We start from the raw sequence: 56,889 nt of genomic DNA on the forward strand, positions 1-56,889 counted from the left end.
TCGGCTCATCAAAGATGATGACCCTGGGTTCCATGGCCAGGACGCTGGCAATGGCCACCCGCTTTTTCTGGCCATAGCTTAAGAAATGAGTTGGCTTATCCTGGAGGCCGGCGATACCCGTTGCCGCCATGGCGGCTTCAACCCTTTGCCCTACCTCTTCCCTGCCCAGGCCCAGGTTTAATGGTCCAAAAGAAATTTCCTGGCGGACGCTGGCCGAAAAGAGCATGCTGTCGGGGTCTTGAAAGACGATGCCCACCTGCCGGCGTAAATCTGTTAAGGCTTTATGGCTGTAATTAATCCTGGCCCCGGCAAAGTAGATACACCCCTCCTGGGGCCTTAAGATGCCGTTAAAATGAAGGAAAAGGGTTGATTTGCCGGCGCCATTGGGACCCAGGACGGCAATTTTCTTGCCTTCAGGGATGCTCAAGGTAACATGCTGCAGGGCACGGGTACCGTCAGGGTAAGTAAAGGAAACCCTCTCTGCTTCTAAAAGGGCGGCCAAAAGGTCCACCTCCAGTCGGCATTGATTGGGGTCAAAAAGACACGAGGAGGAGCCGGCCTGAAGACGGCCGGTATTATGTAAGCAGCATTAAAATAACTAAAGCCAGGTCAAAGATGGTGGCCAGGTATAAAAAGGGCCAGGAGAAAGGATAAATAACCTCCAGCACGCGCAACTCTTCATCGTAGCCCCGTGCCGTCAGGGCGGTAAATAATTCCTGGGAGCGGCGGTAAGTCTTGATAAAAAGGTTGGCTGCCAGCTGGCCCAGGGAATGATAGGATGTGCGCAGGGAGGCATAGCCCAGGCGGGAAGCCTGGGCGGTATAAATGTCGTTTACGGTCGCCAGCAGGACAAAGATAAAGCGGTAGGTCAGGCTGATTAAATCCACCAGCAGGGCCGGGAGGCGCAGTTGCCTGAGGACGGTAAGGATATCTACCATGGGTGTTGTTAGGGAAAGAAAATAAAGACAGGCAGCGGCTCCCAGGGACTTGAGAAAAATTTTCCCGGCCAGGTACATGCCGGCTGGGGTGTAGCCCAAAGTCCAGTTCAGCAGGGTCACACCCTTAAGACCGGCCAGGGGCTGGTTGGAAATGGTGAGGGCGATCATGGCTACCCCAGCGACTAAAAAAGAAAAGGGCAGCAGGATAAGCTGCAGGTAAAAACGGGCCGGGATGCCGGCGACCCCAATGGCAGCCCCGGCCATCAGGGCGATGATAAGGGCTGGGATTAAAGGCTGGGGCGCCACCAGGGCGATCATGAGGGTTACCAGGGCAAAGGCTACTTTTTCCCCCGGGTGGATGTTCTTCAACCGGTTGCTATAGGCATACTGGTCAATGCTGAACATTTACTTTTGCTCCCGATGTTTCTTGCCTTTGCTGTAACCCAGGAAGTAGCAAACAATACCGCTGCCGATGGCGGCCTGGGTGGCAAAAAGGAAGGTCTCCACTTCTCCGCTGGGGGGCTCCCAGACGGGTTTAAACCAGGGTTCATAATCGGGACGGATCTGGGTAATGGCCTCTTCGGCCCGGTCGTCGGCACCGGCAAATTCCGCGCTGCGGTGCAGGAAAAAGGGTGCCGCCGCCAGGAGGATAACGATCAGGAGTAAGAAGAGATTTTTCTGGGCGCTACTCATTACTTGTGCACCTCCAGGTTGCGGCCTCCCACCGCCAGGGCCTTCTCATCTAAAATAGATAGCTCCTGCAATTCGTTTTTATTATAAGTGGCCAGCAAGTTAAAGACGATGACGGTTAAGATACCTTCGCTAATGGCCAGGGGTAACTGGGTAACGGCAAAGATACCCATGAATTTCAGCATAGACGCTAGCACCCCGCCGGGCTGGGCCGGGAAGGCCAGGGCCAGCTGCAGGGAAGTGGTGACATAGGTCATAAGGTCGCCCAGGGTGGCGGCCAGGAAGACGGCTACGGGCAGCGATCCACCCAGCCGCCTTACCAGGCGGTAAAGGCCGTAGGCCACAAAAGGCCCCACGACGGCCATGGAGAAGGTATTGGCACCCAGGGTGCTCAAGCCCCCGTGGGCGAGCAAAAGGGCCTGGAAGAGGAGGACGATACCCCCCAGGATGCTCATGGCTGCCGGACCAAAGAGGATGGCCCCCAGACCCACCCCGGTGGGATGGGAACAGCTGCCGGTTACTGAAGGGAGTTTCAGGGCCGACAGGACAAAAGTATAGGCGCCGGCCAGGCCCAGGAGCATTTTCAGGCCGGGATTGCTTTTTACAGTTTGCTGGATGGACCGCAGGCCCCAGAACCAGAAGGGCAGGACGACGACAAACCAGAAGGCGGCCCAGTTGAAGGGCAGGAAGCCCTCGGCGATATGCATGGCATAGGCCGGCCGGGCCAGGACGGCCATAGCCAGGAGAAGATACATGGTTAACCACGTTGTACGGCGGAACATCGTATGTACCCCCTTAGTTTTGAAAATCGGAATGGTCATCTTTTTTAAGAGGGGCGATCTTTTTCAGCAGGGCGACGGCTTCGGAAACTGTGTAGACAGGGTAACGATACTGAATGGAAGGCCGCTTGATTACTATTACCGGTATTTTTAGCGCCAGGGCGGCGGCAATTTTGGCCTCGGTACCGCCGGCCGGGCCGGCGTCCCGGGTGACGATAACACCGGCCTTACAGGCTTTAAACATGGCTTTATTCATTTCTTTAGAAAAAGGCCCCTGCATGGCGATAATATCGCGGGGCGTCAAGCCCAGGTCCTGGCATTTTTTAATTACCCGGTGTTCAGGTAATACCCTGACCACAATGCGTTTATCTTTAAGCAGGGGGTTTTTGACGAACACTTCCAGGTTATTAGTACCGGTAGTTAAAAAGATAGTCTCCCCCAACCTGGCGGCAGTCCGGGCGGCTTCTTCCCAGGTTGCCACCTGGTAGATGAGGCTGTCGTCCGGCAACCTTGTTTCTGCCCGTAAAAAGCGCAGGTAATATAGCTGTTGTTCTTGGCACCAGGCTTCCAGGGTCCGGGATAGGTGGTTGGGATAAGGAAGGGTGGCGTCAATGACTGCTTCCAGTTGCCTGCTACCCCCCAGGGTGGCTAAATTACCTTCCGTTAAGGGACCTGTTAATATTAACGTTGCACCATCCTGCCGGGCCAGTTGTTCGCCATAAGCACTGTCGGTCCAGGTAACAATTTGATAGCCTGCCTGCCGGAGGCTGCGGATTAACTGCCTTCCCTCACCGGTACTACCTACCACTAAAATCAAAACGCGCCGTCCTCCCTGTTGAAACTAAAAATCCCCGGCTGCTTTGCCGGGGAAACCGGTGGTGCCGCTAAACAGGCATGCCTAAATACACCACCTCCCCGGGTTGAGCCCCTGGTGGCATCAGGACAGGCTGGCCTATTGGCAGAGCATCATCGGTTGCTACAAGTTCCCGCTTCCAGGCGGCGTTTTGCGCAACCTCTCCCCTACCGGCGGCTGGATTTAAGCCCGGTCTGCTCGAGACCGTGCACCCATTCTGTATGCAATTTAAATAAACGATGCTGCTGCTGCTAACCTTCTTCGTTCTTCAGGTCAGTTGCCGCGACGCCGCGAAGAGGTTGCGGCATTGGGAACAACATAAAACCCCCTGCTCCTACAGAAGCAGAGGGTTTGCTTGCCATACTCTGGCCAACCACCCCCTATCCGGCGTAGGGGTAAAGGTTTCCAGGCAACCGGTATCCTGACTCGGGATCACGGCTCCGGCACCGCCTTCCCAGGTATTACCCAGTGGCTTTATGGCGCCTTGCTCCCCCTCACAGTGGCGGGACCGTGTCAGACTTGCACTGACTTCCCTGATTTGCCTGGAACATATTCATTTCAAAACTATTTTATCATAACTTGGATATGATGTCCAGGGGTTTTAACGTAAATCTGGCAGGAAGCTAAGCCAGCCCGGCCCTTCGCAAAACGCGCAAGACCGCTTTATTGGCTTTCTCCCGTACCTCACCGGCATCTATGGTCTTCAGTTCACCTTTCTCCATGACGATTTTGCCGTCAACCATGGTCAGGGTAACGTCTGAGCCTCTGGCCTGGTAGACCAGTTGGGTGTAGACGTCGACGCCGTCCGCCGGCTGGGTATGGAGGCCCTCCAGGGAAACCAGGGCCAGGTCGGCCTTCTTCCCTACTTCCAGGCTGCCGATGTCCTTTTCCATGCCCATGGCCCGGGCCCCGCCCAGGGTGGCCATTTCAAAGACCAGGGGTGCCGGCATGGTGGTGGGACCATGGAGGGGCTTCTGGATCAGCGCCGCCAGCCGCATTTCCATAAAGGCGTCCAGGTTGTTATTGCAGGGCGCGCCGTCGGCGGCCAGGGAAACCACCGTTCCCCGGTTCAGGAGATCCGGTACCGGGCAGATACCGGAAGCCATCTTTAAGTTAGAGGAAGGGCAGTGAACTACTTTAGTACCGGTACGGGCCAGGATATCCTTCTCCTCTTCGCTGAGCCAGATACAGTGGACCAGGATGAGGTCGGGGCCGGTGAGACCGATATCGTCCAGGTAGAGGACGTTGCGCCGGCCGTGGAGTTTTTCCACCAGGGCGCATTCACCCCGGTTTTCCGAAGCATGGGTATGGATTTTAACGCCGTAATGGCGGGCGAGATCCCGGACTTCCAATAATAATTCCTCGGTGCAGGAAACCACAAAGCGGGGCTCAAAGGCGTACTGGATGCGGCCGTTGTCGTAGCCGTGCCACTTTTCCAGCAGGTCTACGCTTTCCTTTAGCGAGGCCGCAGTTATTTCTTTAAGGCTGGCCGGGACGTCCTCGCCAAAATCCATCATCACTTTGCCGGTAATGGCCCGGATGCCGCTTTGAGAGATGGCTTCCATGGCCGCATCGGTATGATGGACGGTTTCCATGTCGACGATGGTGGTGGTGCCGCTAAGGAAGAGTTCACCGATGCCCAGCAGGGCTGAGTAGTAAAGGGATTCGGGATCGTGGGCTCCTTCCAGGGGCCAGATACGCAGGCGCAGCCAGTCCAGGAGTTCCAGGTCGTCGGCGCGGCCGCGGAAGAGGGCCTGGCAGAGGTGGATATGGGGCTGGATGAGGCCGGGGATGACCAGCTGGCCCGTAGCCTCGATGATCCGGTCGGCGGTGGCCGGCGTCCGGCCGATGGCGGCGATGCGGTCGTCTTCAATATAGATATTCCCCTGGAATACTTCCCTCCTGGGGTTCATGGTGACCAGGATGCCGTTCTTGATTAAAATACTCATTGCTCCTCTCCTTCTTTTGCCCGCAGGGCGGCCAGGATTTTTTCCGGTGTAACCGGTAACTCCGTAAGGCGAACTCCCACGGCGTTATAAATGGCATTGATAATGGCCGGTACGGTGGGGAGGGTGGCGGGTTCGCCCACTCCTTTAGCGCCATAGGGGCCGGTGGGTTCATAAGTTTCCACAATCAGGGGTTGAACCTCGGGCATATCCAGGGTAGTAGGTATCAGGTAGGTAGAAAAGGAATTATTAACGATCCGGCCCTGCTGCAGGTGGACCTTTTCCAGCAAGGCCATACCGAGGCCCTGGGCGATACCGCCTTCAATCTGCCCCTCTACCCCGAGACGATTTACTGCCCGGCCCACGTCGTGGGCAGCGAAGAGCTTTAAAACCCGCACCTCCCCTGTTTCCGTATCCACTTCCACTTCCGCAATCTGGGTGCCGAAGGCGTAGGGCCAGTAGGGAGCTCCCTGGCCGGTCTCCCGGTCAACGGCCGTGGTATGGGTGACGAAGGTCCCCTGCCCTACCAGGCGGTAGCCGGCCAGGCGGGCCCGGGTGGCAGCTTCGGGATAGGTTATTTGTTTCTGGGGATAACCCCTGACGTAAATTATTCCCTCCCTGGCGGCCAGGCCGGCAATGGTATTAACCCCTAAGAGGGTCCGGGTGTACTCAAAAAGGACTTCCCGGGCCTGGCGGCAGGCGGTTTTAACGGCATTGCCGGAAGCATAGGTCTGGCGGGTGGCCGCCGTCGTGCCAGCATCGGGGGTAGTATCGGTGTCAGCGGTGATTACTGTTACCCATTCATAGGGCACCCCCAGCTCCTCGGCAGCAATCTGGGCCAGGACGGTGCTGGAACCCTGGCCGCAATCTACTGCGCCGGTGCGGACGGTGGCCGTGCCGTCATCGTGGATTTCTACCGTAGCCGTTGAGACATCGGGAAAACCATTACCGTAGCCGGTACCGTAGAAAAAGCAGGCCATACCAATACCGCGTTTTTTACTCATCTTGCTTCCCTCCCGGTATTAACTCTTGCGGCGACCAGCCTGCGGCCCGGGCCGCCTGGAGCATGGTTGCCGTCAGGCCGACGCTGCTTTCCAGGACCTGGCCCGTGGCAGTTACATCCCCCTGGCGGAAGGCATTGAGCCAGCGGATTGTAAAAGGATGGATCCCCAGGCGGCTGGCCAGTTCATCCATCTGGCTTTCGTAAGCCAGGGGCGGCTGGGTGGCACCAAACCCGCGCATGGCGCCGGTAAAGGGATTATTGGTATAGACCGCGTAAGCATCAATCTTGACGTTGGGGATGACATAAGGACCGGTGGCATGGATGGCCGCTTTGCGCAAAACGTTAGGGGCCCAGGAAGAATAGGCGCCGCTGTCGCCGATGATTTCCGCCTCCAGCGCCGTTAACTTTCCATCCCTGGTGGCACCGGTCTTATAGCGCATGATCATGGGGTGGCGCTTGCTGTGGGCCAGGAAGGATTCTTCCCGGGTAAGGACCATTTTCGCCGGGCGACGGGTATGCACGGCCAGGAGGGCTACCAGGGTCTGCAGGGTCATATCTTCCCGGCCGCCGAAAGCGCCGCCTACCGCCGGGGCCACGATGCGGATGCGGTCCTGGTTCCAACCCAGCACCCGGGCTACTTCCGTCCGGTCCCAGTGGACATACTGGGTGGCCACGTAAATTACCAGGTGACCGCGTTCATCCACCCGGGCCACGGCGGCCTCCGGCTGGAGGAAGGCATGGTCCAGGAGCTGGGTGCGGTAGGTATTTTCCACAATCACGTCGGCCGCGGCGAATCCCGCTGCGATATTCCCTTTACGGATGGGTAGGTGGTAAATAATATTGTCCCGGTCGGGGTGGACCCGGGGCGCCCCATGTTTCATGGCTTCTACGGGATCGTATAGGGCCGGTAATTCTTCGTAGATCACCTTTACTTTAGCTGCCCCGGCCCTGGCGGCAGCCGGGGTGGTAGCTCCTACCAGGGCGACGACGTCATTCACCGAGCGTACCTCATCCCGGGCCAGGACGGGCATGTCCTGGTAGACGACGCCCTGGCCGTTATGGCCGGGGATATCCCGGGCGGTCAGGACGCAGAGGACCCCGGGTACCTCCAGAGCGGCCGAGGTATCTATATTGATAATCCGGGCATGGGCGTAGGGACTGCGGACGGCCTGGCCGTAGATCATCCCAGGGAAATTAACATCAGCCGGGTAGATGGCCCGGCCGGTGACTTTAGACCGGGCATCTACCCTGGGCGGGGAAGTGCCGACAACTGCCATATGAATCACTCCTTGCACCGGTTATAAAAATTAAGGCAACCGTAGCGCAGCAACGAAGGAATAACTTCGTAGCCGGGCAATTTGCGGTTGCCTGGTAGAGACCCTCAGGCCGTATTGCTGAGGATATACGAAGCAGGGTATTTAATACTTATTACGTTTGGCTATTTATAATTCGCTCTCTTCCGGTGAAAATCCTGCTGAAGTGCTAAAAAAGATGGTCAGGGCGCCTGCTCCAGACCAGCGGCACGCAGGGCATTGGCCTGTAACGCCGATTATCGTGTTGCCCCCCACTTCTCGGCAGCCTGGATTCTATCCAGCGGTGAGGGGTGAGATGAGGTCAGCCATGCGATATAGGGGGGCGGGGCTATGTCGCCGAGGTTCTTTCGGGCCAGGTCCACTTGCAACCTGATCATGGCTCCCGGGTTACCGGTAAGCTCCAGAGCCACCTGGTCGGCTTCGGTTTCATAGCGGCGGGAGATGGCATTCTGCACCGGCTGGCCCAGGAAGGACGCCAGCTGGAGGAAAAGGAGCATGGCAACCAGGAGGTGGGGCGGGTAGGATCCCGGCCGGGCTATTTCGTAGGTGAAGGTTAGTTTCAGGACGGCATATAACAATCCCAGCAGCAAGAAATTAGCCAGGATACCCCACAGTAATCCCCGCACAATATGACCGCGCTGCCAGTGGGCCATTTCGTGGGCAATTACAGCTTCCACTTCATCAGGGGGGTAAGCGGCCAGGAGGGTATCATAGAGGACGATACGTTTGGTAGCCCCGAGGCCGGTAAAGTAGGCATTGGCCCTGGTGGTCCGGCGGCTGGCATCCATGACCAGTACTTCCTTAACCTTCAACCCGGCACGGCCGGCCAGCTGCGTGACCATAGTCTTAACCGGGCCTTCCGGGATAGGCTGGAAGCGGTTAAAGAGGGGGGCGATCAGGAGGGGCCAGAGAAAAGTGGAAACAAAGAGCCAGCCGGACAGGAAGAGGCCGGCGGCGGCCCACCAGGTATGGGGCCAGCGCCCGGTAGCCCAGAAAAGAAGGAGCACCCCCGCTCCGGAGAGGATCAGGTCCAGGACGCTACCCTTGAGGTAATCCAGCCACCAGGAAGCCAGGCTCTGGGTGGAGAAACCCCACTGGTGCTGGACGATAAAACTGCCGTAAAAATTAAAGGGTAAACCCACTGCCTTTAGCGACAGCCAGATAAGGACGAAATAGATTACCAGGGCGGGATAATAGCGCCCGCCGGTGAGGCGTAAAGCTCCCTCCGACCAGGAGGCGGCCCGGGTGCCGGCGACCAGCCAGACCAGGAAGGCAATTTGAGCCAGGAAGGACAGGATACTTACCAGGCGCATGATCTGCTGGTAACGCCGCGCCCTTTCCACTTCGGCCGGGGTAAAATACTGCCAGGCGACAGCCGGTACTTTACCCGGAAAGAGGGTGAAAAAGAGAAAGGCGAGGCTTAAAATGCCTGCCAGTATTAACAGGGTGGTCCAGATTATACTCGCTTTAGCCGTCATTAAATTGCCCCCCTTTGCCCCCTACCCTTGATGCTATTTTATTCGTCCCCGCAGGCTCTATTCCTGTTTCTAAATTCCCGTTTTTCATTGCTTGCTAAAAATATCCGTTTAAACCTACTTTATGATGCTATAGTTCAAAAAGCGGAGAGAAAGCGGAGTGAAAGCGGGGAGATTCTGGATTGGCCAGTTAAGTTATACTTAACTATGTTTGACATAATACAGTGGCGAAGCTCTGGCCTGTGGAATAGGGTCTAAGCAAATAAAAAATCCGGCCCCGCAGGGCCGGACCAAGAGCAGGGGGATCTGCTCTGGCTAACTAAGCAAAGAAACGGATGATAAAGAGAAGAGCCAGGACCCACATGGTAATACTGATTTTTTTCGTATTACCGGTAACCAGGTGTAAAAAGACATAGGCCAGGACGCCCCAGACAATACCTTCGGCAATGTTATAGGTAAAGGGCATCATGACGATGGTTAAGAAGGCCGGGGCAGCCTCCAGGAAGTTGCTGAAGTCAATCTTCATGACCGGCTCCATCATAAAGATACCGACGATAATCAGCGCCGGCGCCGTAGCCACAGCCGGAACGATGCCTACCAGGGGTGCAAAGAATAAAGAAGCCAGGAATAAAATGGCGACTACCAGGGTAGTTAAACCGGTACGCCCGCCTTCGGCAACGCCGGCGGCACTTTCAATGTAGGCCGTCAACGTGCTGGTCCCCAGGATTGCCCCCAGGGTAGTTCCGACGGCATCAGAGATTAATGCCTGGCCGGCCCGGGGCAAGTTGCCGTTTTCATCAAGCAAATTGGCTTTGCTGCTAACCCCGATCAGGGTGCCAATGGTATCAAAGAGATCGACAAAGGTAAAGGTAAAAATAATGGGGATGAGGCCGGTGGCCCATAAACCGCCCAGGCCCCGGGTAAAGGCACCGAAGGTCGGCGCCAGGCTGGGTGGCAGGCTGACCAGTTTAAAGCCTTCTACTTTAGTGATCCCCATGGGAATCCCGATTAAGGTAACGATAATAATCCCCAGGAGCAAGGCGCCTCGAATCCGGAGGGCAACCAGGAGGGCGGTAATAATCAAGCCGATGGTGGCCAGCAGAACCGAGGGTTTGCTTAAATCTCCCAGCTGGACCAGGGTATCGGGGTTGGGTACCACCAGGCCGGCATTTTGCAGGCCAATCAAAGCGATAAACAGCCCGATGCCGGCGCTAATGGCCAGCTTTAAAGATAAAGGAATGGAATTGACAATTGCTTCCCGCGCTTTAGTAAGGGTTAAAATAATGAAAATAATGCCGCTCATAAAGACAGCCGCCAGGGCCACTTCCCAGGGGTAATGCATCTGCTTAACAATGGTAAAGGCAAAGAAGGCATTGAGGCCCATGCCGGGGGCAATGGCAATGGGGTAATTGGCACTGAAACTCATAATAAGGGAAGCAATGGCACTGGAGAGAATGGTAGCCACCATCACAGCGCCGAAATCCATGCCGGCACTACTTAAAATAGTAGGATTAACAAAGATGATGTACGCCATGGTCATGAAGGTGGTAATGCCGGCCAGTACTTCAGTGCGGACGTTGGTACCATTGGCCGTTAATTTAAAGGTCCTCTCCAGGAAACTATTTTGTTGGACTGACATTCTTCCACCACCCTTTTTTAGATTGCAGCCAGGTAGCGGGCTTATCTAGAGCTTCCCCCTTTCCTGCCCCTTTATACTCCCCTGGCCGGTAGCCTGAAAAAATTAGGCAACCATAAAAAACGGCTACGAAGATTAACCTTCGTAGCCGGGCAATTTACGGTTGCCTGGTAGAGACTCCCGGACCACATTACCGGGAATATACGAAGCCGGGTGAAACGCCACTTGATTGATAAATATATTCGCTACCGGTGAATAATTTCCTGCTGGTTTTTTTTAATATCCCCTCTGTCCTGGATTTAATTTCTGCAACCGCTTTACCAGGGGGATGCCGAGAACCAGGACGGCGATGGCCTCGCCCAGAGCAACTGTAGTTATGGAGAGGAAAATATTAACATGCAGTAAATATGACAGGTAAGCACCAACAATGAGGCCATTCAAGACAATGGGTGGTAAGTAAGCCAGGCGGTTCTGCCGCCAGATGTAGGTCAACCAGGCGGCTGCCAGGGTGGTCAGGCTGCCCAGGACGATGTCAATGAGGCCCAGGCCGCCGTAAATATTGCTTATCAGGCAGCCGATAAAGAGTCCTGGAATTGCTTCCGGGTAAAGGATGGGTAAAAGGGTTAAAGCTTCGGCTATCCGTACCTGGAGGTAACCGAAGCTGATGGGCTGGAGAATAATTGTTACTACAGCGTACAGGGCGGCGATAATAGCGCCGCGGGCAATCTTCGAGGTCATTATACCTATCCCTCCCTGGAGTGGCTCTAAATTTGCTACTTGCCTTCCTGGCTGGCTTTCCGGGTTTTTTGTTTTCCGATAGGAATGGCCAGCTATCTTGTTACTAAGAGGCGGTTTATGGCGTTTTACCCTGTTTCGCCGCTGGATACCGGGGCAAGGTTTACATAAGCAGGCAGGCCGTTATGGTAAGGGACGTTAACTTCACCCTGAATCAAAGGCCGGGCGTAGTTGATGAAGTCGGCAGTAACGTTGTTTCCTGCCGTATTTATCCAGGCCCGCGGTACCTTTTTCTCCCGGTTGGCCACCTTATCCAGTTCTACCAGTTCATAAGTGCACCGGTACTCTTCCCCTTCCAGGCGCTTGATGGCTACCATATGGCCGCTGGCTCCCCGGAGGGCCTCCTCAACGGCTACCCGGCCTACGTTATAGGCTTCTTCGGCATCGGTCCGGGAGGCCAGGTGCATGGCACTGCGCTGGCTGGTGGCCGGCAGGATGAAGCGGCCTTTGATTTTTAGTTCAGCTTCAATTTTATTAAGGAGGAACTGCCCCAGGCCACCCAGGCGCTGGTGGCCGAAAACATCTACGGTGGCGGCGTCATTAAATATATAGTTGCCATTTTTATCGACCAGCCCTTCAGATACGACTACCAGGACCGTACCGTACTGGCGGTAGGCGGTTTCCACATCGGCCAGGAAAGCATCCGGGTCAAAGGCTACCTCCGGCAGGTAGATTAAATGGGGGGCTTCTCCTGGGGCACGCCGGGCCAGGGCCGTAGCTGCCGCCAGCCAGCCGGTATTACGGCCCATGGCTTCCACAATAGCTACTTTGGTAGAGGTGACGATGCTTTTAATATCGATCCCCATCTCCAGGACACTGGCGGCCAGGTATTTGGCGGCGCTACCATAACCCGGGCAGTGATCAGTCAGGGGCAGGTCATTGTCTACCGTTTTGGGAATACCGATTACCCGGAGCTCATACCCTTCTTCCTGCGCCAGCTGGTTGACTTTATGGGCCGTATCCATAGAGTCATTGCCGCCGATGTAGAAAAAATAACGGATATTAAATTTGCGGAAGACGGCCAGGAGTTTATCATACTCTTCCTTCTTCTTTAACTGGTACCGGCAGGAGCCAAGGGCCGCTCCCGGTGTAAAACGCAGGCCTTGAATGGTTGCCGCGTCTTGCCGGCGTAAATCAATAAAATTCTCTGCTAAGATACCCATGATGCCGTTGCAGGCGCCATAAATTTCGCCAATGGCTTCACCGCGACAGGCGGCTTCGATGGCTCCGGCCAGGCTGTTATTAATCACAGCCGTAGGGCCCCCCGACTGGGCAATGACACAGTTCCCTTTGAGCAAAGGGTTTTCCTCCTCCCCCGGATCAAGGGTTGCTTTTTATATTATAATCTGGGCCAGTTTTACTGGCTATAGGGAGTGACATCTTAAGGGCCTCCTGAATAAGCTACAGTAGACTAAAGCTTACTGGAGGTGTACCTAATGGCTGAGGAAGGCGGCAGCATCTTCGGACCGAAAAAAAACGCACAGGATGGTAGCCTTGGCTTTACTTTTCCTGGCGGCAGTTTTATCTTTATCCTGTTCCTGATCTTGATCCTCATCTTCTTTGGTGATAATTAACAGTTAACCGGGAGAACCCCGCAGATAGCGGGGTATTTTTTTAAAAGCGATGCAGGCTAAAACAATGAAGTAAGAATGAAGAGGCCGGGACTCCGGATAATCGAAATCTGTCCTTCATCGCAGCAAAATCCCCCCGATAATCAAAGAAGCAACTACACCTAGAAGGGGGCTCAAATTTAGATAATGGACCAGGATAAAATAAGCGGCCGCAATGCCAAAGGGGAGCCAGTTGAGGGGGCCCGTGTTTTTGGGCACAAAGGCATATTTGGCAAAATCCCAGGCCAGCATGGCCAGCATCACGAAAACCACAGGCCGGATGCCGGCGACCATGCCCTTTATGAAGGGGCTATCCTTGAATTTCTCCAGAAAGGCGAAGAAACCAATCAAGATTATAAATACAGGGATGGCTACGGCGATCAGAGCAACCGCAGCGCCCAGCCAGCCAGCTACCTTATAGCCGATGAGCATGGTTATCTTGGTAGCAACGGGACCCGGGAGGGCGTTGCTAAAGGCCAGTACCTGGCCGAACTCTTCCTGGGTTACCCAGCGGTAAATATCAACTGCCTCGTGCTCATAAAGAGGTACAATGGCCGGGCCTCCCCCATAGCCCAGCAAGGTCGCCCGGCCGAAGCCTATAAAAAGGTCCAGCAGCGTCTTCAGCATTCAGGTTCTCCTTCATCCTTTCTTCAATTATTGTGTCGATCTGGATCGAAATAAGTACCTTTTATATTTCTACTATTTAAGGGAAACTCCTTTTTTATTACCCAAATACCATAACCGATTTAAATAAAAAAAAGTGAGGTCCTTGACAGAGGATGTCCAGGACCTCACTTCTAACATTGGTGCGGCAGAAGGGATTTGAACCCCCACCCTGTAGATCAGGACTAGAACCTGAATCTAGCGCGTCTGCCAATTCCGCCACTGCCGCTCGCAACTGCTCCCTCCAGGAGCAAGATTAATTATAGCAGCCCGCCGGCTACCTGTCAAGGGTCCCAGCGTAAAGTAACCTGATCTCCTTCGGCCAGGGGGGTAGTAAATTCGGCCGGACGGCCGTTAACTTCCATAACCAGCCTTTTCCGGCCCGGTGGCGGTGTTGACGGGAAATCCAGGTAGTTAAAAACATCGGTAAATAAAACATCGGCTGCCTGGACTTTGAGGGTGGCCGGGCGGCCATTCAGGATGATAGTTATGGCCCGGCCGGCAGCCACTACCCCTGTAACCAGGTTGTCGCCATCTTTAATGGAAGCTTCGGGCCGGACCGGCTGGCCGTTTAAAAGAATAGGGCCTTCCAGGGGCTCCCCCAGCCTGGCCAGGACCCGGGCTACCGTATCCAGGGGTTCATAGGTGATGCGGGCCTGATCTTTTACCGGGGTATGGTAATCCACCTGGTTATCATTCATGATAATCAGGGGTTCCAGGGTAACTTGGCGGCCGTTAAAGGTAATTGTTTTAGGAGCAAGTTCCGGCACCAGGTCTTTTATTGTACCCCGGGCATCGGCGCCATCCCGGCCCGGAATCACCTGGATTTCATCGCCGGGCCTGACGGTGCTATCCAGGGTAGCGGGGGAATTATTCACCAGGATGGTTCCCGGCTGCCCGGGCTGGCCGCGGAGAAAGGTCAGGCGGCCGTTGACTTCCACCCCCAGGCCCTTACCCGGCCGGCCGTAAAGCAGGCGCGCCGGGATACCGGCCGCCAGCAGGGCCTGGGTGACGGTCACCTGCTGCCCGGCCAGGAAATGCACCGGCCGGCCGTTGACAATTACCCGGGCCAGGCCCAGGCCTTCCTGCTTTAAGGCCATAATGGCGATTCCAACAGGGGTAATGGCCTGGGGTCCCTGCAAATTTTTAGCCCCGCTGATGCCATTTAAAACTTCCCGGCTGCGCACGGCCACCCTTTCCGGCGGTATTTCCAACTGGCCGGCCAGGGCTTCAGGGAGTCCCGGGGTCAGGCTACCGCCCCCTACCAGCAGGACGGCCTGGGGGGCGCGGCCGTTGAGCAAGATAATCTGGGCGGCAATCTGCCGGGCCAGTTCAGTTACCGCCGGTTTAATGGCCTCGATAATCCCGGCTGCCGGCAGGGTACGTTTTTGCCCGACGATATCGGTAAAGGTTACACTGGCATTTTTTAATAACTGGCGCTTTACTGCTTCGGCTGTATGAAAGTCCAAAAGGAGTGACCCTGCCAGAGCTTCGGTAATTTCATCCCCGGCTGAAGGCACCATGGCATAGCCGGTAATGGTCCCCTGGCCGGTAATGGCTATGTCGGAAGTACCGGCGCCGATATCTACCAGGGCCAGGTTTAACCCCCGCATGGCTGCCGGTACGGCCACGGCACTGGCAGCAATGGGCTCCAGGGTAAGGGAGGCCATGGTGAGCCCTGCCCTCTGCAGGGAGGCCACCAGGGAATCGACCACCACCCGGGGCAAAAAGGTGGCTATAACTTCCGTAGCCATGCGCCGGCCCCGCTGGCCAACCAGGTTGCCGATGGGATGACCATCGAGGCTGTAGCCTACCACACTGTAACCAACACAGTGGTAGGCCGGCTGGTTTTCGCTCGCCACCAGGAGGCGTTTTTCGGCTTCCTGGACGGCTGCCGCTTCCAGGGCCAGCACATCCTGGCCTCTGATTTCCGTAGCCGGCGATATTTCTTCCTCGGCGGTGGCCCGCTGGGTTTTTAAAGCCCGGCCGGCAGCGGCTACCGCTGCTTCTTTTAAGGGTATATGTAGCTTTTTTTCCAGCTGTTCTTTTACCGCCTGGATGGCCAGGGCAACCTGGGGAATATCATGAATCTGGCCGTCCAGCATGGCGCGCTGCTCATGTTCGACTATTGCTGCCGCCCGGATGTGGTAGCCCTTTGTCCCGGGGGCCAGCACCAGGCCGGCGACTTTGCGGGTCCCCACATCCAGGGCAAAAACCGGGCCTTCAGCCATTGCAGCACCTCCCGCCTAAAAAATTCGCCCTGTCCAGGTAAAATCCTGCTTCCCTCTGGTAAAAGCCGGCCCTTTCCAGCTTTGTAAATTAGCCACGGCAGGAAGCAGCAAAAATTTACCCGGGTGTTTCAACCCGGGCCACTACCCTATTTCTTTTCTCCCTCGGCAAAGCCGCTGTAGGGGTCAGGATAACCTGGCGCCCCGCCGTACATATGCAGGATCTTCTTTATATCCTCCATTTCTTTCTTTTCCCGCTCCAGCATACTGTTAATTATTTGCTTGACTCCCTCCGGGGCTGTGGCGGCTATTTCCGGCCAGAGGGTCAGCTCTTCCTCATCAAGGCGCAGGACCTGGCGCAGTTTATCCAGCCAGTGCATAGTTTTTTCTCCTTTCTATTTCTTTTCTTCCTCGGTTTTTTCACTGTAAGGGACAGGGTCATCGTAATAAGGCGGCCGCGGTGGTTTATAAGGTGGTGGATAGGGTGGTTGATAGGGCGGTTCGTAGGCCGTTAGATGGGCCAGGTGGTGGTTCCAGAACATGGCTTCTTCTGCTTCGCCCAGGATGTGGTTTAACAGGGTATGCCGGACGCCAAAGGAGGGCGTCGCCGCCGCGGCTTCGGCCAGGAGCCTGATCTCTTCCAGGTCGATTTCCAGGGCTCTTTTGGTTTTATGATGGGACCCGTTCATGATATTACTCCTTTCATAATGAGGATTTTTCTGTAATAACCTATGCCATCTGTTACCAGGATGTTACTGGTGGCTGGCTTTTCTGATTGCGCTGGCGGGACAAGTGTTATAAAATCATTTTGGGGAGAGGAGATTTATCGATGCAACCTCAGAATGAAGTTATGCGTCGCGATGTGAAGGTGTGGCAAGGCGTCCGGGCGGCTCTGCCCATCGTCCTCGGCTATTTACCCCTCGGCTTTGCCTACGGTGTCCTGGCCCGGGAGGCGGGCTTTAACCTCTGGGAGACAGTACTCATGTCGGTGCTGCTCTATGCCGGCTCCGGCCAGTTTATTGCCGTTAGCATGTTTGGCAGCGGCGTGGCAGCGGCCGCCATTATTTTCACCGTCTTCCTGGTCAACCTGCGCCACCTGCTCTTCAGCGCCTCCCTGGTACCCCATTTACGGCGTTTCCGGCCGGCCGCCCTGGCCCTGCTGGCAGCGGAAATTACCGACGAGACCTTTGCCGTGGCCATCAACCACTACAGCGACCACGAGGCCCATCTTCCCTATCATTTCGGTCTTAACCTGACGGCCCATTTTTCCTGGGTGCTGGCCTCGCTGCTGGGCGGGCTGGCGGGTAATTTGATGGGGGACCCGGCCCGTTTCGGTTTTAACTTTGCCCTGCCGGCCATGTTCATCATCCTGCTGGTCATGCAGTTAAAGGATAAGCAGACCCTGGTGGTTGCTGCCCTGGCGGCTCTATTTTCGGTAGTTATTGCCCTCCTCTGGCCCGGCAGCTGGAACATCATCCTGGCAACGGTGATAGCCGCCACCCTGGGAGTGATCCTGGAAGCATGGACAGGCAAATTTTAATTATTATCCTCGGTACCGCCCTGGTAACCTACTTGCCCCGGATGCTCCCCCTGGTAGTCCTGAGTCGCATGGGGTTACCGGAGGTTTTTTTACGCTGGCTAAGTTATGTTCCAGCGGCCGTCCTGGCCGCCCTGCTGGCGCCGGGACTGCTGCTGCCAGGTGGCAAGCTGGCTTTGACCGCTAACCCCTTCCTGCTGGCAGCCATCCCTACAGGGATAGTAGCCCTGAAGACCCGCAGCATGGCCCTGACCATTTTAACCGGTATGATAGCTATGATCCTGTTCCAGCACTGATAAGGAAGGTTTTAACTATGGCCACCTATCGTTCCGTTTGTCCCCTCGACTGCCCCGATGCCTGCGGCTTGCTCATTGAAGTAAACGCCGGCCGGGTAACTAAAGTCAGCGGCGACCCGGAGCACCCTTACACGAGGGGTTTTACCTGCACCAAAATGCGCCGTTACCCGGAGCTTATTCACTCCCCGGAACGGATTCTGACGCCCTTAAAGCGCAGCGGCCCCAAAGGTAGCGGCCTTTTTACGCCCATTTCCTGGACGGAAGCCCTGGAAACCATCGCCAGGCGCTGGCAGGAAATAATAGCTATCTATGGCGCGGAAGCCATTCTCCCTTATTCCTATGCCGGCGTCATGGGGTTGCTCCAGCGCAATGCCGGCCATGCTTTTTTCCACCGCCTGGGAGCTTCCGAGCTCCGGCGGACCATCTGCTCACCGGCAGCCGAGGCCGGCTGGCAGCAGGTTTTAGGCCGGACCTGGGGTACCGACCCGGAGACAGTTGTCGATGCGGACCTGGTAATCATCTGGGGCATGAACCCGGCCTCTACCAGTATCCATTTCCTCTCCCTGGTCCAGCAGGCCCGCCAGAAGGGCGCCAGGTTAATTGTTATCGATGCCTACCGTACCCGGACGGCTGCCCTGGCCGATGAGGTCATCCTGGTCCGGCCCGGCAGCGATGCCGCCCTGGCCCTGGGCGTCATGCACGTGCTGGTAGCGGAAGGACTGGTCGATAGTGGCTTTATCGCCGCCCACGTCGCCGGCTATGAGGAACTTCGTACGAAAGTCCTGCCCGGTTATTCTCCGGCAAGGGTGGCCGCCCTTACCGGCGTACCGGCCGCAACGATAATTAACCTGGCCCGGGCCTACGGCCGGGCCAGGGCGCCTTTTATCCGCATCGGCTACGGCTTTTCCCGCCACCGCCAGGGCGGGATGGCCGTCCGGGTCATTGCCTCCCTGCCGGCCCTGGTGGGAGCCTACGGCAAGCCAGGGGGTGGTGCCCTGCAGAGTTCCGGGACCGGCAGCGCTGTCAAGCTGGATGTCCTGACCCGGCCCGACCTGCGGCAGCGGCCGGTGCGGGCGATAAATATGGTCCAGCTGGGCCGGGCTTTAACTGAGGCGCTGGAGCCACCAGTGATGGGCCTTTACGTCTACCACGGCAATCCGGCCACAGTGGCTCCCGACCAGAACCGCGTCCTGGCTGGCTTAAGGCGGGAGGATCTCTTTACAGTGGTCCACGAGCGCTTCCTGACGGATACGGCCCTCTACGCCGACATTATCCTGCCGGCCGCCTTTTCTATAGAGCAGGAAGATCTATACCGCAGTTACGGCCACTATTACCTCCAGCGCAGCCCGGCCATACTACCACCCCCGGGGCAGGCGAAGAGCAACTGGCAGACCTTTTGCCTCCTGGCCCAAACCCTGGGCTTTAGCGAAGATATTTTCCGGCAGTCCGAGGCGGAAATGGTCGAGCTTTTAATCCGCGAGATGCACCTGGACACGGTAGACCGCGAAGCCCTGGCTGCCGGCAGGACTGTTAAATTAAAACCGGCCCGGGGATTTGCCACCCCTTCAGGGAAAATCGAACTTATGGCCGCCGGGGCTAAACTCCCCGGTTACGAGCCGCCGGGCGATACTGAGCTGGCCGGCCTTTATCCTTTTTACCTCCTCACGGCCCCGGCCCATTTTGCCCTCAACTCCAATTTCGGGCAGTTACCTTCCCTGCGGGAACGGGAAGGCGGCCCTCAGGTTCTCGTCAACCCGGATGACTGCCGTAAAAAAGGCCTGGTGGAGGGCGCCCTGGCTGAAGTTTACAACCAGCGCGGCTCCTGTCTCCTTAAGGTGCGGGCCAGCAGCGATGTTCCCCCGGGGATTGCTGTGGCCCCCGGGGTCTGGTGGTGCCGGCATTCCCCCGGCGGCCGCAACATTAACAGCGTCATTGGCGACGATTTAACCGACCTGGGTGGGGGCAGTACCTTTTATGACCACCGGGTCGCTATCCGGCCGTTATAATCATCAACCCCAGTTAAAACAAGGTCCGGCTTTGACCAGCCGGGCTTTTTTATTATATCCACTGCCCGGCAATTTTGATTGCCCGCAGGGAATAATAGTCTGGGGAGGCTTTGAGTTTTATGCGGGCAACCTGGCTTTACCTGGCAGCCATAATGGTATCCCTGGCGTTTTTTACGGGAGCCATTTTTTTCTCCATCCGCCCTGCCCTGGAAGAACCCTGGCCGCAGGGAGCCATTGCCGGAAAGAAAATATGGCAGAAGAATGGTTGCGTTGAATGTCATACCCTCCTTGGTAACGGGGGCTATGCCGGCGTTGACCTGACCAGGATTACTGCTAACAGCAGCCGCGAAGAATTAGTAACCTTCCTAACCCGGCCGCCGGTTATGCGCCCGGCCAGGCGGCAGCGTCACCCGGCCCTGGCCCGGGAGGAAGCAGAAAGGTTACTGGACTACCTGGAGCAGGTTAGTAAAATTGACACCCGTGGCTGGCCACCCCCTCCCTTTACCCGCACTAATCCTGCCAAAGGGGAGTGAAGCTTTGCTGGTGCTTCTTAAAAGGATATATAGAATATTTTTTCCTCGCCGACGCCAGGAAAAAGAACCCAGGCAAGACAGCCCTTCCCAGAAGGCGGCTTACCCCTATGCCCTGGCCACTTTTCTTTTTTTGGGCTTCCAGGGTATCCTGGCTACCGCCGGGTCCTTGCACCTGGTTTTTCCCGATTTACCGGCCCCCCTTACCTTTGCCAGCGGACGGGCCATGCACCTCAATTTAAGCATTTTCTGGCCCCTGCTGGGCGCCATGGGCGGGGCTTATTACTTTTTGGTGGAGGCAACGGGCCGGGAGCTTTACAGTATCAGGCTGGCCGGCTGGGGCTTCTGGTATCTCGTGGGTACCGGCCTGGCCATCCTGGGGTTCCTGGCCTTTGGTAAGACCGACGGGCGGGAATACCTGGAGGCACCTTTCTTTTTAAAAATTGCCCTTTTAAATGGCTTGCTGGCCTTTGCCTTCAACCTGCTGGCTACGGCCATCAAGAACCGGGTCCTGGTGCAGCCGGAGGTAGTAGTTATTTTGAGTGGTGCCCTCCTTTCTCCTTTGCTCTACCTGCCGACTATCTTCTTTGTCGGCCACCCTACCGTCGATGACGTTTTTCGCTTTCTGGTAGTGCATCTGTGGGAAGAAGGCAGCCTGGAATTGATAGCCACGACTATAGGTGCTGCCCTCCTGGCTGCCCTCAAAGTTGCCGGCAGGCAAAAAGTAAAGCGCCTGCTCCTCTGGGAAGCAGGGCTGGTCCTTACTTCCGGTTTTATAGCCACCGGTCACCATTACTACTGGATCGGTACCCCGGATTTCTGGAAATTAATTGGTGGTGTTGCCAGCGGCCTGCAGGTAGTGCCCATAGTAATCCTGGCCCTGACGGCCTGGCAGGGTATGGCTAACCGTCCCCGTAACTTCACCCCTAACCTGGCCCTTTATTTCTTTTATGCCAGCGTATTCTGGAATGTCGTTGGAGCCGGACTTTTGGGTTTCCTCCTGGCCATCCCGCCCTTTAACCGCTATGCCCATGGTACTTACTTCACCTCGGCCCATGCCCACATGGCCCTTTTTGGCTTTTTTGGCTTCCTGGTACTGGCCAGCAGCTATTATATCCTGACCCGCCGGCGCGAACTAAGCCCTACCCATAGTAAGCGTATCAAATTAAGCCTTGTCCTGCTCAATACAGGCCTGGCCCTGATGGCTGCCTGCCTGGTAATCGCCGGTTTTCTCCAAACCTACCTCTGGCGGGGGCTGGGTATGGATTTCACTCAGGTTCATCTCTTGCTAACGCCTTACCTTTTACTCAGGGCCGGTGGGGGTGCCATCTTTGCCGCCGGTGGTTTTTTACTGGCCTGGGAGATGGTTTCCCTGATACTTAAACCCTGGCTGGCTTTATTGCAGCCGGCCGGAGAACCTTGAAAAAACCGGCAGGGCCTTGAACGTCGTTGCTCAAGGCCCTGCCGGCTCAAGGAGGTCTTTGAAGAAGTGAGTGTGTATTCCTATTATAACCTTTCTGGCCAATCTTATACATGGATACCAAAAATTTTTTCGAGGGATGTCCCCAGGGACACCCGGGAGGAGGTTAAAGGCTTGCTACTTTTCCCCGGTTGTTTTTTCAGGCGACGATCTCCCGGAAGGCCTCCCGGGCAGCATCGACGGTCCGGTCAATATCGGCTTCCGTGTGGGCCAGGGACATGAAGGCAGCTTCAAACTGGGACGGCGCCAGGTATATACCCCGGCGCAACATCGCCTGGAAGTAGGCGGCAAAGGCTTTGGTGTCGCTGGCCGTGGCCGTAGTGTAATCGGTCACCGGGCGGGGGGTAAAGAAGGCGGTGAACATGGCTCCCACCCGGTTAAAGGTAACGGGTACACCGGCCTCCCCGGCAGCTTCCTTGAGGCCCTTTTCCAGGCGGGCTGAGAGGCTTTCCAGGCGTTCATAGACACCGGGCTCCTTGAGGACCTTTAAAGTTGCCAGGCCGGCGCTGACGGCCAGGGGGTTGCCGGACAGGGTTCCGGCCTGGTACACCGGCCCCCCCGGAGCCACCCTGGCCATAATCTCCCGCCGGCCACCGTAGGCTCCTACCGGCAGGCCGCCGCCGATGATTTTACCCAGGCAGGTAAGGTCCGGCCGGACGCCAAAGCGGCCCTGGGCACCGCCGTAGGCTACCCGGAAACCGGTCATGACTTCATCAAAAATCAAGAGAGTTCCATAGTGTTTCGTTATGGCCCGCAGGCCCTCCAGGAACCCTGGTTGCGGCGGGACGCAGCCCATATTGCCGGCCACAGGTTCGACAATCACGGCGGCAATCTCTTCGCCGGCCTGTTTAAAGATAGCCTCGACGGTATCCAGATCGTTGTACGGGGCAATGATGGTGTTGGCGGCCGTGGCAGCCGGGACGCCGGGGCTGTCGGGGACGCCGAAGGTGAGGGCCCCGGAGCCGGCCTGGATTAAAAAGTAATCGGCATGGCCGTGGTAACAACCGGCAAATTTAACGACTTTCTCCCGGCCGGTATAACCACGGGCCAGGCGGATGGCGCTCATGGTCGCCTCCGTTCCCGAATTGACCAGGCGCACCATCTCGATGGAAGGTACGGCGGCGATGATTTCCCGCGCCAGTTCATTTTCCAGTTCGGTAGGAGCGCCAAAGCTGGTCCCCATGGTATGTAAGGTGTTTTCCAGGGCGGCTATAACCTCCGGGTGGCGGTGCCCCAGGATTAAAGGCCCCCAGGAAGCGACATAGTCGATATACCGGTGGCCGTCTATGTCATAGAGGTAGGCTCCTTCACCACGCTGGATAAAGGGCGGCGTCAGGCCTACGGCTTTAAAGGCCCGGACGGGGCTGTTGACCCCCCCGGGCATGAGTTTAACAGCCTCAGCATAGGCGGCAGCTGATTTGGGCCAGGCTTCGATCACCGGCTACTTCCTCCTCAAAAATAGAAGTCAGATGCAAGAAGTCAGAAGTCGGAATTCCTGTAGGAACTGGCTACGCCAGTTCCTGGTTGAAAGTTTTCCGGGCGGCAGGCCATCAAGTTAAGTATTATGGGAAAGCTTGTATGTTCCTTTACTGGCATTCGGGATCTTCCAGGGTAAAATACTTCATGCTCTCTTTTTTTAGCTCGGCCGTACTGAAAATGAGGCGGTAATTATTATGGCCGATGCTGGCGGCCAGGCGGGCCGCCAGTTTTGCACAGGCCTCCCTGGTGCGGCAGTGAATGACGGCATACAGGTTATAGGGCCATTCGGGCCGCTGCTGGCGCTGGTAACAGTGGGTTACTTCCGGGAAGGTGGCCAGTTTTTCCCCTGCCCGTTTTAATTCTCCCGGCGGCAGCTGCCAGACTACCATGGCGTTGGCAGTTATACCGGCTTCCCGGTGGCGCAGGGCGGCACCGAAGCGGCGGATAATGCCCTCGGCCTGGAGGCGGCGGATGTGCTCCAGGACTTCCGCTTCGCTGAGGCCCAGCTTTTGGGCCACCGGTAAAAAAGGACGGGAAACCAGGGGGATGTCGCCCTGGAGCAGGCGCACCAGTTCCTTTTCCAGGTCGGTTAAAGGGCGTGGCAATTTTACGGGCTCCCTTCTTCCAGGTTAAAGTTTACTCGAATCTTGTAGGAGCTTTCCGCCGGGAGTTCCAGTACTGGCAGGCCGGTCCTGGCTTCGATGCTGGCCATAACCTTTTCCAGGTGGCGGCGGCAGGGGCCGATAAGGGTAAACCACATGTTATAAGCATCTTCCCGCAGGTAATTGTGGGTAACTCCTGGAAAGGCATTAACCACTGCCGCTACTTCCGCTAGGCGTCCTTCAGGGACCTTCATAGCACAGAGGGTACTGGTATAACCCAGCCGCCGCAGGTCAAAGACAGCGCCGATGCGGCGAATGATCCCCTCTTCTTTTAATTTAGCCAGGCGTTCCAGGACTTCCTTTTCCGCCAGGCCCAGGCGCCGGCCCAGTTCGGCGTAGGGTTCCTCCGTCAGGGGGAAACCTTCCTGGATCATATTTAATAAACGGCGGTCAAGGCTATCCAACCTTCATCCCCTTCCGGCCCTGGTAGAGGCACCAGGGCTCTTCAGCCATATAGTCGCCGTGGTAATACCAGGCCCGGGCGCGGCAACCGCCGCAAATCTTTTTGTAGCCGCAGTGGCCGCAGCCACCGCCGTAGTGTTCCGTACGCAGGCGGTGGAAGACCTCACTTTCCTGCCAGATACGGCTAAAGGGCGTTTCCCGGACATTGCCCACGGGCAGGTTCAGGTAGGCACAGGGCTGGACATCCCCCCGGGGACTGATAATACAGTAGGCAATGCCGGCCAGGCAGCCGCGGCTGTAACGTACAAGCATTCCCATTTGGCGGGCAATGCGCATGAACTGGGGCGCGCAGGTCGGTTTTAATTCAATATCTACCTGCTGCTGCTTTTGTAAGATGCGCCTTAAAGTTGCCTCATATGCCTCGGCCCGTAAGGATTCCGCTTCCATGCTCGCCGCTCGGCCGGTGGGCACCAGGAAAAAGAAATGGTGGGCCGCCGCACCAAGATCCACCGCGAGATCGGTGAGTTTTTCCAGTTCGTCCTGGTTCCAGTCAAAGACGGTGGTATGCACCTGGAAGGGCAAACCGGCCTCCCGGCAGGCCGCCATACCAGACAAGGCTTCCTGCCAGGCCCCTGCCTTTTGTCGCAGGCGGTCATGGCGGGCGGGAGCACAGCTATCCAGGGAAATACCTATGGCCCGCGCTCCGGCCTTTTTCAATTCCCGGGCCAGGTCCGGGGTGAGCAAGGTGCCGTTGCTCCCCAGGACCGGCCTTAAACCGCGCGATGCGGCATAAGCTATCAAATCCGGCAAGTCGGACCTTAACAGGGGTTCGCCGCCGCTGAAGATCATAATCCGGAAACCGGCTTTAACGGCCTCATCGATTAAATTCTTTGCTTCCGCCGTACTCAATTCATCCTCCACTTTAGCGCCGGCGTCCCGGTAACAGTGGTCGCAGTAAAGGTTGCACTGGTTGGTCGTATTCCATGATAAGAGCATTATTTAAGCCACCTTGCTACATCCAGGGCATAATAGGTAATAATGAGATCGGCCCCGGCCCTCTTGATGGCCGTCAGGCTTTCCAGCACGGTTCTTTCCTCATCCAGCCAGCCATTGGCAGCGGCGGCTTTGAGCATGGCATACTCGCCGCTGACCTGGTAGGCTACCAGGGGGGCGTTGAAGGTGTCTTTAACCCGGCGGATGATATCCAGGTAAGGGAGGGCCGGTTTAACCATGATCATATCGGCGCCTTCCTGGAGGTCCAGTTCCACTTCCCGCAGGGCCTCGTTGCTGTTGGCCGGGTCCATCTGGTAGCTGCGGCGGTCGCCAAACCGGGGTGCCGAACCGGCGGCTTCCCGGAAGGGACCGTAGAAAGCCGAAGCGAACTTGGCCGCGTAAGCCAGGATAGGTGTGTGGGTGAAGCCTTCTTTATCCAGGAGGCGGCGGATGGCCCCTACCCGGCCGTCCATCATATCCGAGGGGGCTACGATATCGGCCCCGGCCTCCACATGGGAGAGGGCTGTTTTGGCGATAAGCTCCAGGGTGGGGTCGTTTAAAACCTGGCCGCCATCCACCAGGCCGCAGTGGCCGTGGCTGGTATACTCGCACAGGCAGACGTCGGTAATGACCAGGAGTCCCGGGTAAGCGCGCTTTAAGGCCCGCACGGCTTCCTGGACAATGCCCCGGGGGTCATAGGCCCCGGAGCCCACCTCATCTTTTACTGCCGGGATGCCAAAGAGGAGGACAGCCGGGATGCCGGCAGCCACTACGGCCGCGGCTTCTTTAACCAGGTTGTCGATGGAGAGCTGGTATACGCCCGGCATGGAAGGTACCGGGTTTTTTATTCCCTGGCCGTGGATGACAAAAAAGGGATAAATGAGGTCGCGGACGTTAATTTCCGTTTCCCGGATCATGGCCCGCAAGGTTTCATTCTGCCGCAGGCGTCGCGGCCGGCGCACGGGAAAACCGGACATGAAAAATCACCTCGGCAAATATGTTGATTATGGCTATATCCCGGGGCATGGCCGTGAGCGGTGAGGGACATAGCCAAACGGGGGCATTTTTACCTGGCTGCAATCTCCGCTGCCGTTAAATAGCAGGCGGGGTCGGACTCCCAGAAGTCGCCGGTCAGGCTTTCCGCCCGGGCGCGGCAGTTGCCGTTACAGAGGTCCAGCCAGGCGCAAGTTGAGCAGCGGCCTTTGAGCAGGGGCTTGCGATCCCGCAGGCCTTGCAGGAGGGGATGGCTCAAATCGGTCCAGATTTCACCAAAGGGCCGTTCCCGGACATTACCCAGGGTGTGGTGCATGGTAAACTGGTCAGGGTGGACGTTACCGGCCCAGTCGACGGCGCCGATGGCGATCCCGCTGCGGTTACCCCCGTTCAGGCGCAATAACTCCCGCACGGCTGCCGCCCGCTCCGGGTCCTGGCGGCGCAGTTGCAAATAAAGGTAAATGCCGTCGGCATGGTTATCGACGGTTAAGATTTCCACTTCCCGGCCCTGTTCCTTCAGGCGCCTGGTTGCTTCGATAAGCAAATCCATGGCGGCGCGGCTTTCTTCATGGCTCAGGTCTTCCCCGGCAAGCTCGCTGCCCCGGCCGCTGTAAACCAGGTGATAGAAACAGGCCCGGGGAATGTTCTCTTCCCGGATGAGGTAAAAAATCTCCTCCAGCTGGTCAACATTGGCGCGGCTGATGGTAAAACGTAAACCCACCCGCTGGTCGGCAGCCAGGCAGTTACGGATGCCTTCCAGGGCCGCCGCAAAGGCTCCTTTTTGCCCCCGGAAGGCATCATGCCTCTCCTCCACGCCGTCCAGGCTGATCCCCACATAGCTGACGCCGAGTTTTTTCAATTCCCGGGCTGTACTGCGGTCAATAAGGGTACCGTTAGTAGACAGGGTGACCCGCAGGCCTTTCCCTACAGCAGTGGCCATCAGGTCAAAGATATCCGGCCGCACCAGGGGTTCACCCCCGGACAGGAGGAGGACCGGCACGCGAAAGGCCACCAGTTGCTCCAGGAAATCCCGGGCGGCCCGGGTATCCATCTCTTCGTTACCTGCACCCGGCCCGGCCCCGGCATAGCAATGGCGGCACTTCAGGTTGCAGGCCCGGGTACAATTCCAGACTACCACCGGCCCGCTGTCCCGGCGCGCTCCCGCTGCCGCACCAAAGGCAGCCTGGCTGTAGCGCAACGTATCCCCGAAATATCTATCATTAAAAAGCAGTTTAGTCAGGCTGATCAGTTCTCCTCACCTGCCTTCCGGCCGGCATAATAGTCCAGCATGGCCCGGATCAGGCCTGCTTCTGTATATTCTCCTGCCGTAGCCGTTACCGCCAGCCCGGCTTCCCTGGCCGTGGCTGCCGTAATAGGCCCGAGGCAAAAAACATCGACGCCCTGCATGAGGGTAAGAGTCTCGTCCCCCAGGAGATCAAGGAAAGACTTGACCGTCGAAGAACTGGTAAAGGTAACGGCCGTTACTTTACCGGCAGCCAGCAGTTCCCGCAAGGCGCTCACTTCGCTTTCCCTTTTAACGGTACGGTAGACGGCTACCTCCGTCACTTCTGCTCCCTGGCGGCGGAGGTCTTCCGCCAGGAAGGGCCGGGCAATATCAGCCCGCGGCAGGAGCACGCGCCGGCCCTGAAGTAAAGGTCCCAGACCGGCAGCTACGGCTTCGGCCACATATTCCCCCGGCTGCCAGTCGGGGTTCAAACCCCGCTCCTGCAGGGCCCTAGCCGTCGCCGGGCCGATGGCGGCAATTTTTATCCCGGCCAGGGTGCGGATGTCGAGCTGCCTTTCCTGTAAACGCCGGCAGAGATAACGGACACCGTTGGCACTGGTAAAGATCAACCACTCGAAATCTTTAATCTTAGCCAGGGCGGCATCCAGGTGGCCCCAGTCGGCCGGTGGCTGGATTTCAATGGCCGGGAAGGCCAGCACTTCCGCCCCCAGGTCGGCCAGCCGCCGGGCCATTGCTTCCGCCTGGGCCCGGGGGCGGGTGATTACCACCCGCCGGCCGAAAAGGGGTTTGCCTTCCAGCCAGGCCAGGGCAGAACGCAAAGAAACTACCTGGCCGACAACGATAATAGCCGGGTTGCTGAAGCCGGCTTCCTGGGCTTTGGCCTCAATATCGGCCAGGGTACCGACCAGGGTTTCCTGCTCGGCCCTGGTGCCCCAGCGGATGAGGGCCACCGGGGTAGCGGGGGTACGGCCACAGGCCAGCAACCGGCTGACAATGGGGGCCAGGTTGGCCATGCCCATCAGGAAAACCAGGGTATCGACGGCCCCGGCCAGGGCCTCCCAGTTGATGGCGCTGCTTTCTTTACCCGGGTCTTCATTACCGGTAATGAAGGCCACCGTTGAAGCCAGGCCGCGGTGGGTCACCGGGATGCCGGCGTAGGCCGGTACGGCGATGGCCGCCGTGACCCCGGGCACCACTTCAAAGGGTATCCCGGCGGCCTTGAGGGCCAGGGCTTCTTCCCCGCCGCGGCCAAAGACAAAGGGGTCACCGCCTTTTAAGCGCACCACCTGCTTTCCCTGCCGGGCGAGCTCTACCAGGAGTTCATTGATTTCTTCCTGGCGCAGGGCATGGCGGTAGGGGGCTTTGCCGACATAAATTTTTGCGGCCCCCTGTGGTGCATAATCCAGGAGGCTCGGGTTGATCAGGCGGTCATAGACCACCACATCAGCCCGGGCCAGGCATTCCTGCCCCTTGATAGTTAATAATCCGGCGTCACCGGGGCCGGCACCGACCAGATATACTTTACCTGTGGAAATTGCCACCCTTCAGTCTTACCTCCTGTAAAATGGCCCCCGCGCCCCGGGCCAGTAATTTCCGGGCCAGTTCCTGACCGGCGGCTTCCGGGTTGGCCGTGCTCCCGGAAACGTAATCCCTTAATACCTGCCTGCCGTCCAGGCTGGCCACCATACCCTGCAGGACCAGGGCTTCCCCTTCCACGGTAGCCAGGGCACCTATGGGAACCTGGCAGCCTCCTTCCAGGGCACGTAAGTAAGCCCTTTCCGCCCGCACTGCCGCAACCGTGGGCGGGTGGTTGATGGCGGCCACCAGCTGCGCGATTTGTTCATCCCCGGCCCGGATCTCAACGCCGATGGCCCCCTGCCCTACAGCCGGCAGGCAAAGGTGATAGGGTATGGGTTCCCCCAGGAGGCGGCCATGGTTTAACCTTTTCACCCCGGCGGCAGCCAGGACGATGGCCTCCAGTCCTTCCCGCTCCATTTTCGCCAGGCGGGTGGGGACATTGCCCCGCAGGTCCACCAGTTCCAGGTCGGGGCGGGCATGGGCCAGCTGGGCCTTGCGCCTCAGGCTGCTTGTCCCCACCCGGGCCTTGACTGGTAGAGATGCCAGGGTATAGCCCGCCGGGGAGATGAGGACATCAGCCGGGTCTTCCCGCGGCCCCATGGCACCGATAATCAGGCTCTCTGGCAAGCTGGTCGGCATATCTTTCATGCTGTGGACGGCCATATCGATAACCCCGTCCAGGAGGGCCAGTTCCAGTTCCTTGGTAAAAAGGCCCTTATCGCCAATCCGCGCCAGGGCCACATCGAGGATCTTATCGCCCTTAGTTTTAAAGGTAACCAGGCGACAGGTCAGATCCGGCCAGGCTTTTTCCAGGGCCTCGATAACCCAACGGGCCTGCCAGCGGGCCAGTTCACTTTCCCTGGAGCCCACCTTTACTTCCAGCATTTATTGCCCTCCTCCTTCCACTGCCGCCGCTTCTTTGCGGGGCCTGGCCCCTTCCCCCGGCAGGTTAAAAAGTTCATGCAGGGCTTCGGCATACAAATGTCCCCGCGGTGTCAGGGCGGCCTTTTTTAAGTTCACGACAGCGTCGTGGAGGAGCTGGTTGACAATGGAACTGGCCAGGGAACTGATTATTTTTTGCTGCCTTGGTGTCAGTTCTCCCAGCCGGTGACAGGCCCGCTCTAATTCAGCCTTTTTAATGGCTTCCGCTTTTTCCTTTAAAGCAATAATAGTTGGGACCACGTACAGAGATCCCAGCCAGCGGAAAAAGGCATCGACTTCAGCCGTAATGATACCTTCCGCCTGCCGGGCGGCATGCTGCCGTTCCTCCAGGTTGGCCAGGACCACCTGTTGCAGGTCGTCGATATCATACAGTTTCACCCCCGGCAGGTCGCCGGCAGATGGCTCAATATCCCGGGGCACGGCAATGTCAATGAGCATCAGGGGGCTGTCCGGCCGCGCCGCCCGCGCCCGGGCCCGGGCCACCTGTTCCCGGTGGAGAATATAGTGGCTGGCCGCCGTACAGCTGATAACGATATCGGCCCGGGACAGGTAATCCTCCATGGCGTCCAGGCGCACGGCTTGGCCGCCAATTTTAGAGGCCAGATCTACGGCCCGATCATATGAACGATTGGAAACCAGGACCGTGGTCACGCCTTTATCTTTCAGGTAACGGGCAGCCAGGGTACTCATTTTACCGGCACCGATTACCAAAACGGTCCGCCCCTGGAGGTTACCATGAAAAACCTGGCGGGCCAGTTCTACGGCAGCGTAGCTGATTGATACCGTGTTGCGGTCGATGCGCGTTTCCGTCCTTACCCTCTTGCCAACGGTAATGGCCTGCTGCCACAGGGTGTTGAGGATGTTATTAGTTGTTCCTGTTTCCCGGGCTATCTCGTAAGCTTCGGCCACCTGGGCTAAAACCTGGTCTTCGCCGAGAATCATGGAATCCAGGCCGGCAGCCACCCGGAACAGGTGGCGGACAGTATGGCGCGTATTCAAGGTGTAAAGATAGCCTTCCAGGTTTTTAAGGTCCATCCGGCAGGACTGGCTGAGGAAGTTCTTGCCTGCCCTGATCCCGGTTTCCTCCTGCTGGCAGGCCACATATATTTCCGTCCGGTTACAGGTACTTAAAATCACGCAACCCTCAACGCCGGCCACGGCCCGTAGCTGTTCCAGGGCCGCCGGCAAACCGTGGCGGGCAAAAGCCAGTTGCTCCCGGATTTCTACCGGCGCCGTGCGATGATTTAAACCGACGGCAACGACAAACACTGCTTCACCCGCTCCTTTGCTAAATCTTCTTTGCCCCGGGCTACCAGGCGAAATAATATCTCATCCCCGGCCAGCCGCCGCAGTAATTCTTCCCGGCGTTTCTGGTCATGGGGCCAGACCTTTTTAAGCAAAGGACGAAGTTCTCCTAAAAAGTCCACCCAGGGGCCGTATTCCGGTCCAATTTCAGCCTCCAGCTGTTTGCGTAACTGGCGGGCCAGGGCCGGGCTTTTCCCGGCGGTAGAGATGGCTATTTGCAAGTCCCCGCGCCGGACGACAGAGGGAACCATAAAGGTACACTTTTCCGGCGCATCGGCGACATTGACCCAGATGCCGGCCTGGTGGCAGTCGGCAGCCACGCGGGCATTAAGGCCGGCGTCAGCGGTGACGGCAAAAACCAGGGCCATCCCCGTGATATCGCCGGGCTGGTATTCACGCCGCCACCATACCAGTTGCCTGGCCAGGGCCAGGTCCGCCAGGACGCGCGTAACCTCCGGGCTTACCAGGGTAACCCTGGCGCCTGCTTCCAGCAAATTTAAAACCTTGCGCTCACCGACCTGCCCGCCGCCGACTACCAGGCAGGGACGGTCCGTTAGCTCTACTACCATAGAATAAAAGCCCATTATAGACCACGCGTCCTCACATAGTACGTCAGGCCCATTAAAGTATCCCGCGCCTGTCCTTCCGGCAGGAAAATGGCCTGCTGCCTGGCCCGGGCCAGGTAACGCTCGGCCAGCCCCAGGGCATAATCGATGCCGCCACTATCTTTAATGAGGTCAATAACTTCCAGAATTTCCGTAGCTGTTTTATCCCTTTTGGCCAGCAGGAAAATTAGCTTTTGCTTTTTGGGAGAGCAGCGTAAAGCATAGATGGCCGGCAGGGTAATAACCCCCTGGCGCAGGTCGCTACCTATGGGCTTACCCAGGCGTTCCGGGTCGGCCACCATATCCAGGACATCATCGGTGATCTGGAAGGCCATCCCCAGGTTGCGACCATAATGGTACAGGTGGCGGATAAAATCCTCCCCGGCCCCGGCAACTATGGCCCCCAGCTGGCAGCTGGCGGCAATAAGTAAGGCCGTCTTGCGGTAGATACGTTTCAGGTAGTCACGCAAGGTAACCTCCAGGTCAAAGGCGCCGGCCAGCTGGTGCAGTTCCCCCTGGACCATTTTGACGCTGGTGGAAGCCAGGATCGAAGGGATACGGGGATCGTCATAGGTGGCCACCAGGAGCAGGGAGCGGGCAAAAAGGTAATCCCCTGTATGCAAAGAAAGCTCCTGGCCCCAGCGGGCCCACACCGTCGGCCGCCCCCGCCGGACCGGGGAGGCATCGATGACGTCGTCATGGACCAGGGTGGCCATATGAATCATTTCCAGGGCCACGGCCAGGGGCAGGACCCGTTCCAGGGGGGCGCCGCAGCATTTGGCTGCCAGGATGGCAAAGGCCGGGCGCAGTCTTTTTCCCCCCGCCTGGACCAGGTGCCGGGCCGCCTGGCTTAAGACCGGGTCAGGAGCATCCACCTGGCGCAATAATTCAGCCTCTACTGCTTGTAAATCGGCTTGTACCTCCTGCCAGAGGGGTAACTCTTTCATAATTACATTATACCACCTGTAACTGTCCTTGCCGAGTATTTTTCCCCAATACCAGCTACTTACCTCTCAGGTGGGCATCTTCCTATTTAGCAAGAACCGGCAGGTTTTTCAACTGGTCGTATTGTTTGGCCAGGCCGGCATCGGCCTTCTCCACCTGGGCCAGGAGCTGATTGGCCCGGTCGGTATCTCCCTGGTGATAAGCGAGTATTGCCTGCCAGAGCTGGACTTCAGACTTTATTTGAGCATCTTTAGCTGCGGCGTTAAGATTGGCTGCCGCTTCTCTTTCCTGCCCCAGGAAATACTGGCCAATGGCTGCCCGGAGCTGGATGGCCGGGCTCAGGGTCACCCCGCCGGGCTGGTGCAGGTCTTTAAATTCTCCCAGACTATCCACTTTTTCCTTCACAGCTGCTGGCAGGGCTGCTGCCTGCTGGAACACCTGCCGCGCCTTGTCCTGCTGGCCGGCCCGTAGATAGTTAATGCCGGCAGCAGTATAAGCCTGCCCTAAATTCTCCCAGCTGGCGCCCACCCAGGGAGCAACCTGCCGGGCACGTTCCATGATCGCCAGGGCTTGCTCGACCGCACCATCTTGCCAGTAGGCTTCGGCCAGGCGGCTTAAGACAGCCAGATTGTAGGGCTCTTTATTGCTGGCAGCCAGGGCCAGGGCCAGGGCTTCCTTAGTTTTCCCTTCCTTCAGGTAAATACCGGCCAGGTCACTGTTATAGGAAGCCGTAAAGGGGTCATAACGGCTGGCCTCTTCCAGGTAAGAGGCCGTAGCCCGGAGGTTGTTGCGCTGCAGGGCAGCAGCCGCCTGGCGGGCGCTGGCCACCCCGGCCAGGTAAGAAACGCTAAAAAGGACGATGACCAGGGTTGCCAGGGCTGCTCCTGTAACGTAGGCCACCTGCTTATTTTTAAATACTGCCGCGGCCAGGGTCGGCTCCGGTCCCAGGCGCTGGCCTTCTATACTCCTGGCCAGGCCGAAGCAGGCCCAGAGCATCATGGAGACAGCTCCCAGGGCCAGGTCGAAATCAATGGCGGCATGGAGGCCGAGGTTCAAGGCAGCCATACCTATAGCCAGGGCCTGGAGGCGTTCTGGGCCGCGGGAAGAACGGTAGTTACCCAGGGCAGTCAGCAGGAAAAACAGCCATACAATTCCCAGTACAGCGATGCCCACCAGCCCGGTTTCTACGGCTACCTGGGCGTAATCATTGTGCACTTGGGTGGAATTGTAAAAGTAACTCTGGTACTGGCGGTAGGCTGCTTCCCAGCCACCACCGCCGAAGCCAAAGACGGGGCGTTCCCGGACCATCTTCAGCGCATCCCCCGTCCAGATCAGCCGTTCCCGGCTGCTCTTGGTCTCCAGGTTGATGTCCTGGAGGCGGGCCATAACCTGGGGCGGCAGGAGGCGGGCCAGGATACCGGCCGGTTGCCTGTCCCCTCCTACCGGGGTTACGGCTAGCTGGTGCTGGGCAAAGAAGACACCGGCTCCCACCAGGATGACCAGGACGGCCACCCCGGCTGCCATGCGCGCCCTGGGGGTCCGCAGGCTCCAGCCGGCTCCCTGGATAATTAGCTGGCCGGCAAGGGCTACCAGCAGGCCCAGGGCAAACCAGCTCCAGGCCGGGCCGTAGGCTTTGGCTACAGCCAGGGGAATAAACCGGGCATTGCCTGCCAGGGCGGCGGCGCTGCTGGTCACCAGGTGGGCCAGGGTATTCAGGCGGTAACCCCCGGGCGCCAGCAGCCAGTAGAAGAAGATAACCAGGGGGAAAACGAGGTAAGCGCCCCGGGAGCCTGTCCCCAGGAAAACCATTAATAACAGGTAGTTGGCCGCGGCGTATAAATACCGCTGGCGGCTGCCGGCCCGGGCCCAGAGGTAAAAACCGATGATACTGCCGGCACCGGTGTAACTGGCCAGGGCATTGGGGTACTGTAAAGTGGAGTAGAAACGCCCGCCCACGAAACCATCTTTAATGTAAACAAGCTCCGTAGCACTAAGCAAAGCCGCCAGGGCGGTTCCAGCTGCGGCCAGGTAAAGGGCATGGAGCAGGTAGAGGGTACGGCGCTGGCCGCCCAGGCGGGAAGTCAGCCAGAAGGTTAAAAAGTAAAGGAGGACCTTAGCCACTTCAGCTACGGCCAGGCTGCGGCTGGCCGGCTTGATGGCGGCCAGGATATAAACTACTACCAGGGCCGCGGTCGCCAAATCCAGGGGCCGGTTAAGGAAGGCTACTTCCCGGCGGGACAACTTCCACAGGTAAGTAAGGAAAAACAGGGCGGCGGCAAACAGCAAGGTCCAGCGCTGCTCTACCGGGAAAAAGAGGCCGCGAAAAAAAGGCGGGTAAAAGAGGAGCAACAACAGGCCGGCAAAGGCCAGTAGAAATAAAGTCTGGTTGCCCCCGGCCGGCCAGAAGGGCTCCCCGCTGCTGTTTTTTTCCCTGACGCGGCGCCAGGGGGTTACTCGGGTATTAGTATCAGGGTTATCTTTAGCGTTATTTACCGTTTGATTTTTCCCGCCTTTGATGGCACTTGTTAAGGGGATTACTTTACCTTTTCTATGTGCTTCTTTATATGCTTCCCCGGTCTTTCTTTTGCTCCGTGCCATGGCCAGACCCCTTTCACGTCATGTCCTCCCTATTCATTCGCCGCTTCCCTATCCTTTTCCTGCTAAAATAAAAAGATAGCCAGAGGCAAACGATATGCCAGCATATTGTAACCCCTTACCGCTAGCTTTGGCGAGATCTTTTTGACGATAAGTTCTTAAGGTGTTATGCTAAAGAAGGAATGGTAAACCTGGAAGACTTTTCGAACAGCGAGTGATCATATATGGTAGCAACCATCAGCATCCTGGCCTTTTTAACTGCCGTCCTCCTCGCGGTTAGTGCCGGGTGGCTTGCTTTGCGCCGGGCCGGAAAAAAGGCCAAACGCCAGGCCTTCTATGCTATCCTCGCTTTTATCCTCTCCTTGGCTACTGCCTGGGGTAATCTTACCGGAGAACAGCCCCCTTCTCCGGCCAACCAGGCGCGGCCGCCGGTAGCGCAAACAGCTTCCCCTCCACCAGGAACAGCACCTGACACCTCAACATCGCAAGAAAAGCCTCCGGGCGCCTCAAACCAACCGGCTGCGAGCGGCAAGCTACGCGTTCATTACCTGGATGTCGGCCAGGGTGATGCCATCCTGGTGCAGATGCCCGATGGCAAGAACATTTTAATCGACGGTGGCACCAGTGATGCCGGGCCGGATGTGGTTCAAAAATTGAAGCAGTATGGTGTTGAGATACTGGACTTTGTCATTGGCACCCACCCCCATGAGGACCATATCGGCGGCCTGGACCTGGTAATAAATAGTTTCCCGGTGGGCAAGGTTTACCTACCCCGGGTGACCCATAATACCGACTCTTACCGGGATCTCTTGCTGGCTATAAAAAATAAAGGCCTCAAGGCCACGGAGGCCAAAGCCGGCGTTGCCCTGCCCCTGGAAGGCAGCATCCAGGCTCTTTTTGTCAGCCCGGCAAGAAAGACCTATGAAGATCTAAACGATTATAGTGCCGTCCTGCATCTGACCTACGGGCAAACGGCCTTTCTCTTTACCGGCGACGCCGGTACTACCGTCGAGGAGGAAATGCTGGCCGGTGGCAAGCCTCTCAAGGCTGATGTACTCAAAGTAGCCCACCACGGCTCCCGTTATTCTACCAGCACTGCTTTTCTCAAAGCTGTGGCTCCCTGGTATGCTGTTATCTCCGTAGGTAAAGGGAATGATTACAGCCATCCCCATGCCCAGACCCTGCAGCGCCTGCAAAAAGCCGGGGTTAAAATCTACCGCACCGACCGTGATGGTACCATAACGGCCCTTTCCGACGGCCAGAAGGTGACTATCCAATAGCATTGTACCGGCCAGGCCGGTAGCATTCCTGCTATTCTATAGCGACCTGATGCAAAGTAAAAGTGAAAGGAGTAGAATAATGCCCCGCCGGGAATTGCTGGTCATTGATCGTTTTGAAGAAGACATGGCCGTAATTGAATACGGCCGCCACACCTTTACCCTGCCCCGCTCCCTCCTGCCCCGGGCCGCCAAAGAGGGTGACGTGATTAAACTCGCCGTCGTCCTGGATCCAGAAGCCACTGCCCGGCGCAAAAAAGAAGTCCGCTCCCTGGCGGACGATGTGTTTGAGGGGTAGAGGCTTAATGCTTACCGGGCTGCATCCACAATGGCCCTGATTTTAGCGTCCACCTGTGAGGCTATTTCTTCCAGGCCGGCTTCGGGATAAAATTTGGCCAGCATGGTGGGCCTGAGGGCGCTGATGTAGGTCTTACCTTCCTTGGTGTAGACGTTAATTTTACAGGGCATCATCAAGCTGATCAGGACGTTTTTAGCCAGGACTTCATGGGCGTAGCGGGCATTGCAGATTTCAATGATTTTCAGTGGTTCAGAATCGTAGCCCTTGCTTTTCAGGGTGGCCTGGACGTCATGGATGTGTTGGACCTTCATACCCTGGATTGCTGTAGCTTCTTCTACGGCAGCCACGGCGGCAACAAAATCTTTATCAGTTGTCACGGTGTAGCTGATGTCTTGATAATCCATGCCATATGCCTCCTTCACCTATTGGCCTGTAGTAAGGCTGGCTTTCATTGTTGGTTTTTTAGTGCTTTTCGTTTGTATTTGTTACTATAATACTAACATAACAATTCGCTGTCAATATACATAGCAAATAATAATCGGACTTTAGCAGTAGATATAAGCCTTCCCGTTCAGGGCAACAAAAAAGGGTACCTGCCATGTACCCTTAGTTTACCTTTTTAAAGTAAGCTAATTTTAAGTTACCCGGCTTTAACCGGCCAGGGATTCTTCTTGCCCTTGCGGACAGTCTTTACCGCTACCTTTACCGCCGCCATGGCCCGGGGCCAGGAGTTCCTTGATGGCCCCCAGGGAGCCCAGGATACTGGCGGTTTCGTAGGGAATAAAAACTTTATTATGGCTGTCGGCCAGCTTCATAAGGGCTTCGATGGACTTCATGGTGAGCATCTTTTCATCCATGTCGGCTTCTTTCAGGGCCTTCATAACCAGTTCTATCCGTTTGGCTTCGGCGGCAGCCACCAGTTGAATAGCCTGGGCTTCACCCTCAGCCTTTTTAATATTGGCTACTCGCTGGGCTTCAGCCCGGAGGATCTGGGCTTCTTTCTCGGCCTCGGCCCGGAGGATCTGGGCCTGCTTTTCACCTTCGGCTTTTTTGATCTCGGCTTCCCGTTGACCTTCAGCCTGGAGGATGGCGGCCCGTTTCTCCCGTTCAGCCCTCATTTGGGCTTCCATGGCCTGGCGGATGTCAGCCGGTGGGTTGATGTTTTTCACCTCAACGCGTTCCACCCGGACACCCCACTTGTCGGTAGCCTCATCCAGTACCAACCGCAGGCGGTTGTTAATCTCATCCCGCGAGGACAGGGTCTGGTCCAGCTCCATATTGCCGATAATATCGCGCAGGGTGGTCAGGGTCAGGTAATGCATGGCCCGCACCAGATCGGCAATCTCATAGGTAGCTTTAATGGGGTCAGTTATCTGGTAGTAAACTACCGTATCGATTTCCATGGTGACATTATCTTTAGTGATAACTGGCTGGGGCTCGGAATCCAGGACCTGGACTCTGAGATCGACAACACGGCGTACATTATCTATAAACGGGATGATAATGTTCAAGCCGGATCCACAGGTCTTGTAGTATTTCCCCAGGCGTTCAACAATGAGGACTTGAGATTGATGAACTATCCTCACGGTCCTGGCTACCAGGGACAGAGCAAAGATAATCAGGATGAGCAGCAACAGGAAAGTAAAGATATCACCTAGCAAAATATAACCCCCTCGCAAATAGTTTTACCCTGGAATTGAGCCCGGCTTCCTTTTTAGTAGGTAGCAACGTCTACTCTTGAGTCTGCGTAGAAACAATGGCCTGCAACTGTACGGTCAGTAACTTATTGCACTCTTTTTACTAAAAGTGTGGCCCCTTCTACCCGGACCACCTGGACCGGCGTACCGGGTGCAAGGGTCTGGCCGTCCAAACTCCTTGCTGACCATGTTTCCCCGTTGACCTTGACCAGTACCCGGTCAACAGTGACCTCCCCGGTCACATAACCCCTTTGCCCCACCAAGGCTTCAGCGTTGGAAAGACGCCCCTGGTGGTTTAAAACAAAAGTACGCTTAAGAATTGGCTGGACAAAAACGGCCAGGATAATTGATATAACTACAAAGATACCCACCTGGTAACTAAGAGACAACCCCAGGGCCTGGACCAGGGCCGCACCGAAGGCGCCAATGGCAAAAAGGATCAGGTAAAAGGTTAAGGAAAATATTTCGGCTACGATCAGGGCGATGGCTATGGCTACCCAGACTTGCCAGGCCACCTGTTCTCCTCCTTTATTAGCTCTATATACCTTCATTATACCTTATTTCCGGCAAGTGGATAGATGTTTTTACTTAAAATTAAAGATATCTTACCGCTACCTTAATTTACTCCGTTTTCGGAACGCCGGGAAAACCCTGTCCCGGTATTAGCTGCTTTTGGCCAGGGTAATGAGGCTCCTTGCTGCCTGGTAGGCTTCCAGGTAATCGGCTCCCGTGTAAGTTACGGTAGCGGCATCGAGGAACCGGCTGCGGGGCAGGATAGCTGCTGCCGCCGCCCGGGCCGGGTCGTTAAATTTAATCGTTACCGTTGCCGGGGCCGGTGCCGCAAGGGGTTGAAAGCTTTTCCTGCTGAGGGCCCGGACCAGTCCCAGGCGGATTTTTTCCCTGGCCAGCCGGGGCGGGAGCGACCTGGCGGCGTGGAAATTAACTGCTTCTTTAACAATAACGGCTTCTACTCCTTCAAGGATTTTCCTTACTTCACCGGCCAGGACCTGGTCGCCGCTCACCAGGACCACCGGGACACCGAAATAGCCGGCCAGCAGGGCATTCAGGCCCAGTTCCCCCATTTCCTGTCCATTAACCTCCAGGCGGTGGACTACGTCGCTGTAGGTGTGGGCCAGGACGCCATGGCTGCCGGCCCGGGCATGATAACCTATGAAACAGGCTACAGCAAAGCCCCTGTCTATACCCTCCATCATACCCAGTTTTTTCGGTGTGCCGCTGATGAGCTGGGCCCCGGGGTGCAGGTCTTCCGGCGGGATGTTACGCATCCTGCCGTGGGCGTCATTGACGGTTACGCTGGTAGCCCCGGCTTCAAGGGCGCCACGGATGGCGGCATTGACTTCAGCCGTCATTAGTCTCTGGGAGCGTGCGTATTCCACCCCACCTATGGTTTCCACCTGTTCCCAGGCAGTTATCCCGGCCACGCCTTCCATATCGGCGGATATGTAAACCCGCATCCCTGCCATTCCTCCCTTATGACGGGTAAATGTCAAAAGGGCCTGACCGGCCCTAAGAACAACTCCTTCATGATTTATGGATATAATGGTAACCGAGTTTGGTGATATGCTGACCAATTATTTCCAGGCTTATCTGGGGCAAATAATAGGTAATCACCACCCAGCGACGTTCGAGGACAACATTGACGCTAATTACACCCGGCAGGCTGCCCAGGGCATTACTGATTTTTTTGGCATCTTCCCCGGTACGCATGTCGCTTACAATCAGGGTCATGGTTACCTGCCGGAGCTCAGGGGTGTAACCATAACGCAAATTTTGCCACTGTTGCCCGGCCAGAATTTCTGCGGCCCGCTGGCTGTACCAGCTCATCTATTTAACCTCCTTTTACCATATTTAACTTTTAATTGCTGATGAGCATCCTGCTCACCCGTTTTCCCCTCAGGGACTCAGTCGCCGGAACTCAACCCCCCTTTGCTGTAACAAATAGTCTATAAAAGAAGGTGTAATCCTTTCCGGGTCATAGATTATTTTCACCATATTGACCTGGCCCTGCTGGGGCAACTGGATCTCCTTTACCAGAGCAGCCAGGGTATAATAGACTGTTTCCCTGATGACCGGACTCTCAAGATGAGGTATGATGTAGGTAACTGCCTCCTCCCGGCAGGGTTGCAGTTTTTCCTGGCGGGCGTCAATCCACATTCTTACCTTTGGTTCCATGTCCCTTCCACCTCCAGAGCCCTGCCCTATATTCTATGCATCAACTCACCTTTTGCCGCCTGTTTTTAGGTCCATTCCACCCTTCATCAACATATGCTGTAATAAGTGATTTGATGAAATGAGGGGTGAAAGATGGCTAAAGTTCTTCTGGGGGATATTATCTTAACATCATGGGAGCTTGATGCTTTCAGTAAAGCCTTGCTCCCGGTCCTGTGCCGCAGTTTAGGTGTAAGTTTCTTGGAAGATGGAGAAGAAAACTTTATCCTGGAGCCGCCCCTGGCTAATAAGACGGTTGTTTTACGCCCTCTGCCCGGCCAGGATCAAACTTTGAAGGCCCTGCTAACTACCTTAAGCCAGGAGTTGCAGGGACGGGGGTCCAATGTTTTAATTGTTCCGGCGACGGCTAGCGACGGGCAGCTTTTCCGGCTCTGGCAGACCCAGGTCCTTTTTGCCTTCTCGCAAAAGGAAACTACCGGTCCAGAAGCGGCTTTACGCTTTTTTTACGCACCCAAAAGACGTGAGGAAAGCCTGGGACTAATCGCCGCCCTGGTACAGGCCATGCTCCGTTCAGGAAGTCCTCTGAGTTATGCCATCCCCGGAGCCTGGGAGCATTTTAAAAACTTCCATTACCGCCGCCTCTTAAATAATACAGAAGTACCATCGGTCTTAATTGAATTTTGCCAGGTTCATCTGGACCCGGAAATTATTCACAACATAACGACGTGGCTGGTTGGTGGTTTAACGTGGTATTTCCAGAAGCCCCTTAATGAAGAAACTATTTTTAAGCTGCAATCCCTGTTGCAGCGCTTCCGGGATGCCTGTTTACTACCCGGGCTACCTGAAGGAAGCAATCCCCGGGAAAGCAAGACAATACCTGGACAAGGCGAGGTTTTGGCTGCGGAAAGCCCGGCCATTACAACAAGGGAACCACAGTACCGGGTTCCCGCAACAAACCAGGAAAAGAAGGAAACTGCGCCTCCGGAAGGGGAACCGGCAACTATGACGCCGGCCGGGCCGGGAGAGAACCCTGTTAAGACCGGAGAAAAGAGGGACGCAGGAGCAGAAACCACAGGGGGCGCGGCCCGGGGAGAGACGGGGGGAAAGATAACAGAGGCAGGGGCTACAACGGATCCTGGAGAGGAAACAGAGACAGAAGCTACAACGATCCTGGATGAGGTATCTATACGTGAGGTATCTATACCCGGCAAAAGCGAAATGCAGGTGCAGGCTGGATTGCCGGTGCAGGGTAAAGTACAGGGGCGAGGCGAGGTAGTGGAGCAAGCAATGATATCACCCCAAAACAAGCTCCTGCCACCGGAAAGGAACGTCAACCAGGGGGCAACGGCGGCAAAGGATCCAGTTTCCAGCAGCCAGGTTTTTCCGCCGGCACCCTCCGGGAAGATCCATGATGCCCGGCAGGGTAAAGGCCGTCACCGGGGCAATCCCTTTTCCCCTCCCGGTGACGGGCCGGTGTTTATCTTTAAACGGCCCCTGGAAGCCAGCCTTGCTCCTGCCATCTTTCCCCAGGAAGTACTGGAACGTATGGCACCGCTGCCCCTCCAGAGCACTTTTCTGACAGGAGAACAATGGCGTAATTATCTGTCCTCTACCGGAGCGAATACGGTTATGGCCAGCCTCGCTGCCCGGCAGGCCCCTCAGCCAGGAGCAGCCAGGACAGATATGATCAGGACGGGTACGGTAACCCAGGAAACCGGAAAAAATGATAGCACTCTGGCGGAGCTCAAAAATTTGAGTGCTGCCATCCTGGCCCCGGAACAACCCGGGGAACCCCTGAACGGCGAAGCACCGTCAATTTGACGGTGCTTCGTACTTCCTGCCTTCTAGAAACACTGGGCCGGTGGCGCCGGCGGGCAGACGCCGGGAGCCACAGTGCAAGGAGCCGGCACGCAGAAGCCGTAGCTGGGCACCAGGAGCTGGACGGAAAGGATGGTCTTAATGACGACGCATACCTGGAAATCACAGGTAACGGTGATGTTACCGACACCTACGGCCGAGACAACGCAGTTGCAGAAAAGCAAGGTGCTCTCGGAGCAATCTACGGTTACTCCTTCAGGAGCGCAGAGGGTGACTACTTTGGTAAAGGTAAAGACACGATTGGCAGTTTCAGTTGGAGCATTGGGGTTGGTCAGGGTTATTGGAACAGAGACGACAATGGTTAAAGTAGCAAAATTGCCGGTAGTTGGTACCCGGTTAATCACGCTGCAGGAAATGGTCCCATTCAGGGCACAGGGAATGGCCTGCCCGACGGTAAAAGTACCGGTGACAAACTCACCAGTGAGACCCGTTGTTACTGTTGTATCCCGGGTACGGCTTTCCACCTGGAAACAACTATCATAAACCTTGTCAACTACAATACACTCGATACGGGTCGGGGGCGGACACCCTTCTGGCGGGCACTGGCCGGGACCAACGACTGCCTGCTTGGCGCTCACTTCTTCAGCCATGTTTAGACCTACCTCCTTGGAACAAAAATTTCTGGTTAATGCCTGGTATATAATATTGACCTCAACGGATAGATGTTACCGGGAAAACATAATTTATTCCTGACAATCAAAATTATATTTTTCCTGCCAGGACAGCATATGCATTAGTTAGGTAGCCCTGGTCCAGGGAGGTGACGGCCATGGTAAATTATTTAGCTACACCAGGTGATAGCTGGCAGTTAGTTTTGCGCCAGGGCATATTACACTATAGTTATACCGCTACCGGTGAGCCCATGGCAGGTTTGAGCGCCTGTACTGCCGTTATTGATCCTGCCGGTCGTTTACATATAGTGGCAACATTGCTTAATAAACGGTTAATTTATGCCCGCTGGCAGGGTCACCGCTGGGAAAGTATGGAGTTGCCGGTAAAGGGTTCCGTCCTGGGCTTTGTCCTCGATTCCCGCAGGCAACCGCACCTCTTATTAGAGGAATCCTACAGACCGGCAATTGTCCACCTCTACCTGGCTGGTAACCGCTGGCAAAGGCAGTTTTTACCTTTTAATCTTACGGCTCCTCCCTTACTATTTAAACCCCTGCTCCGTGGCCGGCTTTTTTTTGCCGGTCATGATGTATCCAGGGGAAGGCAGCTGTTATTTTTAACAATTTTTGATCCTGCCACGGGCTGGCAGGTGCCCCGTCCCCTTACCGGCGTAGAACCTGGTAATAAAATTTATGCTTACTGGTTTCAGGGATATCTTTACCTGTTGTCCTGGCACAGGCAGGAAAAGGACTACTTGCTTTATTTACACATAGTCGACCCGGAAAAAAACACCTCGTTGAGGCTCTGCCCGGGAACAATAGTTGATTTTCCCGATGACCGGCCGGTACTCCTGGCTAAGGAAAAAACCTTACTTTTCCTCTGGACCTCCAGCAACCGCCTGGCCTTTTGCTTCTCCCAGGATGGCGGCAGTACCTGGTCACCACCCCAGAGCGCCTATTTCTTTTTTCCGGCCCGGATTAAAGCCGTCGAGGGGCCAGAGGGCCCCTCGACCGGGCAGGTAGCTTTCACCAAGATTAGTGGCCTGGAGCCGGATTGGCCCCTGGTAATCAATTTTGAGCCCCTTTTTTCTTTATGCAGGGCTGTCTTTGTAAATTCCAGCAGCAGGAATACTCCTTTTAAGCAATGATTTTAGATAATAATAGGCACCACGACACCCAGGAATAAAGGACCAAAGACAAAGGGGAACCTGCGGGCTGCGCCAATTAACAAAACAGGGTCTTTATCCATCTCAGCATCCATCATATGAGGGGCCATCATCATATCCTGGGCCATGGGCCTCATTTCAACAACCCTGAACTCTTCCATTTCCCGGTAGCGAACCATTAAAACGACATGCTCCATACCGAAATGCCTGGGATCAGGAAGCCCCCGGGCAACAACCAGCAATTCCCGTTTTTCTATATCAATCATACCCATACCCATGGCGCCAGGACAATGATGGGTGGGATGCATCATAAAGCAGTGGCGCCGGGGCATTACGGGAGGCATGATGGGAATGCAAATGCGCTGGCCGGGATAAATCAAATTGGGATCGGTAATTTGCGGGTTAGCCGTCAGGATGTGATCCACTGTAGTACCGAACTTGCGGGCAATGCTGCTTAAAGTATCACCGTGCCTGACGATATAGATGAAACCGTCGGGGCAGGGCATGGCGGGCCTGACCGGAACGCAGAGCACCTGTCCAGGATAAATCAGGTTGGGATCCCGTACCTGGGGGTTGGCAGCTATCAAGGCATCCAGGCTGACATTAAATTTCTGGGCAATGGAATACATGGAATCGCCCGGTTGGACGGTATAATGGAAACCACCGGGGCAGGGTACAGGCATTTTTCTGGGGATGCATAGTACCTGGCCGGGATAAATGAGATTGGGATCTTGCACCTGGGGATTGGCAGCAATAAGTTCTTCCAGAGGTACGCCGAAATGGCGGGCAATAAGATACATGGTGTCACCGCTTTTGACGGTATAGTGGAAGCCGTGAGGGCACGGGGGTACCAGGTGCTGGGCTGCCGCCTCGCCCGCGGTTGCTTCCGCTATCTTGCTTTCGTCGCTCATAAGGCCGGTCTCCTTTCCTTGAAGGCATGCTTTGCTAGTATAAGGTATGAAACCAGCCGTTTACTGGTGACTAAAAAAGCGCCCCTACGGGGGCGCTAAATTATGCGGGTGGCTACCGTTTTGGGTAAGCATAATAATTGGTACCTGTACGCCTCCCGGCGCGGGACAGCATCTCCCTTGATATCCGGTTGGCCTGGCGAACAATTTCAGTTTCATCAACCTTCAACAGCCGGCCTTCCCGGACTACGACCTCACCGTTAACAATGGTGGTATCCACCACCTGGCTGTCGCCGCAGGTAATAATAGCCGCTACCGGGTCATGCTGGCCCCCGGCAAACCCCAGTTCCTCAAAGTTAACCAGGATCAGGTCTGCCGCCATTCCCGGCGCCAGATAACCTATATCTTCACGGCCCAGAACCCGGGCACCGCCAGTAGTGGCCAGGCGCAAGACTTCCTCGGCCGTCAGGCCGTCATTACCGTAAGCCAGTTTTTGCAAGAGATAGGCGATGCGCATTTCGTTCCACATATTAGAGGAATCATTGCTGGCGCTGCCATCGACGGCCAGGCCCACCCGCGCCCCGGCAGACAGCAAGTCCTTTACCCGGCAGACACCGGAGGCCAGCTTCATATTGGATACCGGGCAATGGGCAACCCCGCTTTTTGTCTCGCCCAGCAGGGCCACCTCGGCGTCGTTTAAATGTATGGCATGGGCAAACCACACATCGGGTCCCAGCCAGCCCTGCTCAGCCATATACTCCACCGGACGCCGGCCGAATTTCTCTTTGCAGAAGCGTTCTTCATCCCGGGTTTCGGCCAGATGGGTGTGGAGCATGACCCCGTACCGGCGCGCCAGGGCGGCACTATCACGCATCAGTTCGGGGCTTACTGAAAAGGGGGAACAGGGGGCCAGGGCAACCCGGCACATGGCGAAGGGACCAGTCTCATGGTACTGCCGGATCAGGCGCTCGCTGTCAGCCAGTATCTCGTCTTCTGCTTGCACTACCTCATCCGGTGGCAGGCCACCCCGGCTTTTGCCCAAGGACATGCTGCCCCGGGTGGCATGGAAGCGGATCCCCAGTTCCCTTGCCGCCTGGATTTCAATATCAATAAGTTCATTCCCCTGCCCGCGGGGAAAGACGTAGTGATGATCGCCGGAGCAGGTACAGCCTGTCTTCAGCAATTCCCCCAATCCTACCAGAGCTCCCAGGCGAACTGCTTCCGGCGTCAGTTCACGCCAGATCTCGTAAAGGGTCACCAGCCAGGGGAAAAGGGGCAGATCCTGGGTGGCCGGGATATTGCGGGTCAGGGTCTGGTAGAGGTGGTGATGGGTATTGATCAGCCCGGGCAAGACAACTTTACCTTGGGCATTAATAATTTCGTCGCCCTCGCCGGCGGGCAGATTGCAGCCGATGGCCTTAATTGCCGACCCCTCGATTAAAACATCAGCCCGCCGGTAACGGCGGCCCTCGCTATCCATAGTTATTATCCAGTCGGCGTTTTTAATCAGCAGGGCCAAACCCGGATGCCCCCATTCCCTCTCCCCGGCGTGCCGCCAGTTCCCCGGCAATACGGATGCCGGAACTGGTCCCGATGCGGTTGGCCCCGGCACGGACCATGGCCAGGGCCGTCTCCAGATCGCGAATGCCTCCGGAAGCCTTTACGCCCACGTCCTTTCCCACCGTCCGGCGTAGCAGCCGCACGTCATTTGCCGTCGCTCCCCCACCGGCGAAGCCGGTGGAAGTCTTGACAAAATCGGCCCCGTATTTTACGGCGATTAAAGCTGCCAGGATTTTTTCTACATCATCCAGGAGAGCGGTCTCCAGGATAACCTTCAGTATCCTTTCCTGTCCTATGCCTTCCTTTACGGCCTGGATTTCTTCCCCGACCGCCCGCAGGTTGCGTTCTTTAAGGGCACCCAGGTTTAATACCATATCGACCTCGGCAGCGCCCCTGGCCGCGGCCTCGACAGCTTCTGTGACCTTTACCAGTTTAGAAGCGCTGCCATGGGGAAAGCCGATTACGGTACAGACCTTTATCCCCCGGCCGCGCAGGCATCTTGCGGCCAGTTCCACCCGGCAGGGTGGCACACAAACGCTGTGGAAATTGTGCTCTATGGCTTCCCGGCAAAGCTGTTCAATGACTGCCCCCGTGGTCTCCGGTTTTAAAGCCGTATGATCTATTAACTGCCGCACATCCCCTTCTTGCTGGTCGAAGTCGACGGTGGAGACCGGCCCGGCCGGGTATGGCTCCCAGTTGCCTTCTGGCAAATTTTGCTTAAGTTCTTTCAGGGCCAGCGCATACAACGCGCGAAAATCTGCCTGCACCATTAACACCTTCTTCCCACTCTAAGCCTGCGCCTGGCGTTGCCTTTCATAAGCGTAGATGGCCTCCAAGACCACCTTGATTTCCTTTTCCCAACCTTCAACCAGCCGCGTATTCTCCGTTTCATAGATGACCTCACCCGTGACCAAGTTCCCGGAAACGGCACAGATGCTGGCTGCCTTGCAACGGCGCAGGTAAGCCACCGTAAAGATGGCTGAGCTTTCCATCTCCACATTGATTACGCCCAGGCGGGACAATTTTTCAATCCATTCCGGGGTTTCGCCGTAAAAACTGTCGTCGGAGGCGCAGATGCCTACGTGGAGGCCAAAATCCAGCTCGGTCTGCAGCCGGCGCGCTGTGGCAATGAGCGTGCTGGTAAATTCAATATCCGGAACGGCCGGAAAAACGTCTGGCACATAAAAGCGCGAAGTGCCTTCATTCTTCATGGAACCGCAGGAGATGAGCAGGTCCCCAAGGGCGATGCCGGGTTGCAGGGCGGCAGAACTACCAATACGGATGAATACTTCCGCCCCGATATTAGCCAGTTCTTCTACTGCGATTGCCGCCGAAGGACAACCTATACCCGTGGAAGTAACACTTACCTTTATACCTTTGTAGTATCCGGTAAAAGTCCGGTACTCACGGTTATGGGCCATTAGCTGCGGTTCTTCTAAATATTTAGCCACCCGGTCGCTCCGGGCCGGGTCGCCCGGCAAAAGAACGTATTTACCTACATCGCCCGGTTTTAGTCGCAGATGGTACTGGATTTTTCCCAGGGTGACTTCTCCTTTATTGATAGGGCCCATTAGTTACTCCTCCTTAAAATCCTATAGCCAGGTTCAATGACGGCCGGCGATATAAATTTTGCCGGTATGTGCCGGACCGCGGGCGCGCCTGGAAACAAAGGCCAGGACCAGCAGGGTGGCCAGGTAAGGTATGGCCTCTACCAGCTGGGCCGGCACCTGCCATCCCTGGGCGTTAATTTGCCAGGCCATAACGTAGCCGAAAAACAGGGAAGCAAGGAGTGAGCCGAATGGTGTCCAGCGCCCGAAAATCATGGCCGCCAGGGCGATGAAACCGCGGCCGGCAGTCATGTTCTTGGTAAAGACGTTGAGCATACCCACCGACAGAAAGGCACCGGCCAGGCCGGCCAGGGCGCATCCAAGGATCACGCCCCCGTACATATATTTGACTACCGGTACACCCAGGGACTGGGCGGCGTAGGGATTTTCACCGACGGCACGCAGGCGCAAACCCATCTTGGTATGGTATAAAAACAAATGGGAAATAATCACCAGCACCAGGCCGGCCAGGGTTAAATAGCTCATATTTTGCAGCAGGGGGCCGAGAAGGGGTATATGCGCCATACCGGTTCCAAGCACCCCTATTTTGGGGCACGAAGGTGACTGGCCTTTGTTGCCAAAGAAAAGCTGCAACAAAAAGACAGTAGTGCTGCTTGCCAAAATATTTATGGCCACGCCGCTAACGACATGATCGGTTTTCAGGCCCACACAAATAAAAGCGTGCAGGACGCCAAGGAGGGCGCCGGCCAGCACTGCCGCCAGGACTCCCAGGAGGGCAGACTGGCTATAATAAGAAACGACGGCTGCCGTGAAAGCGCCGGCCAGCATGATCCCATCAAGGCCGACATTCACCACCCCGACCCGCTCGCAAAATAGGCCGCCCAGGGCGCCGATAAAGAGGGGGGTGGCTATAAGCAGCGTAATTTGAATGATACTCGCCGATATAAGAAGGCTCACTGGTCGCTCCTTCCTCCCCTCCTGGCCGGGCCGCTGAGCCAGTATTTAATAAAAGCCTGGGCCGCTACGAAGACAATAATAACGGCTTGCAGCATCATGCCCAGTTCACGGGGTACGTTTACCTGCAAAGACATGCTCGAACTCCCGCTTTCCAGGGCACCAAAGAGGATGGCCGCCGGAATTATGCCCAGGGGATGGTTCTGGCCCAGAAGGGCTACGGCTATAGCCGTAAAACCATAACCCGGCGAAAAAGCATGGATGAATCTTTCATATACACCGAGAATACGTTCTGCACCCATAAGGCCGCCGATGGCACCGCTGGCTAGCATGGCGCCAAAGATTACCTGCCGGCTCCGGATCCCGGCATACCTGGCCGCCGGCAGGCTTAAACCGGTTACCCGCAGGTTATAGCCCCAGGGGGTGTAAAAAAGGAAAATCCACAGGACCAATGCTATGACCAGGGCCAGCAAGAAACCGGCATTGAGCCTGGATGGCGGCAGTAAACAGGGCAAGATGGCCGCCGGTTTTATTTTAAAAGTCTGGGCCACTACCCCGGGTTCGTGAAAAACGTGCACCGTAAGGTAGCCGGTAGCCGCGTAGGCCACATAGTTTAGCATAATGGTCGAGATAACTTCGTGGACGCCGGATTTTACCTTGAGCCAGCCCGGTATCAGGGACCATACCAGCCCGGCCAACATGGCTCCCAAAAGGGCCAGCGACAGGTGCAAAACCGCGGGCAGGTGAGGGATAGAAAAGCCAATTATAGCTGCCACCATACCCCCCATATACATCTGGCCTTCAATGCCGATATTAAAAAGCCCGGCTTTAGCCGCAATTAAAAAGGCCAGCGCCCCCAGGATATATGGCGTCGCACGCTGCAGGGTATCTGCCCAGGCTGCGACGCTGCCAAAGGCCCCCTTTACCATGGCAGCATAAGCCGCCACGGGATTTTCTCCGATGGCCAGGATGATCAGCGCCCCTACCAGTAGGGCGGCTGCAACGGCCAGTAAAGAAGGAAGTACCTGCAGCCATAGTCCCGGCCTGCTCTTAGTCAACCAGTTCACCTCCCCTGCTACCGGCGGGAAGGCCGGCCATCATGAGGCCAATTTCTTCCCGGCTAAACTGTCCTGGCTCCCCAACGGCCATAAACCGGCCCCGGTGGATGATGCCAATACGGTCCGCGAGGGAAAGAACTTCTTCCAGCTCATTGGACACCAGCAGAATACCCGCCCCCTGCCGGCGCCGTTCCAGCAGGACCTGGTAGATGAATTCAATGGCCCCAATGTCTACCCCGCGGGTCGGCTGTACAGCAATGATCAGGCGGGGAGAAGAGTGGAGCTCGCGGCCAATGATGAGCTTCTGCTGGTTACCCCCGGATAGATGGGTAATAGGGGCTTCCAGGTCCGGTATTTTGACGCCGAAATTTTCTACTACCTGGTGGGCCCGGGTTTTAATTTTTTGCCGGGATAAAAAAAGGCCCTGCTTTACCGGGTAGGCGTGTTGAAAACCGAGGATGGCATTTTCCCAGACGCTAAACTCACGTACCAGGCCTTCCTTCAAGCGGTCGCCGGGGATGCAGCATAAACCCTTATTTCGCAGCAGGGACGTAGGATAATTGGTCACTCTTTCCCCTAAAAATTTAATCTCGCCCGCAGTCACAGGCCGCAGTCCTAAAATCCCCTCTACCAGGGCGTCCTGCCCGTTACCGGCTACGCCGATAACCCCGAAAATCTCGCCGGCTCTTATAGTGAAGGAAATATCCTGGATGCTTTGATCCCCGTTAACGCTGCCCACCCTGAGACCTGTTATTTCCAGGACGGGATGACCCGGCCGGCCTTTTTCCTTCTCTACTTCCAGCTTTACTTCCCGGCCCACCATGGCCCGGGCCAGCTGTTTTTCGTTTACCTGTTCCACCGGCCAGGAGCCGGCTGTTTTCCCATCACGAATTACCGTTACTTCGTCTGCCACGGCCATTACTTCGGCCAGTTTATGGGTGATGAAAATTACCGTCCGGCCATCCCGTTTAAAGTCCCGCAAGATGGTGAACAGGCGCTCTGTTTCCTGGGGTGTCAGCACCGCTGTAGGCTCATCCAGGATGATTAACCGGGCCCCGCGGTAAAGGACTTTTATAATTTCCAGGCGCTGTTGTAATCCTACCGGCAGGTCGCTTACCGTGGCGTCAAGATCTATTTCTAACCCGTAGCGGGCGCAGAGTTCCTGCAACCTTTTTTTGCTGTCCCCGTAAGCCAATCCAATCCCTTTACCGGGTTCGGCTCCCAGGATGATATTTTCCAGGGCGGTCAAGGACTCTGCCAGCATAAAGTGCTGGTGGACCATACCGATACCCCTGGCCAGGGCTTCCTGGGGGGAGGCGACGTGCAGCCGCTCCCCCCAGAGATAAATCTCGCCTGCGTCCGGCTGGTGAAGGCCAAAGAGGCACTTGACCAGGGTGGTCTTACCGGCGCCGTTCTCGCCTACCAGGGCGTGGATGGTTCCTGTTTTTACCATCAAGTCTATCCCGTCATTGGCCTTAACATGGCCGAAATACTTCTTCAGGCCCCTGATCACCAGGCTGTACTCGCCCATGGCCTTCCACCACCCGGTTGCGTAAGGTATTCTATTTCTGCGTTTCCAGGACGTCGATTACTTTGATAGAACCGTCGATAATCCCTTTTTTCAGCTCATCGAGCTTCTTAATCTTTTCCGCGCCAATAAGGTCCCTGGTATACTTCATTTCACTCACGCCGATGCCGTCGTTCGCCACGCCAAAAACATTGACACCGCCACTAAAGCTGCCATCCACAACCTTTTTGATGGTGTTATATACGGCTACATCCACCCTCTTCATCATTGAAGTCAGGATCAGGCCCTCGGCCATATAATCCTGGTCGGAATTGCAGCCAATGGCGTATTTTTTAGCTTCTTTGGCAGCTTCGAACAAGCCGGCCCCGGAACCGCCGGCAGCATGATAAATAATATCGACACCCTGGTTGTACATGGCAAGGGCAATGCTTTTGGCTTTGGCCGGGTCATTAAAGGCGCTGAAGTCGGAGCCGATAGGCTGGACTATCACCTGGACCTTCGGGTTTACGTACTTCGCACCCTGTTCATAGGCCCTGGTAAACCTGTTCAAGAAGGGGATATCCATAGCCGGTATGGCGCCGATTTTGTTAGTTTTCGTCATCATCCCGGCCAGGGCACCCACCAGGAAGGAACCTTCATGCTCTTTAAAAACCAGGGAAGCCACATTGGGTTTATCTACAGTGGCATCGACAATAGCGAATTTGGTATTGGGGAATTCCGCCGCCACTTTATCCATAGGATCTTTCATGTCAAAACCCACGCCGATAACCAGGTCGTTGCCCGCTTTGGCCAGGTCCCTTAACAGGCCTTCCGTCGAGGCCAGGTCGGGGGGTTCGACTACTTTTAACTGGATAGAAAGATCCTTTTCTGCTTTCTTTGCTCCTTCATAGGCCAGGTCGTTGAAAGATTTGTCACCCAGGCCTGCCACGCCGGTGAGCAGGCCCACCTTCACTTTTTTTGCCTGGCCGGCCTGCTCCTGGGCCGGTGCGGCACCCTGCCCCGGCGCCTCTTTTTTACTTTGTCCGCAGGCCGCCAGGGTAAATAGGATGAGGACCACCGTTAAAATGCTTAAGATACGAGTGATGCGTTTCATTTCCTTTTTCTACCTCCTTAGTAATTTCCGTCATCTAACAGCTTTTCTAAAAGTCGCATCCTGTTTCGCGCCTTTCCCACCTCCACTTTTTGCTAGCATGGCAGGCCAAATTAAGTCATATAAGACACTATACGACATAAGGTAAATCTAACGAAATGATCAAGATAGTATTCGGTATTGTACATGACCGGCCTGCCCTCCAGGTCGTACTCTACAGCATCCAGCCGCAAGAGGGGTGCTCCCTCTTTGACATGCAAACATCGGGACAGCTTCACGTCCGCCACTGTCGGTATAATTTCAATGACGTCGTGGGTCAGGTGGCACTGGCAACGAGTTTCGATGAAGGGGAAAATGGCCTGTGACAGGTCGGCGGTACTGAAGTCAAGGTCGCAAAATAGTTTTTTAGGTACGCGGTCGATGCAAAAGGCCGCCGGGTTCCCATCCGCCAGGAACCGCTTTTCTACAACCAGAATTTCCTCGCCTTCACTTATAGCCAGCTTTTCGGCTTCCCGGGCCGTCGCTGCCTGCCACCAGTACTTGACGCTATCTACGCCTACGGCATAACCGTTTTCCGCGATAAACTTGCCGATTTCCCTGGCCGAATCAATACGGCTGGTCAGGCGGCGGGCGAAACGGTTGACAATTGTTCCCCGCCCCTGGATGCGCGCTATAACTCCTTCCCGCTCCAGTACCGTAAGGGCCTCCCGCACCGTTAAGCGGCTGATCCCCAGGCGGAGCGCCAGTTCCTCTTCCGAGGGCAGGCGCAGGTCTTCCTCGACTTCCGGTGAAGTGATCATTTCGCGGATGATTTCTAATGCTTCCTGGACCGCCGTGGATTTTTTCACGCGGCGCCCATGTTGCCAGCCGGCCATAGGTTAACTCCTCAGAGGATTTTATAATAAGATGATTCTCCAGCCAGGCTAAAAATCCTGCCGCCCGAAATAAATTTTTTTAATTGAAAAAGCCGGGGGCACCCCCGGCCTTTTCCGGCCTTTTTGAGAAAAACGACTTACCCGGTCAATTTCAGCTTGGATAGCAGGTTGGCCAAAGCCACAGCTACTTCGGCACGGGTGGCAGCCTGGTCGGGCCGGAAGGTGCCGTCCGGGTAGCCGCTCATAATCCCGGCTGCCATGACCTGGCGAATAGCCGCCTCCGCCCAGTGACCGCGGATATCGCGGGGCTCACGGGGCGCGTCCGGCTGCAGGCCCAGGTAGGCGGCCAGGCCGCGAAAAATGGCCCGGGCCAGGGCTTGCTGTACTGCGGGCGTGGCCAGTTGAGCCGCCGTGTCCGGGTTGCTGATAAAACCCATTTCCACCAGGACTGCAGGAGCAGCGGTTTCCCGCAGGATATAGAAATTCGCCTGGCGGACACCCCCGTCAGGCCAGCCGGTGGCCGCCACCACTTCGGCCTGGATCAAGCGGGCGAGCTTTTCAGCCTGGCCTCCGGGTGCCAGGATAAAGGTGCTGGCGTAGTTGGGCTCCGGTGTACCGGCGCTGTTGACGTGCAGGCTGATGACGAGGTCTACCTGTTCCCGGTTGAAGAGAGCCGCCCTGTCTGCCAGGGAAACGTCCTGGTCGCCTGTCCGGGACATCACCACTGCCACACCTGCCTCCTGGAGCAACTGCTGCAAAACCAGGCCCACGGCCAGGGTAACGGCCTTTTCCTGGAGGCCGCTGGCGGCAACGGCCCCGGGGTCACTGCCGCCATGACCGGGATCAATGCCAATTTTGGACATCAAAACCACCCCCGTTCTTAAGATATGCTTTAACGTGATCTTAAGCTCCGGGGGTGAAACCTGACCAGCAACGTAAATTGCTAATTACGCGCCTCCGGATCCTGTTGCCGTCTATTTACCGGCTTCAAGGTACCGGGTTTCGTCATAGCGGCCGGGGTCAAGATACTTTCCAGTTCGTCCTGCGTCAAAAAACCTTTTTCTAACAGGATTTCTCTAATCGAGCGGTCGGAAGCTTCTGCTTCCAGTACCACCTCGGTGGCTTTTTCGTAACCGAGATAGGGCAGCAAAGCCGTCACCAGGACGGGACTCTGCTCCAGCACTTCCCGGCAGCGCCCGGCGTTGGCTGTTATACCGCTGATACATTCCGTGCGGAAAATCCGGGCCGCTGCCGCCAGCATTTCCAGGGATTCCAGCAGGGCGTGGGCGATGAGGGGCGCAAAGGCATTGAGCTCCAGGTGGCCCTGGCTGGCAGCCATGGCGATTACCATATCGTTGGCCATGACCTGCATAGCCACCTGGTTGACCATTTCCGGGATCACCGGGTTCACCTTGCCGGGCATGATGGAAGAGCCGGCCTGCCGGGGAGGCAGGTTGATTTCCGCCGGCCCGCCCCTGGGACCGGCAGAAAGGAAACGCAGGTCGCCGGCAATTTTATGCATGGTTACGGCGGCGGCCTTCATAAGACCGGAAACTTCCACAAAGACATCCATGTTCTGGGTGCCATCGATCATGTTTTCCGCCCGGGCCAGGCCCAGCCCCGTCAGGCGCCTTAAATAATCATTGACCAGGTAAATGTATTTCAGGGGGGCGTTGAGGCCGGTGCCGGTGGCTGTGCCGCCCAGGTTCACCTGGCGCAGGCGCTCCTCGACCTTGTACAGCCGCCAGCGGTCCCGGGCTACGGCCTGGGCATAGGCACCGAATTCCTGTCCCAGGGTTACCGGAACGGCATCCTGGAATTCAGTACGGCCGATTTTAAGTATCCCGGCAAAGGCAGCCTCCTTTTCCTGGAGGGCCTCCTGGAGCCTGGCCAGTTCCTCGGCCAGGGGTAGTAAAAGGCGGATGGCCGCTATCCGCATGGCGGTAGGGTAGACATCGTTGGTGGACTGGTGCAGGTTGACGTGGTCGTTGGGGTGGATGGTGGTATAATCACCCCTTGGAAGTCCCAGGATTTCCAGGGCGCGGTTGGCGATTACTTCATTAACGTTCATATTGGTCGAAGTACCGGCCCCGCCCTGGAAGGCGTCGAGGAAGAACTGTCCGGCCAGTTCCCCCCGGGCTACTTCCTGGCAGGCGGCGATAATGGCTTCTCCCTTTTCCCGGGGCAGGTAGCCCAGGTCGAGGTTGGCCCGGGCGGCCGCTTCCTTGACGGTGGCCAGGGCTTTAATGAGCTCCGGGTGGACTTGATGCCGGCTGACGCGGAAATTCTCCGCCGCCCTCAAGGTGTGGAGGCCGTAATAAGCATCGGCTGGCACTTCCCTGGTCCCCAGGAGATCATGTTCCTGGCGGGTAGACATAGCGTTCCCTTCCTCTGGACTCTGGACTCTATCAGAACTCTATCAGACTCTATTGTAGCAAAATGCGCACGGCCGGCAAATACGGGCAACTAAAAAGCGATTGGCTAAAAAAATGCCAGTCGCCCTGGAAGTACAGGCCAGCGTTCATTAGCAAGTACCTATTGCCGGCTACACCAACATGGGGCCCAGGATTATTTCTGGACGTAGATATGGGCATCCAGGGGCAGGGCCAGGCCGGCGGCTACTTCCACGGCCTTGACCATACCCGGCAGCACGGGACAGGCGGCGTGGGGGCAGTGCTGGAAAAATAGCTCCCGCAGGCGGCTGTTGCCCT

At 56.5% G+C, this 56,889-nt stretch carries 57 protein-coding genes, 1 tRNA gene and 3 riboswitches (2 of these 61 only partly in view); of the genes, 10 read left to right on the plus strand and 48 right to left on the minus strand.

From position 1 onward, the window contains the following. The 12 genes from MGLY_RS14950 to MGLY_RS15005 all read right to left on the minus strand — a co-directional run. A protein-coding gene (locus tag MGLY_RS14950; protein WP_156275130.1) for an energy-coupling factor ABC transporter ATP-binding protein crosses the window boundary here: on the minus strand, nt 1-502 show its 5' portion. It extends 353 nt beyond the left edge of the window; the window shows 502 of its 855 coding nt (coding positions 1-502); the start codon lies at nt 500-502; the stop codon falls past the left edge of the window. A gap of 73 nt (nt 503-575) precedes the next feature. Beyond that, a complete protein-coding gene (cbiQ, locus tag MGLY_RS14955; protein WP_156275132.1) occupies nt 576-1,343 on the minus strand; it encodes a cobalt ECF transporter T component CbiQ in 768 nt (255 codons plus the stop codon). Continuing rightward, entirely contained in the window at nt 1,344-1,631 is a 288-nt protein-coding gene (locus MGLY_RS14960; RefSeq protein ID WP_156275134.1) for an energy-coupling factor ABC transporter substrate-binding protein, read from the minus strand. Beyond that, complete coding sequence (locus MGLY_RS14965; RefSeq protein WP_170291115.1) at nt 1,631-2,410, minus strand: energy-coupling factor ABC transporter permease; 780 nt, start codon at nt 2,408-2,410, stop codon at nt 1,631-1,633. The genes MGLY_RS14960 and MGLY_RS14965 overlap by 1 nt, the downstream gene beginning before the upstream one ends. A gap of 13 nt (nt 2,411-2,423) precedes the next feature. Further along, the gene (gene cobK / locus MGLY_RS14970) at nt 2,424-3,215 is read right to left on the minus strand and encodes a precorrin-6A reductase (protein WP_246187507.1); all 792 of its coding nucleotides are present in this window, start codon (nt 3,213-3,215) and stop codon (nt 2,424-2,426) included. A gap of 439 nt (nt 3,216-3,654) precedes the next feature. After that, nucleotides 3,655-3,847: riboswitch (cobalamin riboswitch) on the minus strand. 36 nt (nt 3,848-3,883) lie between these two features. Further along, nucleotides 3,884-5,209, minus strand: coding sequence for a 5'-deoxyadenosine deaminase (locus MGLY_RS14975; protein WP_156275138.1), 1,326 nt, complete (start codon nt 5,207-5,209; stop codon nt 3,884-3,886). After that, complete coding sequence (locus MGLY_RS18615; RefSeq protein WP_156275140.1) at nt 5,206-6,210, minus strand: xanthine dehydrogenase family protein molybdopterin-binding subunit; 1,005 nt, start codon at nt 6,208-6,210, stop codon at nt 5,206-5,208. The genes MGLY_RS14975 and MGLY_RS18615 overlap by 4 nt, the downstream gene beginning before the upstream one ends. Next, on the minus strand, nt 6,203-7,486 hold the full coding sequence (locus MGLY_RS18620; RefSeq protein ID WP_156275142.1) for a xanthine dehydrogenase family protein molybdopterin-binding subunit: 1,284 nt from the start codon (nt 7,484-7,486) through the stop codon (nt 6,203-6,205). The genes MGLY_RS18615 and MGLY_RS18620 overlap by 8 nt, the downstream gene beginning before the upstream one ends. A gap of 49 nt (nt 7,487-7,535) precedes the next feature. After that, nucleotides 7,536-7,637: riboswitch (purine riboswitch) on the minus strand. 121 nt (nt 7,638-7,758) lie between these two features. Further along, nucleotides 7,759-9,000, minus strand: a complete 1,242-nt coding sequence (locus MGLY_RS14990) for a M48 family metallopeptidase (protein WP_156275144.1) — start codon at nt 8,998-9,000, stop codon at nt 7,759-7,761. Nucleotides 9,001-9,316: 316 nt separating this feature from the next. Further along, on the minus strand, nt 9,317-10,636 hold the full coding sequence (locus tag MGLY_RS14995; RefSeq protein WP_156275146.1) for an NCS2 family permease: 1,320 nt from the start codon (nt 10,634-10,636) through the stop codon (nt 9,317-9,319). A gap of 122 nt (nt 10,637-10,758) precedes the next feature. Continuing rightward, nucleotides 10,759-10,860: riboswitch (purine riboswitch) on the minus strand. 49 nt (nt 10,861-10,909) lie between these two features. Further along, nucleotides 10,910-11,371, minus strand: a complete 462-nt coding sequence (locus MGLY_RS15000) for a QueT transporter family protein (RefSeq protein WP_170291116.1) — start codon at nt 11,369-11,371, stop codon at nt 10,910-10,912. 125 nt (nt 11,372-11,496) lie between these two features. Then, nucleotides 11,497-12,726, minus strand: coding sequence for a 6-phosphofructokinase (locus tag MGLY_RS15005; RefSeq protein ID WP_156275150.1), 1,230 nt, complete (start codon nt 12,724-12,726; stop codon nt 11,497-11,499). A 138-nt stretch (nt 12,727-12,864) separates the two neighbouring features. Between MGLY_RS15005 and MGLY_RS17870 the strand changes: the two genes are divergently transcribed. Further along, complete coding sequence (locus MGLY_RS17870) at nt 12,865-13,002, plus strand: hypothetical protein (RefSeq protein WP_170291117.1); 138 nt, start codon at nt 12,865-12,867, stop codon at nt 13,000-13,002. A gap of 114 nt (nt 13,003-13,116) precedes the next feature. Here the strand turns inward: MGLY_RS17870 and MGLY_RS15010 are convergent, their stop codons facing one another. The 5 genes from MGLY_RS15010 to MGLY_RS15030 all read right to left on the minus strand — a co-directional run bounded on the left by MGLY_RS15010 (nt 13,117) and on the right by MGLY_RS15030 (nt 16,618). Beyond that, on the minus strand, nt 13,117-13,665 hold the full coding sequence (locus MGLY_RS15010) for a chromate transporter (RefSeq protein ID WP_156275152.1): 549 nt from the start codon (nt 13,663-13,665) through the stop codon (nt 13,117-13,119). Between the two features lie 177 nt (nt 13,666-13,842). Then, nucleotides 13,843-13,930, minus strand: a tRNA-Leu gene (locus tag MGLY_RS15015). A 55-nt stretch (nt 13,931-13,985) separates the two neighbouring features. After that, nucleotides 13,986-15,932, minus strand: coding sequence for a cell division FtsA domain-containing protein (locus MGLY_RS15020; protein WP_156275154.1), 1,947 nt, complete (start codon nt 15,930-15,932; stop codon nt 13,986-13,988). Nucleotides 15,933-16,078: 146 nt separating this feature from the next. Beyond that, a complete protein-coding gene (locus tag MGLY_RS15025; protein WP_156275156.1) occupies nt 16,079-16,309 on the minus strand; it encodes a hypothetical protein in 231 nt (76 codons plus the stop codon). 15 nt (nt 16,310-16,324) lie between these two features. Beyond that, nucleotides 16,325-16,618 carry a hypothetical protein gene (locus MGLY_RS15030; RefSeq protein ID WP_156275158.1) on the minus strand — a complete coding sequence of 98 codons (294 nt, stop codon included), beginning with the start codon at nt 16,616-16,618 and terminating at the stop codon, nt 16,325-16,327. A 140-nt stretch (nt 16,619-16,758) separates the two neighbouring features. Between MGLY_RS15030 and MGLY_RS15035 the strand changes: the two genes are divergently transcribed. From MGLY_RS15035 to MGLY_RS15055, 5 genes are all read left to right on the plus strand, one after another. Then, nucleotides 16,759-17,469, plus strand: coding sequence for an AzlC family ABC transporter permease (locus tag MGLY_RS15035; RefSeq protein ID WP_156275160.1), 711 nt, complete (start codon nt 16,759-16,761; stop codon nt 17,467-17,469). Then, on the plus strand, nt 17,451-17,762 hold the full coding sequence (locus MGLY_RS15040) for an AzlD domain-containing protein (RefSeq protein WP_156275163.1): 312 nt from the start codon (nt 17,451-17,453) through the stop codon (nt 17,760-17,762). Before MGLY_RS15035 ends, MGLY_RS15040 begins: the two co-directional genes overlap by 19 nt. Before the next feature lie 17 nt (nt 17,763-17,779). Beyond that, nucleotides 17,780-19,768, plus strand: coding sequence for a molybdopterin oxidoreductase family protein (locus MGLY_RS15045; protein ID WP_156275167.1), 1,989 nt, complete (start codon nt 17,780-17,782; stop codon nt 19,766-19,768). Between the two features lie 119 nt (nt 19,769-19,887). After that, the gene (locus MGLY_RS15050) at nt 19,888-20,301 is read left to right on the plus strand and encodes a c-type cytochrome (protein ID WP_156275168.1); all 414 of its coding nucleotides are present in this window, start codon (nt 19,888-19,890) and stop codon (nt 20,299-20,301) included. Between the two features lie 10 nt (nt 20,302-20,311). Further along, the gene (locus MGLY_RS15055; RefSeq protein WP_246187508.1) at nt 20,312-21,721 is read left to right on the plus strand and encodes a cbb3-type cytochrome c oxidase subunit I; all 1,410 of its coding nucleotides are present in this window, start codon (nt 20,312-20,314) and stop codon (nt 21,719-21,721) included. 196 nt (nt 21,722-21,917) lie between these two features. Here MGLY_RS15055 and hemL read toward each other — a convergent pair whose 3' ends face one another. From hemL to MGLY_RS15115, 12 genes are all read right to left on the minus strand, one after another. Next, the gene (hemL, locus tag MGLY_RS15060) at nt 21,918-23,216 is read right to left on the minus strand and encodes a glutamate-1-semialdehyde 2,1-aminomutase (protein ID WP_156275171.1); all 1,299 of its coding nucleotides are present in this window, start codon (nt 23,214-23,216) and stop codon (nt 21,918-21,920) included. Between the two features lie 148 nt (nt 23,217-23,364). Next, the gene (ahbB, locus tag MGLY_RS15065; protein ID WP_156275173.1) at nt 23,365-23,862 is read right to left on the minus strand and encodes a siroheme decarboxylase subunit beta; all 498 of its coding nucleotides are present in this window, start codon (nt 23,860-23,862) and stop codon (nt 23,365-23,367) included. A gap of 2 nt (nt 23,863-23,864) precedes the next feature. Beyond that, nucleotides 23,865-24,323 carry a siroheme decarboxylase subunit alpha gene (gene ahbA, locus MGLY_RS15070; RefSeq protein WP_156275175.1) on the minus strand — a complete coding sequence of 153 codons (459 nt, stop codon included), beginning with the start codon at nt 24,321-24,323 and terminating at the stop codon, nt 23,865-23,867. After that, nucleotides 24,316-25,317 (minus strand): putative heme d1 biosynthesis radical SAM protein NirJ2, encoded by a 1,002-nt coding sequence (gene nirJ2 / locus MGLY_RS15075; RefSeq protein ID WP_156275177.1) that lies wholly within the window; start codon nt 25,315-25,317, stop codon nt 24,316-24,318. Before nirJ2 ends, ahbA begins: the two co-directional genes overlap by 8 nt. Then, nucleotides 25,317-26,291 (minus strand): porphobilinogen synthase, encoded by a 975-nt coding sequence (hemB, locus tag MGLY_RS15080; protein WP_156275179.1) that lies wholly within the window; start codon nt 26,289-26,291, stop codon nt 25,317-25,319. The genes nirJ2 and hemB overlap by 1 nt, the downstream gene beginning before the upstream one ends. Before the next feature lie 89 nt (nt 26,292-26,380). Continuing rightward, nucleotides 26,381-27,556, minus strand: a complete 1,176-nt coding sequence (locus tag MGLY_RS15085; RefSeq protein ID WP_170291243.1) for a radical SAM/SPASM domain-containing protein — start codon at nt 27,554-27,556, stop codon at nt 26,381-26,383. Continuing rightward, nucleotides 27,553-29,088, minus strand: coding sequence for a uroporphyrinogen-III C-methyltransferase (gene cobA / locus MGLY_RS15090; RefSeq protein WP_170291244.1), 1,536 nt, complete (start codon nt 29,086-29,088; stop codon nt 27,553-27,555). The genes MGLY_RS15085 and cobA overlap by 4 nt, the downstream gene beginning before the upstream one ends. Further along, on the minus strand, nt 29,075-30,016 hold the full coding sequence (hemC, locus tag MGLY_RS15095) for a hydroxymethylbilane synthase (RefSeq protein ID WP_156275183.1): 942 nt from the start codon (nt 30,014-30,016) through the stop codon (nt 29,075-29,077). Before hemC ends, cobA begins: the two co-directional genes overlap by 14 nt. After that, nucleotides 30,017-31,342 (minus strand): glutamyl-tRNA reductase, encoded by a 1,326-nt coding sequence (gene hemA, locus MGLY_RS15100; RefSeq protein WP_156275185.1) that lies wholly within the window; start codon nt 31,340-31,342, stop codon nt 30,017-30,019. After that, nucleotides 31,318-31,962 (minus strand): precorrin-2 dehydrogenase/sirohydrochlorin ferrochelatase family protein, encoded by a 645-nt coding sequence (locus MGLY_RS15105; RefSeq protein ID WP_156275187.1) that lies wholly within the window; start codon nt 31,960-31,962, stop codon nt 31,318-31,320. Before MGLY_RS15105 ends, hemA begins: the two co-directional genes overlap by 25 nt. Then, nucleotides 31,962-32,930, minus strand: coding sequence for a polyprenyl synthetase family protein (locus MGLY_RS15110; protein ID WP_156275189.1), 969 nt, complete (start codon nt 32,928-32,930; stop codon nt 31,962-31,964). The genes MGLY_RS15105 and MGLY_RS15110 overlap by 1 nt, the downstream gene beginning before the upstream one ends. 82 nt (nt 32,931-33,012) lie before the next feature. Then, the gene (locus tag MGLY_RS15115) at nt 33,013-35,526 is read right to left on the minus strand and encodes an O-antigen ligase family protein (RefSeq protein ID WP_156275193.1); all 2,514 of its coding nucleotides are present in this window, start codon (nt 35,524-35,526) and stop codon (nt 33,013-33,015) included. 221 nt (nt 35,527-35,747) lie between these two features. Between MGLY_RS15115 and MGLY_RS15120 the strand changes: the two genes are divergently transcribed. Both MGLY_RS15120 and MGLY_RS15125 read left to right on the plus strand, forming a co-directional pair. Then, a complete protein-coding gene (locus MGLY_RS15120; protein ID WP_156275195.1) occupies nt 35,748-36,803 on the plus strand; it encodes a ComEC/Rec2 family competence protein in 1,056 nt (351 codons plus the stop codon). Between the two features lie 49 nt (nt 36,804-36,852). Beyond that, entirely contained in the window at nt 36,853-37,098 is a 246-nt protein-coding gene (locus MGLY_RS15125) for a DUF3006 domain-containing protein (RefSeq protein WP_246187354.1), read from the plus strand. Nucleotides 37,099-37,109: 11 nt separating this feature from the next. On the opposite strand, the gene MGLY_RS15130 is transcribed toward MGLY_RS15125, so the two are convergent. The 6 genes from MGLY_RS15130 to MGLY_RS15155 form a co-directional block, all read right to left on the minus strand. Continuing rightward, nucleotides 37,110-37,502, minus strand: coding sequence for a DUF302 domain-containing protein (locus MGLY_RS15130; protein ID WP_156275197.1), 393 nt, complete (start codon nt 37,500-37,502; stop codon nt 37,110-37,112). 246 nt (nt 37,503-37,748) lie between these two features. Continuing rightward, a complete protein-coding gene (locus MGLY_RS15135; RefSeq protein WP_246187355.1) occupies nt 37,749-38,759 on the minus strand; it encodes an SPFH domain-containing protein in 1,011 nt (336 codons plus the stop codon). A gap of 122 nt (nt 38,760-38,881) precedes the next feature. Continuing rightward, nucleotides 38,882-39,310 (minus strand): NfeD family protein, encoded by a 429-nt coding sequence (locus MGLY_RS15140; RefSeq protein WP_170291119.1) that lies wholly within the window; start codon nt 39,308-39,310, stop codon nt 38,882-38,884. Between the two features lie 147 nt (nt 39,311-39,457). Beyond that, a complete protein-coding gene (locus MGLY_RS15145; RefSeq protein WP_156275201.1) occupies nt 39,458-40,270 on the minus strand; it encodes a M55 family metallopeptidase in 813 nt (270 codons plus the stop codon). A gap of 67 nt (nt 40,271-40,337) precedes the next feature. Next, the gene (locus MGLY_RS15150; RefSeq protein ID WP_156275203.1) at nt 40,338-40,640 is read right to left on the minus strand and encodes a heavy-metal-associated domain-containing protein; all 303 of its coding nucleotides are present in this window, start codon (nt 40,638-40,640) and stop codon (nt 40,338-40,340) included. Between the two features lie 69 nt (nt 40,641-40,709). Further along, the gene (locus tag MGLY_RS15155) at nt 40,710-40,988 is read right to left on the minus strand and encodes a hypothetical protein (protein WP_156275205.1); all 279 of its coding nucleotides are present in this window, start codon (nt 40,986-40,988) and stop codon (nt 40,710-40,712) included. Between the two features lie 132 nt (nt 40,989-41,120). Between MGLY_RS15155 and MGLY_RS15160 the strand changes: the two genes are divergently transcribed. Beyond that, nucleotides 41,121-42,806 (plus strand): hypothetical protein, encoded by a 1,686-nt coding sequence (locus tag MGLY_RS15160; protein ID WP_156275207.1) that lies wholly within the window; start codon nt 41,121-41,123, stop codon nt 42,804-42,806. Between the two features lie 23 nt (nt 42,807-42,829). Here the strand turns inward: MGLY_RS15160 and MGLY_RS15165 are convergent, their stop codons facing one another. Beyond that, on the minus strand, nt 42,830-43,453 hold the full coding sequence (locus tag MGLY_RS15165) for a hypothetical protein (protein ID WP_156275209.1): 624 nt from the start codon (nt 43,451-43,453) through the stop codon (nt 42,830-42,832). Nucleotides 43,454-43,632: 179 nt separating this feature from the next. Here MGLY_RS15165 and MGLY_RS15170 point away from each other — a divergent pair, with 179 nt between their 5' ends. Next, nucleotides 43,633-44,619: a hypothetical protein gene (locus MGLY_RS15170; RefSeq protein WP_156275212.1), complete on the plus strand. Its 987-nt coding sequence runs from the start codon at nt 43,633-43,635 to the stop codon at nt 44,617-44,619. Nucleotides 44,620-44,621: 2 nt separating this feature from the next. Here the strand turns inward: MGLY_RS15170 and safA are convergent, their stop codons facing one another. The 12 genes from safA to MGLY_RS15230 all read right to left on the minus strand — a co-directional run. Next, nucleotides 44,622-45,548, minus strand: a complete 927-nt coding sequence (gene safA / locus MGLY_RS15175; protein WP_156275214.1) for a SafA/ExsA family spore coat assembly protein — start codon at nt 45,546-45,548, stop codon at nt 44,622-44,624. Between the two features lie 112 nt (nt 45,549-45,660). After that, on the minus strand, nt 45,661-47,064 hold the full coding sequence (locus MGLY_RS15180; protein WP_211661927.1) for an 8-oxoguanine deaminase: 1,404 nt from the start codon (nt 47,062-47,064) through the stop codon (nt 45,661-45,663). Next, on the minus strand, nt 47,048-47,875 hold the full coding sequence (deoC, locus tag MGLY_RS15185) for a deoxyribose-phosphate aldolase (protein WP_156276524.1): 828 nt from the start codon (nt 47,873-47,875) through the stop codon (nt 47,048-47,050). Before deoC ends, MGLY_RS15180 begins: the two co-directional genes overlap by 17 nt. An 18-nt stretch (nt 47,876-47,893) precedes the next feature. After that, a complete protein-coding gene (locus tag MGLY_RS15190) occupies nt 47,894-48,676 on the minus strand; it encodes a nucleoside phosphorylase (protein WP_156275216.1) in 783 nt (260 codons plus the stop codon). A gap of 33 nt (nt 48,677-48,709) precedes the next feature. Further along, the gene (locus MGLY_RS15195; RefSeq protein ID WP_156275218.1) at nt 48,710-49,630 is read right to left on the minus strand and encodes an ABC transporter permease; all 921 of its coding nucleotides are present in this window, start codon (nt 49,628-49,630) and stop codon (nt 48,710-48,712) included. Then, nucleotides 49,627-50,685 carry an ABC transporter permease gene (locus MGLY_RS15200; protein WP_156275220.1) on the minus strand — a complete coding sequence of 353 codons (1,059 nt, stop codon included), beginning with the start codon at nt 50,683-50,685 and terminating at the stop codon, nt 49,627-49,629. Before MGLY_RS15200 ends, MGLY_RS15195 begins: the two co-directional genes overlap by 4 nt. Beyond that, nucleotides 50,678-52,216: an ABC transporter ATP-binding protein gene (locus MGLY_RS15205; protein ID WP_156275224.1), complete on the minus strand. Its 1,539-nt coding sequence runs from the start codon at nt 52,214-52,216 to the stop codon at nt 50,678-50,680. Before MGLY_RS15205 ends, MGLY_RS15200 begins: the two co-directional genes overlap by 8 nt. A 31-nt stretch (nt 52,217-52,247) precedes the next feature. After that, nucleotides 52,248-53,306, minus strand: coding sequence for a BMP family ABC transporter substrate-binding protein (locus MGLY_RS15210; RefSeq protein WP_211661929.1), 1,059 nt, complete (start codon nt 53,304-53,306; stop codon nt 52,248-52,250). Between the two features lie 110 nt (nt 53,307-53,416). Further along, a complete protein-coding gene (locus tag MGLY_RS15215; protein ID WP_156275226.1) occupies nt 53,417-54,178 on the minus strand; it encodes a GntR family transcriptional regulator in 762 nt (253 codons plus the stop codon). A gap of 137 nt (nt 54,179-54,315) precedes the next feature. Next, nucleotides 54,316-55,041 carry an N-acetylmuramoyl-L-alanine amidase gene (locus MGLY_RS18335; RefSeq protein ID WP_156275228.1) on the minus strand — a complete coding sequence of 242 codons (726 nt, stop codon included), beginning with the start codon at nt 55,039-55,041 and terminating at the stop codon, nt 54,316-54,318. Nucleotides 55,042-55,121: 80 nt separating this feature from the next. Beyond that, nucleotides 55,122-56,555 (minus strand): aspartate ammonia-lyase, encoded by a 1,434-nt coding sequence (locus tag MGLY_RS15225; protein ID WP_156275234.1) that lies wholly within the window; start codon nt 56,553-56,555, stop codon nt 55,122-55,124. 191 nt (nt 56,556-56,746) lie between these two features. After that, nucleotides 56,747-56,889: the final stretch of a DUF6951 family protein gene (locus MGLY_RS15230; RefSeq protein ID WP_156275236.1), read on the minus strand. Its footprint extends 169 nt past the window's final position; 143 of the gene's 312 nt are visible here — the last part of the coding sequence; the start codon falls outside the window, past its right edge — the gene reads right to left on this strand; its stop codon occupies nt 56,747-56,749.

Origin of the sequence: Moorella glycerini (genome assembly GCF_009735625.1) — a bacterium.
GTDB lineage: Bacteria > Bacillota > DSM-521 > Neomoorellales > Neomoorellaceae > Neomoorella > Neomoorella glycerini.

Coding starts and splice junctions, on each gene's coding strand:
- MGLY_RS15040 (WP_156275163.1), top strand. CDS start 17,451: ATGGACAGGCAAATTTTAATTATTATCCTCGGTACCGCCCTGGTAACC.
- hemC (WP_156275183.1), bottom strand. CDS start 30,016: ATGCTGGAAGTAAAGGTGGGCTCCAGGGAAAGTGAACTGGCCCGCTGG.
- MGLY_RS14975 (WP_156275138.1), bottom strand. CDS start 5,209: ATGAGTATTTTAATCAAGAACGGCATCCTGGTCACCATGAACCCCAGG.
- MGLY_RS15010 (WP_156275152.1), bottom strand. CDS start 13,665: ATGCTGAAGACGCTGCTGGACCTTTTTATAGGCTTCGGCCGGGCGACC.
- MGLY_RS15110 (WP_156275189.1), bottom strand. CDS start 32,930: ATGAAAGAGTTACCCCTCTGGCAGGAGGTACAAGCCGATTTACAAGCA.
- MGLY_RS15030 (WP_156275158.1), bottom strand. CDS start 16,618: ATGAACGGGTCCCATCATAAAACCAAAAGAGCCCTGGAAATCGACCTG.
- MGLY_RS15000 (WP_170291116.1), bottom strand. CDS start 11,371: ATGACCTCGAAGATTGCCCGCGGCGCTATTATCGCCGCCCTGTACGCT.
- MGLY_RS15160 (WP_156275207.1), top strand. CDS start 41,121: ATGGCTAAAGTTCTTCTGGGGGATATTATCTTAACATCATGGGAGCTT.
- MGLY_RS15025 (WP_156275156.1), bottom strand. CDS start 16,309: ATGCACTGGCTGGATAAACTGCGCCAGGTCCTGCGCCTTGATGAGGAA.
- MGLY_RS15190 (WP_156275216.1), bottom strand. CDS start 48,676: ATGGGCCCTATCAATAAAGGAGAAGTCACCCTGGGAAAAATCCAGTAC.
- MGLY_RS15125 (WP_246187354.1), top strand. CDS start 36,853: ATGCAAAGTAAAAGTGAAAGGAGTAGAATAATGCCCCGCCGGGAATTG.
- MGLY_RS15120 (WP_156275195.1), top strand. CDS start 35,748: ATGGTAGCAACCATCAGCATCCTGGCCTTTTTAACTGCCGTCCTCCTC.
- MGLY_RS15155 (WP_156275205.1), bottom strand. CDS start 40,988: ATGGAACCAAAGGTAAGAATGTGGATTGACGCCCGCCAGGAAAAACTG.
- MGLY_RS15130 (WP_156275197.1), bottom strand. CDS start 37,502: ATGGATTATCAAGACATCAGCTACACCGTGACAACTGATAAAGATTTT.
- MGLY_RS15050 (WP_156275168.1), top strand. CDS start 19,888: ATGCGGGCAACCTGGCTTTACCTGGCAGCCATAATGGTATCCCTGGCG.
- MGLY_RS15205 (WP_156275224.1), bottom strand. CDS start 52,216: ATGGGCGAGTACAGCCTGGTGATCAGGGGCCTGAAGAAGTATTTCGGC.
- MGLY_RS14960 (WP_156275134.1), bottom strand. CDS start 1,631: ATGAGTAGCGCCCAGAAAAATCTCTTCTTACTCCTGATCGTTATCCTC.
- MGLY_RS18615 (WP_156275140.1), bottom strand. CDS start 6,210: ATGAGTAAAAAACGCGGTATTGGTATGGCCTGCTTTTTCTACGGTACC.
- MGLY_RS15165 (WP_156275209.1), bottom strand. CDS start 43,453: ATGGCTGAAGAAGTGAGCGCCAAGCAGGCAGTCGTTGGTCCCGGCCAG.
- MGLY_RS14990 (WP_156275144.1), bottom strand. CDS start 9,000: ATGACGGCTAAAGCGAGTATAATCTGGACCACCCTGTTAATACTGGCA.
- MGLY_RS15115 (WP_156275193.1), bottom strand. CDS start 35,526: ATGGCACGGAGCAAAAGAAAGACCGGGGAAGCATATAAAGAAGCACAT.
- MGLY_RS15145 (WP_156275201.1), bottom strand. CDS start 40,270: ATGCGGGTTTACATATCCGCCGATATGGAAGGCGTGGCCGGGATAACT.
- MGLY_RS15210 (WP_211661929.1), bottom strand. CDS start 53,306: ATGAAACGCATCACTCGTATCTTAAGCATTTTAACGGTGGTCCTCATC.
- nirJ2 (WP_156275177.1), bottom strand. CDS start 25,317: ATGCTCTTATCATGGAATACGACCAACCAGTGCAACCTTTACTGCGAC.
- MGLY_RS14965 (WP_170291115.1), bottom strand. CDS start 2,410: ATGTTCCGCCGTACAACGTGGTTAACCATGTATCTTCTCCTGGCTATG.
- MGLY_RS15035 (WP_156275160.1), top strand. CDS start 16,759: ATGCAACCTCAGAATGAAGTTATGCGTCGCGATGTGAAGGTGTGGCAA.
- MGLY_RS15215 (WP_156275226.1), bottom strand. CDS start 54,178: ATGGCCGGCTGGCAACATGGGCGCCGCGTGAAAAAATCCACGGCGGTC.
- deoC (WP_156276524.1), bottom strand. CDS start 47,875: ATGGTGCAGGCAGATTTTCGCGCGTTGTATGCGCTGGCCCTGAAAGAA.
- MGLY_RS15105 (WP_156275187.1), bottom strand. CDS start 31,962: ATGGGCTTTTATTCTATGGTAGTAGAGCTAACGGACCGTCCCTGCCTG.
- MGLY_RS15170 (WP_156275212.1), top strand. CDS start 43,633: ATGGTAAATTATTTAGCTACACCAGGTGATAGCTGGCAGTTAGTTTTG.
- MGLY_RS14995 (WP_156275146.1), bottom strand. CDS start 10,636: ATGTCAGTCCAACAAAATAGTTTCCTGGAGAGGACCTTTAAATTAACG.
- cbiQ (WP_156275132.1), bottom strand. CDS start 1,343: ATGTTCAGCATTGACCAGTATGCCTATAGCAACCGGTTGAAGAACATC.
- hemB (WP_156275179.1), bottom strand. CDS start 26,291: ATGTCCGGTTTTCCCGTGCGCCGGCCGCGACGCCTGCGGCAGAATGAA.
- MGLY_RS18335 (WP_156275228.1), bottom strand. CDS start 55,041: ATGTCCAAAATTGGCATTGATCCCGGTCATGGCGGCAGTGACCCCGGG.
- safA (WP_156275214.1), bottom strand. CDS start 45,548: ATGAGCGACGAAAGCAAGATAGCGGAAGCAACCGCGGGCGAGGCGGCA.
- MGLY_RS18620 (WP_156275142.1), bottom strand. CDS start 7,486: ATGGCAGTTGTCGGCACTTCCCCGCCCAGGGTAGATGCCCGGTCTAAA.
- MGLY_RS15150 (WP_156275203.1), bottom strand. CDS start 40,640: ATGAGCTGGTACAGCCAGCGGGCCGCAGAAATTCTGGCCGGGCAACAG.
- MGLY_RS15020 (WP_156275154.1), bottom strand. CDS start 15,932: ATGGCTGAAGGCCCGGTTTTTGCCCTGGATGTGGGGACCCGCAAAGTC.
- MGLY_RS15045 (WP_156275167.1), top strand. CDS start 17,780: ATGGCCACCTATCGTTCCGTTTGTCCCCTCGACTGCCCCGATGCCTGC.
- MGLY_RS17870 (WP_170291117.1), top strand. CDS start 12,865: ATGGCTGAGGAAGGCGGCAGCATCTTCGGACCGAAAAAAAACGCACAG.
- MGLY_RS15225 (WP_156275234.1), bottom strand. CDS start 56,555: ATGTCTACCCGCCAGGAACATGATCTCCTGGGGACCAGGGAAGTGCCA.